Origin of the sequence: Pseudoalteromonas sp. c7(2019) (assembly GCF_011378625.1) — a bacterium.
GTDB classification, from domain to species: domain Bacteria; phylum Pseudomonadota; class Gammaproteobacteria; order Enterobacterales; family Alteromonadaceae; genus Pseudoalteromonas; species Pseudoalteromonas arctica.
Genome location: NZ_WTKS01000004.1, coordinates 115,343 through 173,013, shown reverse-complemented (window position 1 = coordinate 173,013; position 57,671 = coordinate 115,343). Strand labels below are relative to the sequence as shown.

Genomic DNA, 57,671 nt, shown 5'->3' with positions numbered 1-57,671 from the left:
GCTATAACGGGTGGCAAATCAAAAAGGGGTGAAATAATTTTATAAAAAATGTGGGGTTTAGTTACAATAGCCATTCGCAAATATTAAAACTTAACTTTTTAGGCTGTTATGCAACTCATTGAAATAAATAAAGCGCGTTACCGTAAACATTTAAACCGTGTTATTGCAGGATGTGGTATTGGTTTGGCGGTAGGCAGCTTGGCTATATCGCAAACGCTGATTGCTTTATTTCCTGATGAAAGTGGTAGCCACTTTCATTGGAACTTAATAGGCGTTGCTATTACTAGCGTTGGGCTTGCGTGGTTACTTCATAAATATCGTACACATACGTTTATGACAGAAGTTGTTTATGTGTGGGAGCTTAAAAAAGCACTTAATAAAATAACCCGTAAAATGGCTAAGTTAAAAGCCGCTGGCCGTGAAGGTAATGCCGATGCGTTATTAGCGATTCATTATAGCTACGCGGGCTCTCGGTTATTGTGGCAGTTAGACGATAACCTAATCACTATGGACGATTTAGCCATTAAACAAGCTGAGCTTGAATCTGTTGCAGCGCAACATAACGTAATGCTTAACGTTGAAGATTACGAAGAAAGTATTTTAAAACAGTTTTAAAACATAGGTTTTTAAATTAGTTAGAGGAGCCTTAATGAAAAAAGTACTCATAGTTTGTTTAGGTAATATTTGCCGCTCGCCAACCGCAGAGGCGGTATTAAAAGCCCGTGCTAAAAAGCTAGGTGTTAACGTTAAAGTCGATTCGGCAGGGACTATTGGTTACCACGAAGGTAAAACGCCTGATAGTCGCTCAATGGCTGCAGGGGAGAAGCGCGGTTATAGTTTTAAAGGTATTTATTCACGTAAAGTACGCACAAGCGACTTTACTGAATTTGATTTAATTTTAGCGGCCGATACGCAAAATTTAGCTGATTTAACAGCGCAATGCCCTGAGCATTTACGCTATAAGCTGGCGCTATTTTTAGAATATGGCGAGCAAGCCCAAAGCGCTATTCCAGATCCTTATTACGGCGGCGATGATGGCTTTGAAAATGTGCTCGATTTAATAGAAGCGGCTAGCGATAAAATACTCGCTAAAATTTAATCCCTATTTTATTACTAAAGCTAAATTTAACGAGCTTTTTGTCGTATTGCACAGCGTCCCTAAAGTAAGTACATTTTATGCTTACTCAAAGGGAACTTTATGAAAATAAAAATATTACTACTCACTTTATCTATCGCTTCTTGTTCTACTTTTGCTAACGATGTTAGTTTTTCGATTGGGGGTGGCTATCCTTACTTAGTTATTCCTGAAGTGTCTTTGTCGGCTAACGACGACACACAACGCTGGTATGCAAACTATAAACTAGGCCTTGATGATGGTTTTTCAGCCGGTTTTGAACAAGCAGTTAGCGATAATAAAAAACATGCTTTTGGCGCGCTTGTAGGTGCAATTGGCGCAAGAGATACAGACCAAGAGTGTGAAAGTTCAACTAATGATGTAGCAACTGACTTTGCTAATACGCTAGGTTGTGTAATTGGCGGAATTTTTGATGAAGAAACAACAAACGGCATAGGGCTTACGTACAGCTATAACTTTAATGGATTGAACAGCGCTGGTTTTAGATTAGAGCTAGATGTGGGCTATGGTAAAGCAAGCGACAGCAACGAAAAAAGAGCCGATGGCGGTATTAGCGTAAGTTACGAATTTTAACTACGTAGAATTTGTATTAGTTGGTATTAAAAAAGGCGCATAAAGCGCCTTTTTTAATGAGCCGCTTTTAGTGGCGGTTAATTTTAAAGTCGAGTTGTACCTGAGAAATAGCGCTAACGGGTTTGCCATTTTCAAACTTTGGCGCGTAACGCCATTGCTCAAGCGCTGCTTTGGCTGACTTTTCAAATGCGCTGCCGCCTTCAGAGCTAAGTACTTTTGGGTTTTTTACAAAGCCAGCTGCGTCTACCTCAAACTCCATAATAACGCTACCATCGGTACTAAATCTGGCTTTGTGCACTGGGTATTTAGGATTAACACGATAGAGTGGTGTTTGCTCTTGCGATTCTTTCCATGGCACCATTTGAGCGATAGCGAGGCAATGTTTAGTTGCTTCTTCGCTTTTGCCTTGTTTTTCGTACAGACCTACAAGTTTAGAGTGAGCGGTTAGCTCAGCACTGTGATCGTATTTTAAGTTATCGTCAAACGCGGTAACTATGTTGTTTAAGCGCTCAATTGCCTGATTATATTTTTTACTACCTTCGGCAAATGCGGCTATTAAAAAATTAGCTTTAATTTGCTCTACCGAGCTACTAGGCAGATTTTCACGGTAGTATTCGTCGGCTTCTTCTAGGTAGTTTTTCGCTTCGCGATATTTTTTAGAGCTAAACTTTTTAGCAAGCAGTGATGCCGCTTCTAGTTTCATGTCGGCTACAAACTTAGGCTTATTTTGTGTTTTAGCTATATCTATTACTTGTTCTAAAAAGTTAGCTGCTTTGTAAGCTGATGTTGTGTAGTTAGCTTGGCCGAGTAGTGCATCAATTGTTTCTATTGATAGTTTACCGTGGTTTGCAGCTAAAATAGTATGGGCTTCGTTATAGAGTGCAAAACGCTGTTCGTTTAGCTCATCGCCGTAGCCTTTTATTGCTTTAGCGTAATTAATAGCTAAGTTGGCAGTATTGTCGTCGCTTTTACCGTAAACGGCTTTACCTGATGTGTAAGCAAGTTTGGCAGTTTGTTGTACGTTTTTGTCTGCTTTAACTGCTGCTAAATAGCTTTGGTATGCTTGGCTAAATACCGTTTGAGGATCGCTTGCTTGGTTGGCGAGTGCTGTAGTACTTAAAGTTGTTGCGCTCAAAGCAGATAAACTTAAGCCTATAAATAAAGCGAGTTGCTGACGTTTCATAATAATCCCTATTAACTTTTAAATTGAAACTAGGTTGACGTAATTACAACAGTTTCTTATTAATATAATTTTTGACTGAATGGTAAAACTACTTAAAGGCGTTCAAAATACAGTTCAGCTTGAGTTGTTGCATTTACAGGTTTTCCATTTTTAAACTTTGGAGCGTAACGCCATTTTTTAACAGCGGCTATCGCTGATTTTTCAAACGCTTTAGAACCTTCAGAACTAATAACCTTAGGATTTTTCACAAAGCCATGGGTATCAACAGTAATCTCTAATATAACTATTACATGACTTTTAGTTTCACCGCGAGGGTATATAGGCTCGGTTATGTAGAGTGGATTTTGCTCTGAGGTATTTTTCCAGTGCGTATTTTTAGCAAAGGCTAAGGCGTGTTTAGTCGCTTTATCGCTTTCATCTTGTTTTTCATATAGCTGAACTAAGCCAACATGCGCATTAAGCTCAAAGCTTTGATCTAAATTTTTATATTTATCAAATAAGCCAACTATACGGTTTAGCCTTTTAGTTGCTTTGTCGTAATCTTTACGGCCACTCTCAAATGAAACCATTAAAAGGTCAGACTTTATACGCTCTACTGCATTATCAGGTAGCTGGGCTTGGTAATATTTATCTGCATCTTGAGCATATTTTTTCGCTAAAGAATATTCGCTATGGCTAAACCCATAAAGTAATGTTTCTGCAGCTTCAAATTGCATATTAGCGACAAGGCCAGGGTCATTTTGTAATTCAGCGATTTTAATGAGTTGCTTAAAGTTTTTGACTGCGGTATCTGATTTATTCGTATGAGTGGCTTTGGCTAGTAGCGTATCCATAGTCTCTATTGAGTTTTCGCCATAGTTTTTAACTAAAATACGGTGGGCCTGTGAATACAAATCAAACCGTTTCTCTTCATTACCATACCCTATAGCCACAAGGTTCTTTGCAACATAACTGTTGATGGCTTTAGCGTAGTTAATAGCAAGCTTTGCCGTTTCATTGCTATTTTCTCCATATAGAGCGAGCCCTTTTTGATAAGCAAGTTGTGCTTCTTTTTCAGCTTGTTCTTTGGCTGCAACGAATGCTGAGTCAGTTTCTTCGGCGTTTGCAGATACAACTTGAATGCTATTTACTTGGTTTGCGAAAGTGTAGTTAGCAAAGGCTAATAAGCTTAATCCTATTGATATGGCGATCTGTTGGTGCTTCATAATAATCCCTATTATTTATTAGCCCATAAAATTACCAAAACTATCAAGGCCTGTCATTATTTTAGGTAAATTAAAGTAAACAAGCGAAGTTGTAATATTCGGGTTATTAATTGCTTAACAATCATTGAAAATAACGCCTGTCGTCGCCATATATTTGCCATAAACAGTCTTGTACTACGGTGTATTTATCCTATTTTGTGATATTATCACTTTATTGTCGTGTCGTAGTTATTTAAATATTTGGATTTGTCGTGGCGCAAGTAAGAGCAAGAGTCCAGCTTAATGTTGGCAGAAATAGTGATATCCCTGCAGAAATAATCTCATTTACTGATTTAAAAGATGGTAAAGAACATATTGCTATGGTGTTTAACAACGCTGATACAGAGCAAGATGTACCGCTTATTCGTATGCATTCAGAGTGTTTAACAGGCGATGTATTTTACTCATCGCGTTGTGATTGCGGCGAGCAGCTAAATGAATGTATTGAAATGATGCACGAGCAAGGCGGTATTTTATTGTATTTACGCCAAGAAGGCCGTGGCATTGGTTTATACAACAAAATTGATGCTTACGTACTGCAATCGCAAGGTATGAACACCTACGAAGCTAATAATCATTTAGGCTTTGCTGATGATTTACGTGATTTTTCGGATGCTGTGTTAATGCTTAATGCGCTTAATTTAAGCCACGTTAAATTAATGACCAATAATCCTAAAAAGCTTAACGCATTAAAAGATGCCGGTATTAATGTTGACTCGGTTGTGGGCACGCATGCGCACATTAAAGCGGGTGTTGCGGGTAATAAATCGTACCTAGAAACAAAAATTAAACATGGCGCGCATATGTTAGATATTAAGAAAATTAAAAAACCTTAATCATTTAATTACGTTTCGTCTATTAATACCCCCTCACGCCAAGTTATACTTGGCGTGTTTCGTTTTAAATTAAGAGCAAGTATGTCTACACAATTACGAATTTTTAAAGCCGATGCAGGGCTAAAGTGGTTAAAAGCCGGATGGCTTATTTTTAAAACCCAGCCAGCAACCTTTATTTTTATGCATTTATTTATTGGTATTGTAGGGCTGCTGTCTTTATTTTTACCGCTGCTGCAAGTAGTAGCAGCACTAGCTACGCCATTTTTAACCGCAGGGTTTTACCAAGCGGTGCTTAGTAAGCAGCAGGGCGGAAAAATTATGCTAGCCGATATTCTCAAGCCATTTACGGCTAAGGGAAATCGTTTAGGGTTATTGCGTTTAGCACTTTATCAGATGGGTGCGGGCATTTTAATGGCGTTACTTGCTAATGGCTTATTTGCCGATGCAGTGGCTGTTATGAGCCAACCAGGACTAGATCCAAATGTAGCACTTGAACAAATGCTTGAGAGTATTTCGGGCGCGAATGTCATTTTGTTTTTTATGGCAATGCTAATTTATTTAACGGCGTTTGCTTACGCTGTACCGCTTGTTTATTTTAGTAAAGAAACACGTATTTTAACGGCGCTTAAAAAATCGTTAATGGTGTTTTATCATAACATTTTGCCACTTGGCGTTTTTGGCCTTATTTGCGCATTATTTATGGCGCTTTCGATGTTCTTATCGTTCTTACCACTGTTGATTTTAATGCCGATTTGCTACATTAGCTTTTTTGTATCTTATCAAGCCATTTTTATGCCTGTTGTACCACCAAGTGACGACATTAATGTTAAGCCACTTAGTAGTGAAACAAGCGGGCGTTTTGACGCTTAATGGATGATAAATTAAAGCAAAAACTAAAAAACTATGTACTTTGGTTACTAGGGCGCCAAGAATATTCGCGTCGTGAGTTAACGCTCAAATTACAGCAAAAAGAAGCCACAGAAGAGTTTATTGAAACGCTGCTTGATTGGTGCGAAAAGCATAATTTTATTAACGAGCAGCGATACTGTGAAGGCTTTGTAAGAAAACACATATTTAAATGCCACGGGCTTAAGCGAATACAAAGCGAAGCTATGGGCAAAGGGATTGATCGTTCGCTACTTGAATTGGTAGTTGAAGAGCTTGAAGTAGATTGGTTTGAGCTTGCGCAGGATGCGTACAATAAAAAATATTCAAATACACCGCCAGATCTCGATTACAAAGATAAAGCTAAGCGCGTGCGCTACTTAATGTATCGGGGTTTTAGCTACGATGAAATTAATTTTGCAATGCAAGCACAGTAAATACAGGTGAGACTTTCAAATGCAGCACATGACTACCGCACAAATTAGGCAACAGTTTTTAGACTTTTTTGCCAGCAAGCAACATCAAATAGTACCTTCTAGCTCGCTTATACCGGGTAACGATGCCACGTTGTTATTTAACAATGCCGGCATGGTGCAATTTAAAGATGTATTTTTAGGCGCAGAAAGCCGCCCTTATACACGTGCGACAAGCTCGCAGCGCTGTGTACGTGCTGGCGGTAAGCATAACGATTTAGAAAACGTAGGCTACACTGCTCGCCACCATACATTTTTTGAAATGTTAGGTAACTTCAGCTTTGGTGATTACTTTAAGCAAGACGCGATTAAGTTTGCATGGGAGTTTTTAACTGAGGTAGTAAGCCTACCTAAAGAAAAACTTTTAGTAACTATTTATCATGATGATGAAGAAGCGTTTGGTTACTGGGCTAACGAAATTGGCTTACCAGAGGATCGTATTATTCGTATTGCGACCTCAGACAACTTTTGGTCTATGGGCGATACTGGCCCGTGTGGTCCGTGTTCTGAAATATTTTATGATCACGGCGAGCATATTTGGGGCGGGCCTCCGGGCTCTCCTGAGGAAGACGGCGACCGTTTCATCGAAATTTGGAACCTTGTATTTATGCAATACAACCGTCAAAGCGACGGTACAATGTTGCCTCTACCTAAGCAATCTGTTGATACGGGAATGGGCCTTGAGCGTATTTCTGCTATTTTGCAGGGCGTGCATTCAAACTACGAAATCGATTTATTTCAAGGCTTAATTGCTGCTGCTGCAAGTGTTACTAATGCACAAGACATGGACGACAAGTCACTACGCGTAGTGGCCGATCATATTCGTTCGTGTGCGTTTTTAATCTCTGACGGTGTTATGCCATCTAACGAAGGCCGTGGTTATGTACTGCGCCGTATTATTCGTCGTGCTGTGCGCCACGGTAACAAGTTAGGTGCACAAGGTTCGTTTTTCTATAAATTAGTTGCGGCGTTAATTGAGCAAATGGGTCAAGCGTACCCAGAGCTTGCTAAGCAACAAGAAATTATTGAAAAAGTATTACGCATTGAAGAAGAGCAGTTTGGTAAAACACTTGAGCGTGGCTTAGCTATTTTAGAAGAAAGCTTAAGCGACCTTAAAGGCGATATTATACCGGGCGACTTAGTATTTAAACTTTACGATACGTACGGTTTCCCAGCTGATTTAACGGCCGATGTTGCGCGTGAGCGCCAGATGACGATTGATCATCAAGGCTTTGAAGAGTGTATGGCTGTACAACGTAAAACAGCGCAACAAGCGGGTAAGTTTGGCGCTGATTACAATGACCAATTAAAATCAGATAAACACACTGACTTTAAAGGTTACGACAGTACGCACTACAGTGCGACAGTGGTTGAGATTTTTGCCGGTGGCGAAGCTGTTCAGTTATTAGAAGATGGTCAACAAGGTATTGTAGTACTTAACCGCACACCGTTTTACGCTGAATCAGGCGGTCAAACGGGCGACACAGGTGCTATTACAGTCGCTGGTGGCGAATTTAATGTTACTAATACCACTAAGCTTGGTAATGCTTTTGCTCACCACGGTACTGTACAAGGTCGTATTGGTGTTAACGATAAAGTTGACGCCACTATTGATGATACGCGCCGCGACAGCATTAAGAAAAACCACACAGCTACGCATATTTTACACGAAGCACTACGCCAATTATTAGGCGACCATGTAGGCCAAAAAGGCTCACTTGTTCAGCCAGATCGTTTACGTTTTGACTTTTCGCATTTTGAAGCGGTTACTAAAGATGAGCTACGTGAAATTGAGCGTGTAGTTAATGACGAAATTCGTCGTAACTTTGCACTTAATACTGAGCTTATGGCTATTGATGATGCTAAAGCTAAAGGTGCTATGGCATTGTTTGGCGAAAAGTACGATGACGAAGTACGTGTAGTTACTATTGGCGACTACTCTATTGAGCTTTGTGGTGGTACTCACGTTGAGCGCGCTGGCGATATTGGTTTATTCAAAATTGTATCTGAAAGTGGCATTGCCGCAGGTGTTCGCCGAATTGAAGCGGTAACTGGTGCAGATGCTGTAGCGTACGTTAGCGAGCAAGAGCAACAACTTAGCGATGTTGCAGCTTTAGTTAAAGGCGATAGCGCATCGGTACTTGAAAAAGTAACTGCGTTGCTTGAAAAATCTAAAGGTCTTGAAAAGCAAATTGCACAACTTAGCGATAAGCTAGCAAGTGCAGCAGGTGCGTCTTTACTTGATTCGATTGTTGAAATTAATGGCGTTAAGCTACTTGTAGCAAACGTTGAAGGTACTGAATCTAAAGCGCTTCGCGGTATGGTTGATGACCTTAAAAACAAGATTGGCTCAGGTGTTATTGCACTGGGTGTTGCCAGTGGCGACAAAGTAAGCCTAATTGCCGGTGTAACGAAAGACTTAACAGGCAAAGTAAAAGCCGGTGAGTTAGTTAACCATATGGCAGGTCAAGTAGGTGGTAAAGGTGGCGGTCGTCCAGATATGGCACAAGCTGGTGGTAGTGAGCCACAAAACCTTGCTGCTGCACTAGATAGCGTTACAGCTTGGTTAACTGAGCGTACTTAAGCCTAAGTGGCGCTTATTGTTCAAAAATTCGGTGGCACTTCGGTCGGCTCAATAGAGCGAATTGAAGCAGTCGCCGACCTTGTTGTTAAAACCAGGCAACAAGGACATCAAGTGGTTGTGGTGCTCTCGGCTATGTCGGGAGAAACCAACCGCTTAATTAACCTCGCCAAACAAATTGATACTCGCCCGAGTAGCCGTGAACTAGATGTACTTATTAGCACCGGAGAGCAGGTTTCTGTATCACTGCTTGCTATGGCTATTATCAAACGTGGTCATTCAGCTGTAAGCTTATTAGCCGATCAAGTCAATATTCTAACCGACAACATGTTTGGTAAAGCTCGTATTGCTGAGGTTGCTGCTACGCGCTTAAAGCATGAGCTTGAGCATAATCGTATTGCTATTATTGCTGGGTTTCAGGGACGTGATATTGAGGGCAATATTACAACGCTTGGACGCGGCGGCACCGATACATCGGCTGTAGAAATAGCAGCGGCTATAAAAGCCGACGAATGCCAGATCTATACAGACGTTGACGGCGTATATACTACAGATCCTCGTGTTGAACCTAACGCGCGCAGAATGAGCCAAGTTACTTTTGCCGAAATGCTAGAGCTGGCAAGTTTAGGCGCAAAAGTTTTGCATATTCGCTCGGTAGAAGCTGCAGGTAGACACAATGTGCCACTTAGGGTGCTTTCTAGTTTTAATCCTGATGAAGGCACATTAATAAGTTTTGAGGAGAACGATATGCCAAGCAAGGTGGTATCGGGGATTGCGTTTAATCGTGACGAATGTTTAATTAAAGTAGATGGTGTGCCAAGCGGTACGCAATATCTTTCAAAAATATTGAAACTTTTTGCTGATAATGGCATCGAAATAGATATGATTAATCAAGTTAATCATATCTTTGAAAAAATAGACTATGCTTTTACTGTGCACTCGAATGATTATCTGCAAGCACTTGAATTATTGAGCGAAGATCAAGCTCAACTCAGTGCTCAAAATATAAGCGGATTACCAACGGTAGCTAAAGTTTCTGCTGTTGGAATGGGTATGAAATCGCATTCTGGTGTAGCAAGTTTATTTTTTGATGCATTAGCGCAGGAAAATATTAATGTGGTTTTAGTCTCGACTTCTGAGATTAAAATTTCAGTTTTAATAGATGAAAAGTACCTAGAGTTGGCAGTTCGTGCATTACACAAAGCATTTTTAACAGAAAATGGATAGATTGAGAGTTTTTACTTACTTTTCAGTCTAATTTTCATTAGTATGTTTAAGCGGAATCTTATAATTTTTATTGGAACATGGGAGCAAGAGAATGCTAATACTAACTCGTAGAGTAGGTGAAACCCTAATGATTGGTGACGAAGTAACAGTTACTGTTCTAGGTGTTAAAGGAAATCAAGTTCGAATCGGTGTTAATGCACCAAAAGACGTATCAGTGCATCGTGAAGAGATTTACATGCGCATACAAGCTGAAAAGTCGAACCCTAATCCGGGCAATGCTTAATCAACACGTATACGTAGTTGAGTAATTAACTCAACTAGTCAAAAAGCCACTCACTGAGTGGCTTTTTTGTTTATAAAAGCGAGTGTTTCTGGGGTTAGTATTTGTTTTGAAATGTACTGCATTCCGCTTTTATTTTTAATAATAATACCTTGCTGAGTATCTATTACTTCGCTTATGTCTTGCCAAGTTAGCTGAAAGCTTTTGTAATGATTAGCCGATTTAATGCCTTCTTCATCAAAGGTAAGTGTTACCTCTGAGCCTGACGCTCTGCTGAGCATTTGTCTGGTTACCCACCAAGGTCTGCGATAGTAAAAAGCGACGCACTCTAGTACACCTAGCATGATCATAAACGATCCTAAGTAATGATCGTTTAAAACATAAATGCCAAATAAACCAAGCGCAACGAGGAGTACAAGTAAAAAGTACTTAGGTTTGGCGCGCTTACTGTAGGGGAGTGACTCATCAAAGCACTCGTAAAAGTAAGGTTTATCTAGTGTGTAGGTTGTTGTAAATGCCATATTGCCTTGCTTTAAATATCGTTTTTTTTATTTTAACAAGCTAACCGCTAAATGAGCAGCTTTATAGTCAGTGACTTTATTACAGGCACAAAAAAACGGCCCTAAGGCCGTTTTTTAGCGATACAAGAAGAATTAACAGTTAGTTTCTTCAGCGTTTACGCCTTCTTTAACATTTTCACATGCATCTTCTACTTTGTTTTGCACGTCAGTTACTGCTTCGTCAATACGTTCGCCTGCGTCTTCTGCATGATTGTCTTCACAACCCATGATGAAGAAACTTGCGAATAGACCGATTAGTGCTGCTTTTACAGTTGTTGAATTCATAATGTAATTCCTTGTAAGTATTAATTAAATTTTAGTGTTTGTTAGTTGAATGCTTTATCTACCTGGGTGATTTACCACGTAGTGCACCTGAAACTAATGAGATCACTAAAAGTACTAAAAATATAAAAAATATAATTTTTGCTATACCAGCTGCGGCACCTGCGATGCCACCAAAACCTAACACTGCAGCGATTAAAGCAATAACTAAAAATGTAATTGTCCAGCGTAACATTGTTTTCTCCTTGGTTATCAAATTTGCTCACAATAACTAATGCCAGTTATATGCCAAAGTTTATTTTTGTTTTATATCAGCTAGTTATGGTTTTTAACTGTATTTTTAGTTATTAGTTAGTTAGTAATTTTTACGCTTTGTTATGTAAGTTATTCACACTGTTACAAGTTACCGGTAAATATTCACTAAAAATAATGTTTTTGGTAAGACCAATTAACAATTGATGTGTGTTTTTGTACTTATTATAAAATTTGGCGGTTATTTTTATTAAGTTGAATAGTTAATTAACAACTTCCATATAACTATTAGCTATAGTCGTTATTTTCTGTATGTATTGTAGGGCGCATGATTGCTGGGTTATGGCATGTAAATTTGTTGAGTGTTATGTTGTTTATAGTTTAATTGGTTTTACCAATTTACAAGATGTAGACAAAGCGACTAGTTTTGTTATTATCCAGTGAATAAATATTTAATTAAATCGATTTTTTATTTTCGATATGGGTTTCAAGGGGGAGAAAAATGGATATAGGTGCTCTACTCACAACGGCTGGTAGCTTAATGCTAACTGGTATGGTTGGGGTGTTTGTATTTCTGTCGATATTAATTGGTGCAGTAACGCTTATGTCTAATTTGGTGACGCGCTATAGCGAACCAGAGGCATCACCAGCTAAATCACCGTCTTTTAAATCTCAAGGTGTGCCTAATGAGCACATCGCTGCTATTAGTGCTGCCATTGCTCAGTACAAATCAAATAATAAATAAGGGGCACACACATGGCTAAATTAAAATTAACAGAATTGGTATTACGCGATGCGCACCAATCATTGCTCGCAACACGTATGCGCCTAGACGATATGCTACCTATTGCTAGCAAGCTAGATGATGCAGGTTATTGGTCTATTGAATCGTGGGGCGGTGCTACATTTGATTCGTGTATTCGTTATTTAGGCGAAGATCCTTGGGAGCGTATTCGTGCGCTTAAAAAAGCGATGCCTAATACTAAACAGCAAATGCTATTACGCGGTCAAAACCTATTAGGCTACCGCCATTACGCTGATGATGTAGTTGAAAAGTTTGTAGAACGCGCACATAAAAATGGCGTTGACGTATTTCGTATTTTCGATGCAATGAACGATGTACGTAACCTAGAAACAGCGATTAAAGCGGCTATAAAAGTAGGCGCGCATGCTCAAGGTACTATTTCGTACACGGTAAGTCCTGTTCATACGCTTGATATGTGGCTGACTCTGGCTAAGCAATTAGAAGATTTAGGCTGTCACTCAATTTGTATTAAAGACATGGCGGGTTTATTAAAGCCGTATGATGCTGAAAAATTAATTAAAGCACTTAAAGAAACCGTATCGGTTCCTATTGCTATGCAGTGCCACGCTACAACTGGTTTAAGTACTGCGACTTATCAAAAAGCGATTGATGCAGGCATTGATATGCTTGATACCGCTATTTCATCAATGAGTATGACTTACGGACACACAGCAACTGAAACTATTGTATCGATAGTTGAAGGAACTGAGCGCGATACCGACCTTGATTTAAACCATCTAGAAGAAATTGCTGCTTACTTTAGAGATGTACGTAAAAAATATGCGGCATTTGAAGGTAGCTTAAAAGGGGTTGATGGTCGTATTTTACTAGCTCAAGTACCTGGTGGCATGCTTACAAACATGGAAAACCAACTTAAAGAGCAAGGCGCGGCAGATAAGCTTAATGAAGTTTTACTTGAGATCCCACGCGTACGTGAAGATCTTGGTTTTTTACCTTTAGTAACACCCACGTCGCAAATTGTAGGTACTCAAGCAGTACTTAACGTGCTAACCGGTGAGCGTTATAAAACAATCACTAAAGAAACTGCTGGCGTATTAAAAGGTGAATATGGCTTAACACCAGCACCAATGAATAAAGAGCTACAAGAGCGTGTGCTTGATGGAGCAGAGGTTATTACTTGTCGCCCTGCAGATAACATTGCACCAGAGCTTGCAACGCTTGAAGCTGAATTATTAAAAGAAGCGCAAGAGCAAGGTTTAACACTTGCTGATGAGCAAATTGATGACGTACTAACTTATGCATTATTTCCGCAGGTTGGTTTGAAATTTATTAAAAATCGTAATAACCCTGATGCATTTGAGCCTATTCCTACCGTTGAAGATAAGAGCAATAAGGCAGCACCAAAATCGGGATCAAATAATAACAGCGTTAAAGCTGAGCAATACAGCGTAAAAGTAGATGGTAAAGTTTACGACGTAGTAGTGGCGCAAGGTGGTGAGCTAAAAGAAGTAACATTAAAAGACTCTGAGCACATTCCTCAGTCTGCTTCAGTTGCATCAGGTGAAACGCTTAACGCCCCTTTAGCCGGTAATATTTTTAAGATTAAGGTAAAAGCTGGGCAAGTTGTTAACGAAGGTGATGTAGTGATTATTATGGAAGCCATGAAAATGGAAACCGAAATACGCGCAATGCATACCGGAACTATTGCCGAAGTGTTGGTTGGTGAAGGCGATGCCGTAACTACCGGCGACGCTATGATTGCATTAGCTTAGGAGCAAATAGAGGATGGACGGTATTTTAAACCTCTGGAATGCTACTGGCATTGCTAACTTTACAATCCCATCGTTAATTATGATTGCGGTAGGGTGTTTATTACTGTTTTTAGCGATAGCTAAAGGCTTTGAACCACTATTATTATTACCAATTGGTTTTGGTGCAATTTTAACAAATGTACCAGTGGCAGGTTTGTCAGACCCAGGTGGGCTTTTGTATTACGTTTATTACGTGGGTATTGATACGGGGATTTTTCCGTTATTAATATTTATGGGAGTAGGGGCGCTGACCGACTTTAGCGCGCTTATTGCAAACCCACGTATGTTGTTATTAGGTGCGGCTGCACAGTTTGGTATTTTTGCTACATTGTTTGGCGCTATATTACTTAACTATGTGCCAGGTTTTGAGTTTACTCTACAGGACGCATCGGCTATTGCAATTATTGGTGGTGCAGATGGACCGACTGCAATATTTTTAGCGTCAAAACTGGCACCTGATTTACTTGGTGCAATAGCGGTAGCCGCATACTCATACATGGCACTTGTGCCAATTATTCAGCCGCCAATTATGCGTGCGTTAACAACCCCAGAAGAACGTAAAATTAAGATGCCAGAGCTTCGCAAAGTATCTAAAAAGGAAAAGATTATTTTCCCTCTTATGGTGCTTAGTTTAACGGCTATGTTTTTACCGGCTGCTATACCGCTTGTAGGTATGTTTTGTTTAGGTAACTTAATGCGAGAGTCGGGTGTTGTTGATAGATTAAGTAACAGTGCTCAAAACGAAATCATCAATGTTACAACTATATTTCTAGGTTTAGCTGTAGGTTCAAAGCTTGCTGCAGATAAGTTTTTAACTGTTGAGACGATTGGTATTTTAGTGCTTGGCGCACTGGCTTTTGCAATTGGTACGGCATCTGGCGTATTTATGGCAAAAGGACTTAACCGCATATCTAAAACACCTATAAACCCATTAATTGGGGCAGCAGGTGTATCGGCTGTGCCAATGGCGGCACGAGTAGTTAATAAAGTTGGCCTTGAAAGCAACCCACATAACTTTTTACTTATGCATGCTATGGGACCCAACGTAGCGGGTGTACTTGGTAGTGCAGTTGCTGCGGGTATTTTATTAGCACTTGTTGGCTAATAATTAACGTGGTAGTTAATAAATGATTTAGCGCAGTTTACTGCGCTTTTTTTTGTTCTTAATTTGTTCATCGCTAAATAGTTTCTTGTTCAGCGCTTTTTGTTTACAGTAACAGCTCTTCAAAATTTTAAGGATAGTTATCATGCTTCACACACCTTTAGCAAAGCACTTACCTCATGTTAGTAAGCTTGTATTCGGATGCATGGGTCTGGGCGGCGGTTGGAATAAAGACGCAATCACTGATGCACATGTTAAGCAAACTCATGAATGCATAGATAACGCTATTGAAGGTGGCATTAACTTTTTTGACCATGCTGATATTTATACTTTTGGTAAAGCGGAGCAGGTTTTTGGTAAAGCATTAAGCGAGCGACCAGAGCTTAGAGAGCACATGTATATTCAATCTAAGTGTGGGATTCGTTTTGAAGATGACTTAGGGCCAAAGCGCTATGATTTTTCATCAAAGTGGATTGAGCAATCAGTTGAAGCATCCTTGAAGCGATTAAATACAGACTATTTAGACGTACTTATGCTACATCGTCCTGATCCACTCATGGAAGTTAACGAAATTGCTCGTATATTTAGTTGCTTAAAAGAAAGCGGTAAAGTGCGCAATTTTGCCGTATCGAATATGCAGCAACATCAAATGAATTTTTTACAGCATGCACTTGATATGCCGATTGTGGCTAATCAAATTGAGGCTAGTTTACAAAAACATCAGTTTGTTGATGAAGGTGTATATGCCGGTAACAGTGACGGTAAAGATCTTAATTTTACGCCCGGTAGTATTGAGTACTGTCGCCATTTTGAAATTCAAATTCAAAGCTGGGGCAGTTTATGCCAAGGATTATACAGCGGCAGTGATTTATCAAACGCATCGCAGGCTGATATAAACACGAGTCTTTTAGTTAATAAGCTGGCTGCACTTTATGATACGTCTGCTGAGGCTATTGTTATTGCATGGTTACTGCGCCATCCCGCATCTATTCAGCCGATTATTGGAACAACTAATGCCAAGCGTATTAAAGCCTCTTGTGATGCTGTAAACGTACAACTAACTCGTGAGCATTGGTATGCACTTTATGTAAGCGCTAAAGGCCATGAGCTACCATAAGTAGGGCACTAATATGAATATATTCGTTATTTTAATTGGTTTGTTTGTCGCGCTAGCGATACTTATTCCATTGCTTGAAAAATATCAAAGTAAAATAGGGCTCAACGGTGCAACCAAATACAGCAAATATATTTGGCCATTAGTGATGATGTCCTTAGTGATTCAGCTCATTTATGTACTAATGTACTAATGGTTTTTAGCGTATACAAAAAAGCCTTTGCAGGTTTAACCTGCAAAGGCTTTTTTAATGTTTATTAATAAACTTTATTTAAGTGCTAACTGTAGCTCGCGATTACGCTCAAGTTGGGCAATAAAGTTATCTGCAATAGGTTTAAACTTAGCAAGTTCTGAGCGAGGTAATGGCTCTGATTTGGGAAGTTTTACTGTTTTAGGATTACGGTGAACGCCATTTACTAAAAATTCATAGTGTAAATGCGCGCCAGTAACACGACCAGTAGAACCTACAGTACCAATTTGTTGGCCCTGTTTAACTTTTTGGCCCGTTTTAACTAGTTTCTTATTTAGGTGTAAGTACTTAGTTACATATTGTGTGCCATGGCTAATAAATACGTAGTTACCGTTGTACTTGCTGTAACCCGCTTTAACTACCTTACCGTTACCTGATGCAACCACCGGTGTGCCAGTGCGTGCTGCAAAGTCGATACCACGGTGCGCTCTAACTTGCCCAGTAACTGGGTGTAAGCGACGAGGATTAAAGCTCGAACTAATATACTTAAAGCTTACAGGTGCACGTAAAAATGCTTTTTTCATGCTACGCCCTTCAGGCGTATAAAAATTGCCGTCGGTATGGCGAATCGCTGCAAAGCGCTGACCTTGGTTTACAAATTCAGCGGCAATAATTTTACCGGTACCAATAAACTCGCCATCAACATAATGAGACTCATAAATTAAGCCAAACACATCGCCTTTACGAATGTCGTTTGCAAAATCAACATCCCAACCAAATATGTCAGCAAAGTTCATTATTTGACGTTCGCTTAAACCTGCAGCTATTGCTGAAGTCCAAAAGTTGTTAGATATTTCGCCGCCAGCGGTTTTGGTTAGCGTTTCAATTTCTTTACTATCAATAGCTGTATCGTAGTTACCTTCTTCATTTAAGGTAACAAATAAAGTATCGGTTTTTGAAATCACATAGCGCAGTTGAGCCAAAGAGCCATCTTCAGCTGTCGCAAAGCTAAGTATTTCACCGGGGTGAATTTTAGTTAGCTTGCGCGTTTCTGCGTTAGTGTTAATTAGTTTATGGAGCGTTTGAGCTGAAAAACCAGCACGTTTGAAGATAATTGCTAAATTGTCGCCATTTTTAACTTTATGATCGACAAAGTCGTATTCTGGTAACTTTTCTGCTGCTTGCTCTGAATTTAACTCAGTTAATTTTTCGTTGTCATCAACTTTAACTTGTAACTCATAGCGCTTGCCTATCTCTAATGCATCTGCATTATTGTCTTTAGAAGCAGTCGCTTTTTCAGAAGGAAGAAATGCCAAGCCGGCAATAGCAGAAACTAAACCTAAAATAAGCAATTTGTGTTTTTTTGGGAGAGTGTTAACCACGTGAACCATAACGTGCCTTTTTCTGCTGTCAAGATAATAAATACATAATATTGCAGGATATACTTAATAATGTACGAATACTAGTGCTTTGTAGATTTAAACTAACCTTAAACTACGCTAAAATCAGGGTTAAGAAGCCTTTTTTAACGTCCTATCTAACTAAGACTCAATTCATTTTGTTTAGTTGCATTAATAACTTAAAAAGTTATTTTAATTAGGTAGAAATTTGTTATGTTAGCTACATATATATTCGGTTTAAACCTATATTAAACCGTGATTACAAGTAACTAGTCCGCCCCTTCGTAGGCAGAATTTTGGAGTAACACAAAGTGGATTTACAAACCGCTCTAGCAGAGATAAAACGCGGTGCAGAAGAAATATTAATTGAAGACGAACTAGTTGAAAAACTAAAGTCGGGCAAAAAGCTAAAAATAAAAGCTGGCTTTGATCCTACAGCCCCTGATTTACATTTAGGGCACACTGTACTAATTAATAAAATGAAAACCTTTCAGGATTTAGGTCATGAGGTTATTTTCTTAATTGGTGACTTTACTGGCATGATTGGCGACCCAACAGGTAAAAACGTAACGCGTAAACCACTTACTCGCGAAGACGTACTAGCCAATGCCGAAACATATAAAGAACAAGTATTCAAAATTCTAGATCCTGCTAAAACCACTGTTGCATTTAACTCTACTTGGATGGAAAAGTTAGGCGCTGCAGGTATGATAAAACTTGCTGCTAACCAAACAGTAGCGCGCATGCTTGAACGTGATGACTTTAAAAAGCGTTACGGCAGCGGTCAACCAATTGCAATTCATGAGTTTTTATATCCACTGGTACAAGGTTGGGATTCGGTTGCACTAGAGTCAGATGTTGAACTGGGCGGTACTGATCAGCGCTTTAACTTGCTCATGGGTCGTGAGCTACAAAAAGTTGAAGGGCAAAAGCCGCAAACAGTATTAATGATGCCATTACTTGAAGGTACTGACGGCGTTCAAAAAATGTCTAAGTCGCTTGGTAACTATATTGGTATTACTGATGCGCCAAACGATATGTTTGGTAAAATAATGTCAATTAGTGATGTGCTAATGTGGCGTTATTACGATTTATTAAGCGCGCTTTCTATTGAAGAAATTGCAGCTCAAAAAGAACGTGTTGAGCAAGGTACTAACCCGCGCGATATTAAAATAGAACTAGCTAAAGAGTTAATTGCTCGTTTTCATAGTGAAGCTGATGCACAAGGTGCACATGATGATTTTATTCAGCGTTTTCAGAAAAAAGCGTTACCAGATGAAATCCCAGAGCTGACAATCACTATCGCAGAAGATACTATTTTAATTGCTAACTTGCTTAAAGAAGCAAATTTAGTAGTTAGTACGTCAGAAGCAATGCGTATGATTAAGCAAGGTGCAGTTAAACTTAACGGTGAAGATAAAATCACTGACACCAAACTTGAAATAGCAAAAGGCACAACAGCTATTTACCAAGTAGGTAAACGTAAGTTTGCAAACATCACTGTAGCTTAAATACCGTTTGAAAACTAAAAAACCAGCCTAGGCTGGTTTTTTAGTGCTCGTATTTTGGGGTCTGTAAATAGTTACGAGGTAGTCACTAAATAGTCACTAAATCACTTTTAATATTTCAATACTTACAATTACTAACAACCAAAATACACGCGCCTGATTTAATCTATTAATTATTACAGGTATATCCTCGGGTGTAGGTAGTCTATCAGTACCTATACGCATTTTATTAAAGCGAGTACCCAAATAAACTGCAGGCCCGCCCAGCTGCACACCAAGTGATGCAGAGCATGTGCTTAGTAGCCAACCTGTATTTGTTTGGTAAAAATGTCTGCCATAATGCTTTATGTAGTGCATGCTTTGTTTGCTCGCTCTACTTGCTGCAATAGTTAAAGCGAGTAAGCGCATTGGAATATACTCAATAATAAACAAGAGAGTTTTAAGCGGTTTTAAAAAGTAGCTATTTGGGGATATATCACTACGCCAGGCTTGTTGTATTAAAGTAAGCAATCGATAGGCGAGGGCAGCAATAGGGCCAAAGGCTAAAAATATAAATATAACTACGAAATAGTATCGAGCAGTGCGCAGTATTAAGCTTTCAATTAATGCTTTAATAATACCAGGAGATGAAAGCCTATTAACTTCACGGGCAAGCAGTGGTTTTAGTAATTCGCGTGCTGTCGATTTTTGATTTTGTTTAGTTAGCTTTGCAATGCGAAGTGCTTTTTTATCAATACTCTTACTTTCTAAGCATAAGTATAAAATAAGACCTGCGAGTAATTCAGGGTAAAAAGCAAACTCGAGTAGTAACACTACAATAATGAGAATGACACTTAAAATGAGCGTGCTTGCGAGTATAGCTGCCAAGTATTGATAGCTTTTAGGTTCTTTGCTTTTGTATATGCGCTTGCCAATAGCACTAAAAACAGCATTTAACGCTGTATTAGGATGATACCAGCTAATAAGGGGAAGAAAGCGCTCAGCAAGGAGCGCTAGTATGAAGGCAATAAAGTCCAAGTGGTTTTGAACAATATTGCTAAGCATTTACAGAGACACTGCAGTTAGCTTTTCTAAAAGTGCGACAACCATTTTAGATGAGTTGATTGATGCTGTTTCTAGGTATTCTTCAAATGATTGTGGTGACTCTTTACCTGCTATATCAGACATTGAGCGAATTACAACAAATGGTGTGTTAAGCGTAAAACACGTTTGTGCAATTGAAGCGCCTTCCATTTCAACGGCAAGCATTGTAGGAAAATCACTGCGTGCTTTATCAATACGCACAGGGTCACACATAAATGTGTCACCAGTACAAATTAAGCCAACAAGTGTTTTAACATCACTGATTTGTTCGATTGTTTGCTGTGCTGCTTCAACTAATTTAGGGTGAGCTGTAAAGCCTGCTGGCATTTGTGGTACTTGGCCAATTTCGTAGCCAAAAGCAGTAACATCTACATCGTGATGACGTACTTCTGACGAAATTACTACGTCGCCAACACTTAGAGAAGGATCGAATCCACCGGCAGAGCCTGTGTTAATTACGCAATCAGGTTTGAAGTTGTCAATTAGTAAGGTAGTTGCAATTGTTGATGCTACTTTACCAATACCAGATTGTACAAGTGTTACTGTGTTACCAGCCAATTCACCAGTATAAAAAGTGAAACCTGCTTTAGTTAAAATTTGTGGGTTTTGCATCGCTTCACGTAAAATTTTAACTTCTGGCTCCATTGCGCCAATAATACCAACATTCATAATGTTTAATTCCTGAGTTTGAATCACTTGATTATACGTGAAGTTAGCAATAAAAAACAAAAAAGCGAGCTTGTTTATGAGCTCGCTTTAAATACTTTTTAGGAGAGTATTTAATTTGGTTTTTAAATTTCAGCTAAAGCAGTTGTTTGTGCTTTGGCTTGAGAAGGTGAAAGTACCGCTGGCTTATGTGAGCGATTACGAACAGGGCGCTGCGTTTGTGTTGCTGCAGGCTTACCAAGTTTAAACATAATTGCATCGCGTACTTCAGAAGGACGGTAGCCCGATTTAACTTTCATACGAATATGTGGAATGCCCGCAGACTCTAGTGCACCGTTTACAAACCAGTCGCGTTGAGCTTTGTGGCCATCTTTATTGGCATTGTTAACTAGGTCAACGGCCGCAACAATAGTTAGTTTTTCTTTATCGATTAATACAAAGTCGAGTTGCTTATTTTTAGCTTTAGCTAAAGCAGCACGTTTAGATTTAATAGAAAGACCTTGCTTACAGTCAATAACGTCAATTAGCTTAACGCGACTAACAATTTTATATTGATCGCCTACAGCACGCTCGAGAAGATTTAGAAAAGCGCCTTCAACCTGCGTAAAAACAGTTTGCTTGCGGGTAAAAGGATACGGGTTTCCGCCATCGTCATTAAATTTTGACGCAACAACAGAAGCCCCGACAACTAATACTAGAATTAATAATAAAGCGAATTCCATACGGTAACTCCATAACAACAAATTGACACTGCTCAAATAAAGCAATTTACGTGCCTAAAAAGTATGAGTTATAAAATAATTACCAACTGTTTATAAAAGCTAAAACTATGTAGCTATTAAGCTTTGTATCCACCTTCAATACCTTTAACCGCAATAGCTACAGCATCGTGTGCATGGAGTGATTCATAATGGTTTATTTGCAGCCAGTAATCGCTGTAATTATCTGTTTCTAATAAAGCTTTAATTTTACGCGCTGCATCTTCACAAAACATAAGATTTTGACCATTTAAACGGGCAAATTCTTGCTCGTCTTCGCGTTTTACTGCCGCTTGTACAGGCGTTTTAAGTTCAGCTTCGAGGGTGTTTATTAGAGTCACTACGTCAAATTCTTGAATATTGCTATCAAGCTTTACTTTTACGTTGGCAATAGAGCGCTGCGAGTGAGGTGTAGCCACTATGCCTTGTGTAGTGCCTAGCCATTCGTGCACATCTTTTTGGCTTAAGGTTTCTTGGTTAAACTTTTCGTTAAACGCGTTTTGTATAAGCTGGCGTGCAAGTGCTGCAGAGCAAGGGCATGTTGAAGAATAGGTAACATCTACGGTTAGCTCGTAGCTAATAATGTTATTTTCAATTGTACTGGTAAGTACAACTGGGTAGCTTTTCCAGCCTGCTTTACCACTTAATAGTGATTTACGGCGTAGCGGTAATTCAAATTTAAATTCAATTTGTGCTTTATCGCTCAGCCCTTCGTGGCTAGTTATAAAGGTATCGAGTGCTTGCGCTATTGTTTGCGGATTGACTTGCTGCTCAGTTGAAAGCAGGTCAAGTGCTAAAAATAGACGTGACATATGAATGCCTTTGGCATCTTCTTTATGCAAATTTACAAATGCACGAGCTTTGGCATTTACTGTAACTGGAGATAAGTCTCGTGACTCAAAAATAAATGGCAGTTCGATTTCGCCCATGCCAACCCAGTCTAATTTACCTGTTTGTAAAGCGGGTGCAGTGTCTGCTATATCTGGCATATTGGTTTGCATGTGCGCTACTCGTATTTTGGAGATAATAAAGCGGGGCATTTTACACTAAATAATTTATTGCTGAAATGATGAGTTTAAGAGATGAGCAAAATCAAACATGAAAAATTCTGTTTTTATCGCACAACATGGGTAGTGGTAGGAGAAAAATGCTAAAATCTGGGAAAATGGTATGTTTATACATGCGCATTGCCTTCTTTATATTTAAGCACACAGCTAAGAGATAAAATTACGTATGACCGATTATTCTTTGAGCCCTTGGGCTCGGGTACTTTCCAGCTCAATAACGCGATTTGGTGAATTTAAAACCGCAGCTATTTGTTACACTTTATTTTTAACTGTATCTCTTATTTTATCGAGCATGTTTTATTATGTTGCGATAGGCGAATTACACCTTGTTGATATTTTGGCTGTGGTATTTTTTACTGCTGTGGTTTCTCCTTTAATTATAAGTGTATTACTTAATTCAATTCGTCAATTAGATGCCTCGTATGCTTATTTAGATAGCGCAACCAAGCAGGAAAAGCTCTTAAACCAAACCTTAAAAGACAACATTAGTCGTTTAAATATTGAAATTGATGAGCGTAAAATGGCATTTCATGCCAAGCATCGCGCTATTGAAGAGCTGCGCCGAGAAATTGCTGAGCGTAAAAAAACACAACAAGAACTTGCCCAACAAAGTATGTTGCAACGCTCAATCGTTGATTCATCTCCCGATCTATTTTATTACCGCGATAACAACGGTGTATTTGCCGGCTGTAATAAAATGTTTGAAGAGGTAATGGGAAAATCAAGTAGTGAGTTAATAGGAAAAACGGTTGAGCAGATATTCCCGAGTCATTTTTTAGCTGAAGTTTTGGCAACCGATAAAGAAGTAGAGCAAAGCCATAAAGCGCTGACTATAGATGTAGGTTATGAAGTAAATGGTGAAACACGTTGGTTTGAGCTGCGTAAATTACCTTTTATAAATGATGACGGTGACTACATTGGTTTACTGGGTTTTGGTCGTGATATCACTAGCCGTAAAGAAGCAGCACAAGCACTCGAAACTGCCTATAAAGACAAAGGTAAGTTTATTGCTACGCTGAGCCATGAACTACGTACTCCTTTAAATGGCATTGTTGGTTTAACGCGTATGTTATTAGACACAGAGCTTAATAAGCAGCAGCGTAGTTGGGGCAATACTATTTTTTCGAGTGCTGAAACACTCGGTAATATTTTTAACGATATTATAGATTTAGATAAAATAGATAGAGATCAGCTCGATATAGCAACCAATTCTATTAATGTGTCAGACTTTATAAACGATGTAGTTAATTTTGCAGGCTTAATAGCAGAGCAAAAAGAGCTTGAGTTTGATATTAAGCGCAATGGCATACTTGATGTTTACGCGCAGCTCGACCCGACTCGATTACGCCAAGTTGTTTGGAACTTAATTAACAACGCCGTTAAGTTTACTCAGCAAGGCAAAGTAACACTCGAATGCAGCAGAGAAAATCGCGTAGAAGGCCCATGGTTAGTTATTAAGGTACTAGATACCGGTCAAGGTATTCCACCAGAGCAACTTGCCCATATATTTGATATGTATTACAAAGCGCCGGATTTAAAAGGCACTAACGCGATAGGCTCCGGTATTGGTTTAGCTGTAACTAAGGCACTTGTAAGTGCAATGAAAGGGATAATTACGGTAAATAGTACTGAAGGCGAAGGAAGTTGTTTTACAGTGCAAATACCGCTTAGTTTATGTGTTGCACCAACAGAGCAAAGTTATGTTGGCCGTGGTTTGTATATTCTGCTAGTAGAAGATGTGCCTCTGAACGCCGAAATTGCTACAAACCTATTAGAGCAACGCGGGCATGAAGTGTTATGGGCTGAAACCGGTGAAGATGCGCTCTCGTTTGTCGAAACCGAAGATGACTTAGATTTAGTACTACTCGATATGCAATTGCCAGATATAAACGGTGACGTGGTTGCTAAGCAAATACGCTCAGATAGCCACTTCGATAAATTACCTATTGTTGCTTTAACTGCCAATGTACGCAGTGCTGAAAAAGAGCTTGAAGGTATATCAATACAAGGTGCGTTGGCTAAACCAATTAACACAGTTAAGCTTGATAAAATGCTGGCTGACTTATTTGGCATTAAGCAAAGTGAATGCACAGAGCCACAGCTAAAAGTAAGTGAAGAAGCGCTAGAGGGCATTGATGCACACTTATTAGATATTGAAACAATAGAAGACTTTGTAAATTCGATGGGCTTAGTTGTATTTAGACGCAGTAGTCAGTTATTTGAAAAGCTAAGTCCACAATATCAGCAAGAATTACTTACCTCATTAAATACCGGCGATAGAGAAGAGTATGAATCAGTAGCGCATAAACTTAAAGGTGCGGCTGGATCGGTAGGTTTAAATGATGTGCAGCTTCATGCCAAAATAATGGAGCATGGTGCGATTGATGAATCTGATGAAATGTTAAAGCAGTGGTTAGATGTTTTAGCAGATAAAATAAATGAAGGACAAAAAGCCCTTCATTTATTTTTACAGCAATTAGAGTAAAACTAATTAGCTCTAATTAAGCGTCAATTTTACCAATGAAACGGTAACCTTCACCATGGATGGTGCTGATTAACTCTGACGTTGAGTTATCACTTTCAAAATGCTTACGAATGCGACGAATAGTAACATCAACAGTACGGTCATTTGCGCGAAGCTCACGGCCTGTCATGTGCTTGATTAATTGCTCACGACTAAAAATACGACCTGGAGAATCAAGCATTAAACGAAGTGCTCTGTACTCACCTTTTGGTAAACGTTTAGCATCGCCATTTGGAGAAGTAAGACAGCGGCTATTTTCATCAAGTTCCCAACCGTTAAACGTAATAACACCATTTGTTTCTAGTGCTGACTCTTCACCGCCTAAAGCAGTACGAGTAATAAGGTTGCGAGCTCTAATAGTTAATTCACGCGGGTTGAATGGCTTAGTAACGTAGTCATCTGCGCCAATTTCAAGACCTAAAATACGGTCAACATCGTTGTCACGACCCGTTAGGAATATAAGACCTACTTTACGCTTTTGGCGTAATTCACGGGCTAAAATAAGACCGTTTTTACCAGGAAGGTTGATATCCATAACTACAAGATTAACGTCATCGTTATTTGTAAGCTTGTCATGCATATCATCGCCATCAATGGCTTCAATAACTTTGTACCCTTCAGCTTCAAATAAACTAACTAGGTTCAGTCGAGTTACGTCTTCATCTTCTACGATTAGAATGACTGGCGTTTGCATTATTAATTAACCTTTTGGAATATTTTATTTATAAAAAAACCGGTGACGAATTTATAACCGATTACTAGAGATTATAGGATTATACCCATTTGTTAACAAGGAAAAAACAAATTGGATAAAAATAAAACAGTAGGGTGTCCAAAGTCTACTAAAAAGGGCAGTGCAAAAACTACTGTTTAATTGATATATACGTGGATGTAGCTATTTGAATCATAAAGTCGAAGCCATTTTCCTTTAATAATTGATACATCATTCAATCAAACAAGGTACTTAAAATAATCAGACTAATTCAAAGCAAAACTATATCACTTTCTAACCTTTCATCAATGTATGTGATACAGCAAAGATAAAAAAGTTCATAAATCGCTTGGTAATATTTATTTAATGCAATTAAATAATGTTACGCGCTTATCACATGCCTCATTAATGAGGTCATTAAATGCTAATTCAAGGATAAATTTTAAATATATGCACTTTTTAGTGATCTTTATTTAAGGAATAGTAATTATAAAGCGAGCACCGTGTTTTTCTTCAAGATCAAACATAACTCTTCCGCCAAGTGCTTGTGTTACTAGGTTGTAGACCAAGTGCATGCCTAAGCCGCTTGCGCCTTGTCCGCGCTTTGAAGTTACAAACGGGTCAAAAATTCTATTTTTAATGTTTTTATCAACACCTTGACCATTGTCAGAATAAACTATTGTTAATTTTTTCCCTACTAATTCTACGTCAAAGCGAATTTCATTATTTTCTTTACCTATAAATCCATGAATCACAGAGTTCATAAGCAACTGCTGAAACACTTGTTGCAGAGGTTCAGACTTACTATGAATAGCCAAGTCGGTCGGACAGTTAATAATAACGACAGGCTTTTTAGGCAGTAGTTCAGATTGAATCGATGTTAAAACATCACTTATTAATTTATGTACATTAATATAGGTATTAACACCGTCATCTTGAATAACGGCCACTTTTTTAAAGTTAGATATCAGGTCTGCGGCACGATTTAAGTTGCGGTAGATTAAGTCTAAGTTTTCAATACCTTCATCTATAAAGCGTTTTAGATGGCTTGAGGTAAGTTTTTTATCGTCAAAGCTTTGCTGTATATCTGCCAGTTTATCTCGAAGTAATGTAGAGCCTGTAATACCTAGCCCTATTGGTGTATTCACTTCATGGGCAACCCCAGCAACCATTTGCCCAAGCGATGCCATTTTTTCGTTTTCAACAATTTGCGTTTGGTACTGATGCATTCGCTCAAGGGTTGATAAAAGCTCTTGATTTGCTTCTCTGAGAGCGATTGTTCGCTGGTTTACTTTTTCTTCAAGGCTTTGGTTTAGTTGTTTTATTTCTTGTTTATCTTTTTCGTGGCGCTCAAGTTGCTTTTTGGTGCGTGTAAGCATGATATTTAAACTATTTGAAAGAGCGGTTATTTCTTTTACATCGGTTATTGGCGCGCGTGCATCATAGTTATGATTTTTAGATACATCCTGCAATAGCATGCTTAACTGCTCTATTGGCTTGGCTATACGTCGTTGAACTTTTATAGCAATAAAGTAAACAACGATTAAAATTAATAGAGTTAATAGCACGTCTATTAATATCTTTCTCTCAATATAGGTCTCTAAACTTTCGAGGCTCCCTCGCATGTATACATAACCGACCAACTTTTCGTTATCGTAAATAGGGCGGGTTAGTTCAATATGATCGCTCGTAATTCGTGGCGCTTTTAGCTCATCAACACTGTCTATTCTTAGTGGTACTGGAGGTGTTTTTTTTGCATTAAAGCTAATAAAAAAAACAGGTTTTTGAGATGCTTTTTCTATTGAATAAATATGTATGTTTTTTACAAGGGGGATATTTTCAAATGACTTGAGGCGTTTTTCTTCTGTTTTTCTATCATCTTCAACTACTGATTTACCAGCATCAAAAGCTACAATTTCAGAAAGTATGACGAGTTTATTAATGATTAATTGCTTTTGCTCTTTTACGCTTAAATAAGTAGATATCGAAATAGATAGCGACAAGCAAATAGCTGTAATAAGCATAATTAAATTTATGAGTGCTTTGCGAATGCTACTTTGATGAACTTTTTTAGGCATTATTTCGTTATCGCCTGAATTAATTTTGATTATTTAGAGTTTTAGTTTAGCAAAGACGGGAGAAAATGAAGGAAAAAAGCTAAATTAATTCTTATATTTATGCGAAGGTTAGCTTGAGCGCGTTTGCACTCAAGCATTTTTAAAAATAATACTAGCTGCTATATACGGCAAACTTGTTATTTTTAAATACCGTTTGGTAGCTTTCAAATTGCGTTTCTAAAATAGGCGGGTATTTTAAAAAGCTGTTAGCAACAATATTCAGCTTTCCTACTTTAGTTAAATGCTGTTTTGCATTTGCTAAAAATGTTTCTGCTACTGTGTAGTCGGTTGCAATACCTGTATGAAAAGGTGGATTGCTAATAATTAAATCAAACTTACCGGTAATGCTTTTAAGGCCGTCACTTAATATCGCTTCGCCTTTGATGCTGTTAAGCTTTAGAGTTTGCTGTGTTGCGTAAGTTGCCAGTGCACTTACATCACTACACACAAACTCAAGTGCTGGATTATGCAGCCCTAAAAAGGTTGCTATTAAACCTGCGCCACAGCCAAAGTCGAGAACCCTACCTTGCTTAATTGTCGGTGCGTTTTCGAGTAGAACTTTCGTTCCCATATCTAAACTACCGTGATTAAACACCCCTGGGACACTAATAGCTGTAAACTCGGTGTCGGCAACATTAACAACAAACTTTTTATGGTAGGTCGTAATATCAAAGTCAGGATGCTGGGTAATCTCAGCAAATGAGTAAAGAACGCAGTGCTTAGCTGAATCAATTTTGTTACTAAACTCAGCTTTACCAGCTAATTGCTTTTCAATTGATTTAACACCACTTTTGTTTTCACCTACCACCAATAGTTCGGCATCGTCAGTAATAGCAGATCTAATATTATCAAGCGCCATTAATAACTCAGGTTTTGATTTAGGATAGTAAAGAATAACTAAATCGTAGCCGTTACCAGGTATTGTGTGATTTACACAAATCTCAACGTCTTTGGTGTTTTTAGCAAACTCACCGTTAGCATGGTTGTAGCTAAATGCAGTTACCTTGCTTTGCGGGTTAAGTTTTTTAAGCTCTGTTAAAAAGCCATCTTGAACAAAGTTGACCACCAAGATAGATTTGCCCGTTAGTGCCTCGCTATTACGAAGTAACAGTAAACTTGGGTTGGTTAGTACGCTCATAAATGGCTTTGCCTTACAGTATGTTTAGTTTTATTAAAAATAAAAGTGAGTGCTTAAAGTTACAAATTACTCAGTACGTTCAAACATTAAATCCCACACGCCATGACCTAGGCGATGTCCGCGCTGCTCAAACTTAGTAAGCGGGCGCAAATCTGGACGTGGAACATAATCGTTTGTTTCTGATTGGTTTTTAAAACCAGGAGCTACATTCATTACTTCGAGCATATGCTCTGCATAGTTTTCCCAATCTGTTGCCATATGAAAAACGCCACCCATTTTCAGTTGGGCTCTTAGTTTTTCAACAAACTCAGTTTGTACAATACGGCGTTTATGATGACGCTTTTTATGCCAAGGATCAGGGAAAAACAACTGTAGTGTTGTTAAGCTTTCATTAGGTATACAGTCTGCAAGTACTTCAACTGCATCGTGTTCAAAAATACGTAAGTTAGTAATGCCTGCTTCATCGGCATCCATTAAACAAGCACCAACGCCTGGGCGGTGTACTTCAATACCAATAAAGTTTAGGTGAGGGGCATTTGTTGCCATTTCGACAAGCGATTTACCCATACCAAAACCAATTTCTACTACTACATCGTTGTTGTTGCCAAAAACTTCGCTTAAATCAAGCATACCGTTTTTATGCTCTAGGCCCATTGTTGGCCAGCATTTTTCGATTGCAGCGGCTTGGCCTTTGGTTAATCGACCTTCGCGTTTTACAAAACTGCGAATGGTGCGGATGTATTTACCTTCTTGCTTAGCTTGCTCAAGGTTAGTGTTGCTTGATTCACTCATATTATTGGCCTGACAAAAACAATGTGTTTAAAAATGGTTGCATATTATCCCTGACCGAGCCCGCAATCACAAGTATTAGCTGGTTTTACACGCCCTATAGCTTGATCTTTTTATTAACTACAATAGACTGAGCCGCCATTGAGCATCAGTAAAAGTACAATATGTTGGATTTAAATAAAGAACAGTCTAATTCGTTTTCTAATCAAGTCGTTGATTGGTATCACCTTCATGGGCGTAAAACACTTCCATGGCAGTTGGGCAAAACACCTTATAAAGTGTGGGTGTCTGAGGTGATGCTCCAGCAAACTCAAGTTATTACTGTTATCCCATATTTTGAAAAATTTATGCAAAGCTTTCCAGATATTATTGCTTTAGCCGATGCTGATGAAGATTTAGTACTGCATCACTGGACCGGCTTAGGGTATTACGCTCGTGCGCGTAACTTACATAAAACAGCTAAAATAGTACGTGACAAGTACCAAGGCGAATTTCCGCAAACGCTTGATGAAGTAATGGATTTACCGGGAATAGGACGCTCTACTGCCGGGGCTGTTTTATCATTGTCGCTTGGGCAGCATCATCCAATTTTAGATGGAAATGTTAAGCGAGTCTTAGCGCGCTATTTTATGATAGAAGGTTGGTACGGTGTTAAAAAAGTCGAAAACCAGCTTTGGCATTTATCAGAGCAATTAACACCTAAAAATAATGTCACCGAATTTAATCAAGCTATGATGGATTTAGGTGCGAGTGTTTGCTCACGCAGCCGGTTTGATTGCGAGGCTTGCCCATTAAATTCAGGTTGTGGTGCTTTTAATGCAGGTAAAGTAAAAGAGTTTCCACATTCTAAACCTAAAAAAGCAGTGCCGAAGAAGAGTTGTCATCAGTTAATTATTCAGTGCGGCGATAAAGTGCTTATGGAAAAACGCCCTAACAGCGGTATTTGGGGAGGACTATTTGGCTTTTTTGAATTTAATGAGTACGAGGAGCTTCAAATATTTTTAGCTCAGCAAGGATTAGAAGCCAACTTAGTAGAGCTTGAAGCGTTTATTCATGTGTTTTCACATTTTGAGCTGAAGATTAATCCGCATGTGCTCAATGTTAAGAACATTCCTGATGTAGTAAATGACAAACAATTAGTGTGGTATCCGCTTGATCAATCAATAGAGGTTGGCCTAGCAGCGCCAACTAAAAAGTTGGTTAAACAAATTACAGCAATAGTATAGAATAGCCCCATATTTAGCGTTAGAGAGAATCAATCATGGCACGTACAGTATTTTGTCAAAAGTTACAAAAAGAAGCCGAAGGGCTTGGCTTTCAGTTATACCCTGGTGAAGTTGGTGAAAAGATTTTTAATAACATCTCTAAAGAAGCGTGGGGTCAGTGGCAGCATAAGCAAACAATGCTTATTAACGAAAAGCATTTAAATATGATGGACCCAGAGCACCGCACATTTTTAGAAGAGCAAATGGTTGGCTTTTTGTTTGAAAACAAAGATGTAGAAATTGAAGGTTATCGACCGCCTGAAAAGTAATATTTTAAACATTAAAAAAGGGCTAAATAGCCCTTTTTTTGTGTGCGATTATTTAATCACTTAACTCATCTTCTTGCTCAGAGATTTTAATTTGTTCTTTTAAAAATTGAGCTGCCTTAGAGTATTCAATTTCTAACTTATCTCTTAAGTCTATTAATTCATCGGTAGTGAGTTCACCTTTTTTACATTTATCTTCAAATGCACTTGAAAGTTCAGCCACCGTTTGGGCACCAATTGTTTTAGAGATCGATTTTAATTGATGACACCCTTCAATAATCTCATCTAAATCGTTAACCATAACGCCTGAATTAATCCCCTTAATTAGCCCTTGGCTTTGTTCTAAATACATTTTGAAAAAGCGTAACTGTTTAGCTTCGTCACCATTTACATATTTAGCAACCGCTTCCATATCAATAGGTAGCGCCATGGTTTGATGGATAACTACATTTGGGTTTTGGCTTTGCTTATCGCTCCAGCGTTTTAAGGTGTCCTCTAACGCGTTTAGCTCTATAGGTTTGGTAATGAAGTCGTTTATACCTACGGCTAAGCAACGCTCTTTTTCGCCTTTAAGTGCGTTTGCTGTTACAGCAATAATGTAAGGCTGTGCATCAATTGATTCTAATAGCTCTGCTTCGTTACGGATTTTTTCGACCATATCGTAACCCGACATTTTAGGCATGTGTAAGTCGGTTAAAATAAGTGAGTAATCACCTTTTCTCCACATATCTAAGCCTTCTTCACCGTTGTTTGCTATCTCAACGCCAAAACCTAGTATGTGTAATTGATCGGTGAGCACTTGCTGGTTTAGAAGGTTATCTTCAACAAGTAAAACCAATTTGTTTGATTTACGAGCTTGCTCAACATTTAAATAATTATTAAGTGTTTTGGTTTTTTTAATTTGTTTAGGTGTATGCAAACCTGCAGCGACTAAAATAGACAGCATAAAGTTAGACTTACATAAAGGAGAGGCATTAATATAAAAAATATTATTATGATTTATAGCCGCTTCATCAAGCTTGCTTAGTACAACAACTTGTTGGTTATAATCCTCTAATGAATAAAATAAGCGTCTTAGCAGCGCGTTTGTTTTATCCATATTGTCTATGCCATCAGCCACCCAAATAATATCTTGCGAATGTTGATGCTCTTCAATTTCTTCTTCTGTGTGTGCATAAACTATTTTAGCGCCCATAAACGATAAATAACGGTACATTGTTTTTTCACGTTCTAGGTGATTACTAACTACAACAATTTGCTTACCATTTAATGCACCTTTGTGTGCGTACTTAATTCTACCCGATGTGCTAAACGGCAGTTCAACAGTAAACTCACTGCCAATTCCTGTATGGCTAGTTACATGAATAGTACCTAGCATAAGCTCAGTTAAGCTTTTACAAATAGAAAGACCTAAACCTGTCCCTCCATATTCTCGGGTAATCGAATTTTCGGCTTGAATAAACGGATTAAATATTTCGCGTAGTTGTGCCTGCGACATGCCTTTACCGTTATCAGTTACGCAAAAGCGTAAGGTAAAGTGATCAGTCGTATTATGTACCACCTCTACTGATATTTTTACATGCCCTTGGGTTTTTTCATCAGTGCTCGTAAATTTAATTGCGTTGCTACATAGGTTATAAAGAACCTGACGTACACGTACGCTATCACCGGTAAGATTTATAGGAATATCTGGTGCTATTGCTAGCTCTAAATCAAGCTCACGTTTTTTAGCAACTGATGAGAGCACACGAGCAACTTCTTCAATAGTATCGGTTACCGAAAATGGGATCGGGTCAATATTTAGCTTTCCAGCCTCAATTTTAGAAAAATCTAAAATATCGTCCAAAATGCTCAATAACGAAAATGCTGATTCACGAATAATCGTACTTAAACGATGCTGAGCGCCGTCAAGTTCGGTCTGGCGCAGTAAATCAATAGTACCTATAACACCATTCATCGGTGTTCTTATTTCGTGACTCATCGTTGCTAAGAATGTTGTTTTAGTTTCGCTTGCTCGCTCTGCTTTTAATGTGGCTTGCTCAAGCGCTAAGGTACGATTTTGCACTTCGGCTTCTAGGCCATTTTGTAATTTATAAAGCTCTTTTTGTGCAGAGTCATTCTCGCTCATTGCAGTTTGTACTTTTTGTAGCAATAAGTTGATGTTTTTTGCTACTACACCTAAACCAATATCAAGTTGCTCATCAACATTACTATTATAATTAGCATCTTCAGTGATTGCCTGTAACTCTTGAGTAAGAGTGTCAGTACTTTTACGTAAGCGCGTATTAATGTACATATTAAACATTAAAGTAAGTATAAATAATGCAGCAACACTCGCTATCGCGATGATGTAAGCGATAACTTGAGAGTCTTGAGCGCTTAAAGGCGTGGCTGGTATGTTTTGCTTAATAATAAGCTCGCCAATGGGTTGATCGTTTAACAATAGTAGGTGATGCAGGATACCTTCTTCTTTTAAGTGCTTTTCAGTTTTAACAGAAGCGATGGCTGGTTTACTGCTGCTATATACCAACTGAGTATCTGATGTAGCATTGAAGCGATATAGAGTATATTCAAAGTTACCGTCTAATAAGGAGGTTAAATCAAGTAACTGTTTTACTTTACCTTGACCATACATAGTTAATGCATCAACCATAGGTAAGTCTAATCTATCGGCAAGCGTTACAATATTAATAGATGATACTGGTTGGGCTGTCTTAACTTCAGTTTGTGTATAAAATGAGTGGGCAACAATAGCGAGCGCTGTTACAGCAATATTAATGATTAAAAAAAGTGGCAGTAAGCCTTTTACTGGCGATGAGAATTTACTCTGCATTGATTGTTTCCAATTGATGTGTTTTTACTACGATAAGTCCCTATCGTACGTATCTAAGCTAATCGTAACATTTACAAAAAATAATTCACTACGGTTTTAGTCTGATTTAGTTATATTTATTTATAGTTATAGCCCGATTTGTGGTAAAAATGAACGTTATTAATAAAAAATGTACTGAGTTGTCTGAAAACCGTTCAAACAGTTATAAAGAAGAAAAAAAAAGTTGACTTGTAAGGGCAAAACTCGTTTAATACGCCGCACGCCCAGATAGCTCAGTCGCTAGAGGTGAGTGGGAATTGCATTAAAAATCCCTTAAGATTTTTAATTAGCACTGTTTAAGTGCCTCGATAGCTCAGTTGGTAGAGCAGAGGATTGAAAATCCTCGTGTCCCTGGTTCGATTCCGGGTCGAGGCACCATTTATTAAAGTAGTGGTGTTTAATCAACAGTTTAAACATTATTACGCGTGCCTTAGCACACAGTTTTGTGTGCCGACTTAGCTCAGCTGGTAGAGCAACTGACTTGTAATCAGTAGGTCAACCGTTCGACTCGGTTAGTCGGCACCATTTATTTAAAGTAGTTTGAAAAGAAAGCTGTAATCAGTAGTCTGTTCAAATTACCCGTCGACTCGGTTAGTCGGCACCATTTATAAAGCTAAAAGTTAAATAATTATTTTATTTTTAGTTAGCACAGTTTATGTGCCTCGATAGCTCAGTCGGTAGAGCAGAGGATTGAAAATCCTCGTGTCCGTGGTTCGATTCCGCGTCGAGGCACCATTTACTTTAAGTTCTCAATCTTTAAAATTGAACGTGCCTTAGCACACAGTTTTGTGTGCCGACTTAGCTCAGCTGGTAGAGCAACTGACTTGTAATCAGTAGGTCAACCGTTCGACTCGGTTAGTCGGCACCATTTATAAAGCTAAAAGTTAAATAATTATTTTATTTTTAGTTAGCACAGTTTATGTGCCTCGATAGCTCAGTCGGTAGAGCAGAGGATTGAAAATCCTCGTGTCCGTGGTTCGATTCCGCGTCGAGGCACCATTTACTTTAAGTTCTCAATCTTTAAAATTGAACGTGCCTTAGCACACAGTTTTGTGTGCCGACTTAGCTCAGCTGGTAGAGCAACTGACTTGTAATCAGTAGGTCAACCGTTCGACTCGGTTAGTCGGCACCATTTATAAAGCTAAAAGTTAAATAATTATTTTATTTTTAGTTAGCACAGTTTATGTGCCTCGATAGCTCAGTCGGTAGAGCAGAGGATTGAAAATCCTCGTGTCCGTGGTTCGATTCCGCGTCGAGGCACCATTTATTGAAAAGCCTTGCTTATGCAAGGTTTTTTTATTTTAAGTGCTTTATAAAAGTTCTCAATCTTTAAAATTGAACGTGCCTTAGCACACAGTTTTGTGTGCCGACTTAGCTCAGCTGGTAGAGCAACTGACTTGTAATCAGTAGGTCAACCGTTCGACTCGGTTAGTCGGCACCATTTATTTAAAGTAGTTTGAAAAGAAAGCTGTAATCAGTAGTCTGTTCAAATTACCCGTCGACTCGGTTAGTCGGCACCATTTATAAAGCTAAAAGTTAAATAATTATTTTATTTTTAGTTAGCACAGTTTATGTGCCTCGATAGCTCAGTCGGTAGAGCAGAGGATTGAAAATCCTCGTGTCCGTGGTTCGATTCCGCGTCGAGGCACCATTTATTGAAAAGCCTTGCTTATGCAAGGTTTTTTTATTTTAAGTGCTTTATAAAAGTTCTCAATCTTTAAAATTGAACGTGCCTTAGCACACAGTTTTGTGTGCCGACTTAGCTCAGCTGGTAGAGCAACTGACTTGTAATCAGTAGGTCAACCGTTCGACTCGGTTAGTCGGCACCATTTATTTAAAAGCCTCGCTTATAGCGGGGCTTTTTTGTTTTTGTATATCTAATACCAATCCGCAATAATACTTAATTAATTTGAGTGATTAAACCTGACGCTAACTGCGTTAAAAATTTCTGATATAAGACAAAAATAACGAAATTCTTGCCTTGTTATCGACACGATTTTCTTACCTCAAAATAGATCACTTAATTAAGCGAATTGGTATAATCTCTTAGACACATTACAAAAAGTTAATTTTTTATTATTAAAAATTGCTGATCATTTGCTCATTTTTACCAGTATAACTGGCTATTATGTTAGTTCATCGCTAGCTATGTAATGTTATGTAAAGTAGGTTGAGCAAAAGTTGCCAAAGTGCTTGAATTACGTTCATAAATAGCAGTAATTTAGGTTTAATTATGATTTGGCAATGCAAGCCAACCCTATTGGCAATTAGTGTGATGCTGCTTAGCGGCTGTGCGAGTGATTTTAACTCGTCGCAGCGCATGCAAGCGCCCAATAATATGCCACAGCAATGGCAGCAAGAAGCATCAAGCTCGGTATTAAAAGTACAAGAGCAATGGCTTACACAACTACAAAATCCTACGCTTAACAAATTTGTACAACAAGCACTTAAAAACAATCAACAGCTTTTGCAAACTAGTTACGATGTAGAAATTCAAAAGCAGCAACTTATAGTCTCGGGCGCTGCACTTTGGCCAAGCCTCGATTTATCAACACGTACTAGCCGTAGTAAAGACAACCGCCCAGTGAGCTACGACAACGCAAGTTCAGTTAGTTTAAACTTAACTTACGAGGTTGATTTATGGGGTAAGCTTTCTGATTCAAAACGCGAAGCTAATCTTAACTATTTAGCGCAACAGGCCCGGTTTGAGCAAGCTAAACAGCAACTCGTTGCTGATGTAGTAACTGGCTGGTTTGATGTTGTTACATCGCAACAATTACTCGATTTATTTAAACGTCGCGAAGCCAACGCACAGCAAAACCTAGATATTATCGAGTCTGGCTATCGCCAAGGTATAAACGAAGCACTCGATGTATATTTAGCCCGTAATGAGCTCAATACTGAACGCGCTCGCATTGCCACTCAAACGGCGAACCTATCGGCTTCAGCACGTGTGCTTGAGCGTTTACTGGGTGAATACCCAAAAGGTGCCATTACTGCTAGTAGCGACTTACCCGTTATTAATACCGATATTCCACTAGGCTTACCTTCTGAACTTATAACACGTAAACCTACGCTGCGAGCAAGTTGGTATGATCTTTTAGCCACCGACGCTTCATTGGCGTATGCGCACAAACAACGCTTTCCAAGTTTAGATTTAACAGCTTCACTAAGTGATAGCACCGACAGAGTAAGCGACTTGTTTTCTCCATCAAGCCTTGCATGGTCGTTATTAGGTAGTATTTCAGCACCACTTTTTGAGGGCGGACGCTTAAAAGCGAATGAAGAAATAGCGCGCCTTAATACTCAAAAGCAAGAGCAACTTTATTTGCAAACGCTTTACGATGCATTTGGTGATGTAGAAAATGCGATTTCACAGCAGCAGTCTCTTAAATCACAATATAGCAGCACCCTTGAGGCGCAAGAAAACGCACTTGCAGCAGAGCAGTTGTCGTTTGAGCAATATCAAAGTGGCTTGGTAACTTACACTACGGTGCTTGACGCACAAGATAGGTCTTTCGATGCACAAAGCTCCTTAATCGACATTAAAAACCAATTAATAGCTAACAGAATTAACTTACACGTTGCCCTTGGTGGTGATTTTGCAAAGCCCTCAAGTGAACTAAAGAGCAATAATGATGAAAACTAAAACAGCAAAAATTATTATTCCAGCGGTGGTTATTATTGCCACTATTTTAATTGTTATGTTTATTAAAGGTAATCCGCCAGAGGCTAAACGCTTTGGCTCACCTCCTAAAGCATCAATAAGTGTGGCTGCGCTTGAGCTTAAACCACAAAATTACCAAGTGATGATTGATAGCTACGGTACGGTAAAACCACGTACACAAAGTTTATTAGTTGCTCAGGCATCTGGGCAAATAATTGAAGTAAGTGATGACTTTAGAGAAGGCGGCTTTTTTGAAAAGGGCGACGTACTTTTAAAGCTAGACGATAGAGATCATCAAGCTGAAGTTAAATCTGCTCAAGCCAATTTATTAACGGCAGAGCAAGGCTTATTAGAAGAAAAAGCGCGTGGACAACAAGCTATTACTGATTGGAAACGCCTTGGCGGCTCAAATCAGGCAAGCAGCCTAGTACTGCGTGAACCACAACTTGCAGCAGCCGAAGCAGAAGTTTTATCGGCTCAAGCAGTACTTGAAAAAGCCATGCTTGATTTAGAGCGCACTAAAGTAACCGCGCCATATGCGGGTCGTATACTTAGCCGTAGTGTTGATTTGGGGCAAGTTGTTACTAACAATACCCAGCTTGCCACTATTTACGCAATCGATAGCGTAGAGATTCGTTTACCGATTAAAAATAAAGATCTTCCGTTCGTAAATTTACCAGAGCAATATCGTGATGGCGCCAAAAATCAAGCAGGTTCAATTGTTAAATTTACCTCTGACTTAGTGGGTGAGCAAACGTGGCAAGGGCAGCTAGCGCGTACCGAAGGTGCTATAGATGAAGGTGCACAACAGCTTTACGTAGTTGCTAAAATTAACGACCCATATAAAGCAACGGCTAATAACCAGTACCCAATAAAAATAGGGCAATACATAAAGGCGCAAATTACCGGTAAAACAGTTCCTAACGCACTTATAATCCCTAACAGTACTATTTATCAAGGGACGTATGTTTATGTTGTTGAAGAGGGTGTACTTAAGCGTAAAGACATTACACTTGCTTGGCAAAATGCGACACAAGCGATGATAAAAACGGGATTAAATCCAAATGATAAACTGGTTATTACTCCACTAGGGCAAGTGAGTTCTGGTACTCAGGTAAGTATTTTAGGCGAACAAAGCACAGAGCAACCTAAAAGCCGAGGAGCTAATGGGCAAGGTAAAGGAAAGCGCCCGACGCCAGAGCAGCTTGAGCAAAAAGCAAAAGAGCAGGGTATTAGTGTTGAAGAGCTAAAAAACCGCCGCGCAGCAAAGCAAGGAGATAAGCCATGATCGCTTGGTTTGCCAAAAACCATGTTGCTGCTAACTTATTGCTAGTAACGCTGTTACTGTCGGGACTTTTTAGCTTATCAAGCAAAATACCGCTTGAGGTATTTCCTTCATTCGAAACTGACATGATAAGCGTAAATGTAAGTTTGCGTGGTTCAACACCAGAGGATGTAGAGCAAGGTGTAACTATACGAATAGAAGAAGCAGTACAAGATTTAGAGGGCATAAAGCAAATATTTAGTCGCTCTTCTGAAGGTTCAGGCTCTGTGACAATAGAAGTGGAAAGCGGTTACGACCCTCGTGAGCTTTTAGCTGATATAAAAAGTCGTGTAGACGCAATTAACACTTTTCCTGCTGATGCCGAAAAGCCGATAGTAGCGCTTGCTGAGCGAATTCGTGAAGTTATCGCGGTTACCGTATCGAGTGACTACGGCGAAAAAGAAACCCGCGAATACGCAGAAACAGTACGCGATCAAATCCTACGTTTACCTAATGTAACGCAGGTAGAGCTAAGTGGCGTTCGTGATTACGAAATAGCCATTGAAGTAAGCCAAGATATTCTTCGTCAGTACGATTTAAGCTTGGCACAAATATCGAGTGCTATTTCAAACTCAAGCTCAGATATTTCTGCTGGTAACTTAAAAACAGAAGGCGGGGACGTACTTATAAGCTCTAAAGGGCAAGCATATCGTAAAGATGAATTTGCCAGCATTGTTGTTAAAAACCAAGCCGATGGCACTATTATTCGCTTAGGTGATATAGCGACTATAAAAGATGATTTTGAAGAAACACCAGTACGTACTCGCTTTAATGGTAAGCAAGCTGCATTTATCGACGTATATCGAATTGGTCCACAAAGTGCGATTACAGTTGCTGACGATGTTAAAAACTACATAAAAGAGCAACAAAGCTCTCTCCCACAAGGGTTTGAATTAAGTTACTGGGATGATGATTCGGAGCTGGTTAAAAGTCGTATTTCGACCCTTACTACCAATGCTTTACAAGGTGGTATTTTAGTACTGGCTTTACTTACTTTGTTTTTACGCCCTGCAATTGCATTTTGGGTATTTATTGGTATTCCGGTTTCGTTTATGGGCGCGTTTATAGCGATGCCTATTTTTGGCGTAACCCTTAATATTATGAGCTTATTTGGCTTTATATTGGTACTGGGGATTGTTGTTGATGACGCCATAGTTACCGGTGAAAACGTCTACACCCACCTAAAAACGGCTAAGTCGGGCGAGCAAGCCGCAATTTTAGGTACTCAAGAAGTAGCAACACCAGTAACATTTGGTGTGTTAACTACCGTTGCTGCCTTTTTACCTTTGGCCTTTATTGAAGGGGCGCGTGGTGCCTTGTTTGCACAAATACCGGTAGTGGTTATTCCGGTATTATTGTTTTCATTGATTGAATCTAAATTTGTACTACCAGCACATTTAAAATATATAAAACTACGCCACGAAAAAGGCGAACCTTCAAAGTTTGATGTTATTCAACAGCGTTTTGCAGATGGATTTGAAAACGCGATTTTAAAATACTATCAACCCACTTTAAATTTAGCACTGCGCCATAAATTGGCTTCGGTAAGCTTGTTTATTGGTGTATTTGTTATAATTTTAACCATGATCACCAGCGGTTGGACTAAGTTTGTATTTTTCCCGCGCATACCAAGCGAAACAGTCCGCGTTAACTTAACACTACCAACAGGTACACCGTTTGAAGTAACTAATAAATACGTAATTGACATGTCGCAAAAGGCGCAGCAATTACAAGAAAAATACCGCGACCCAGATACTGGCGAAAGCGTTATTTTAAATATATTAGCCACAACAGGCGGGCGTGGTGGTGTATCTAATTCAGGCTCTGTACGCTTTGAAATAACACCGGCTGAAAAGCGTGAATCAGACATAGGATCACGAGAACTTGCCAGCGAATGGCGAGATTTAATTGGTGTCATTCCAGGCGCCGAAAGTTTAACGTTTAGAGCCGAAATTGGCCGAAGTTCAGACCCCATTGATGTTCAGCTTAGCGGCACTTCGTTGACTATTTTACAAGACGTGGCTGATCACATTAAAACCCGTTTATCGACCTATCCAACGGTATTTGATATTGCCGATAGTATGTCCGACGGTAAAGAAGAGTTACAAATAGAGCTTACGCAACAAGGTTTAGCGCTGGGCTTAAATAGAGTCAATGTAGCAGGACAAGTACGTAACTCGTTTTTTGGCTCGCAAGCACAACGTATTCAGCGAGGCAGGGATGACGTACGTGTAATGGTACGCTTACCTATAGATGAGCGCCGCTCTGTAGCTGACCTACAAAACATACTTATAAATACGCCTGATGGAGGCTCAGTGCCTTTATCGCACGTGGCAACACTTACTGCTGGGCAAAGTCCATCAACTATTAATCGAATAGACCGTTACCGCACATTAAACGTAACAGCCGATATCGAAAAAAATAATACCAACATGACCATACTGCAGGCTGACCTAACGGAGTATTTAGATGGGTTAATGCAGCAATATCCTGGAGTAGATTACAAACTAGAAGGTGAGGCTAAAGAGCAAAGAGAGTCGTTTGGGTCGTTGGCTTGGGCACTTGTGTTTGTATTTTTTATTATTTATGCGCTATTAGCAATACCGCTTAAATCTTACTTACAACCAATCATAGTAATGAGTGTTATTCCATTTGGCATGATAGGTGCTGTAGTAGGGCATTGGATCATGGGAATGGACTTAACTATTATGAGTTTACTCGGTATGCTTGCGCTAACCGGGGTGGTGGTAAATGATTCGCTTGTACTCGTTGATTTTATTAATAAAAAGCGCAGTGAAGGTGGTAAAGTTCTCGATGCTATAAAAATTGCAGGTGCATCACGTTTTCGCCCTGTAATGCTAACTAGTTTAACGACCTTTATTGGCTTAATGCCATTACTGTTTGAAAAAGCGACTCAGGCACAGTTTTTAATACCAATGGCGGTGAGCTTAGGGTTTGGGATTATTTTTGCTACCTTTATTACTTTATTGTTAGTACCAATAAACTACATGCTAATGGAGCGTTTTCAAGGTTGGTTTAAATAATACCAACCTGCATAAATCTTTGATCAATTTAACGAATTAAATTGCACTATAACGTCGTTAAAAATTTTTTATTTAGAACAACTAGATATAAAAATTTTTGCCTAGTTCTAGCGTAATTTTCTTAACGTTAAATAGACCTCATATATAAGCAGATTGGTATAACTTCACTCTAATACGTGATTATTAAAGCTGTAGGTAAGTAATTACCTGCGGCTTTTTTTATAAGCTAAAAAGTAATATTAGACAATTGAAGATAAGTGAATAAAAAATTTAGATAAATATAAGAGTAAACAGGAAGGTTAATTTTTTGATAAAGCCTTTTAAAGGCGAGGGTTTGCTAAAAAGGTGTTCCCCAAGATACGGTACTCGGTTTCAGTCCTGAAACCAGAAGGTTTCAGGGCGGGAATCTGCGGTTTACCGTAGGCTTCTCGGTACATGCCGAGCCTGCACAATAGTAGACGAACAGAAACCCTGGTATAAAATTTATCGGCTCAGGGACTTAACTAAGCTCCGGTACCCCAGGGAACAATTTAAGTATATAAGACATAATCCAATCCTTAAACCCCAAACGTAAAAAATTAAACCGTTCGCTTAGTTTTTCCGCACCTTTAACTCATCATTTACTTTATCGCATGGTTTTTGAGCTTGATCATACAATTAATTGGAGTTGCTTTTTATCGAGTGGTAGCATTGCCTTAACTTGCAAAGCGAAGATTCGATTATGAACGATTTACCCGATTACGAAAAAGCTCAACTGCTTTTAGAAAAAAACGAAATATTTGTATCACCTGCCGAAGCGCATGGTGTGATTAGTGGTTTACTTGCGTGTGGTTTAACCATTGACGACAAAGAATACTTAGGCCTTTTGAGCGATGTGTTTAACGATGGTGAATCGTTTAGTAACGATTTAAAGCAGTTTTTTGGCACTATTTATAAGCAAGTAGTCGCGAGCTTTAATGATGATGAATTTCAGTTTGATTTATTTTTACCAAGCGACGACGAAACACTCATCGATCAGGCTAATGGCCTCGTATCATGGGTAGCGGGTTTTATGCTTGGTTTTGGTTTAAAGCAAAAAGACTACGGTAAACTATCGAGCGATGTTAAAGAAGTTATTACTGACTTTAGCGAAATCACTCGCCTAGATACTACTTTTGAAGAAACCGAAGAAGACAGCCAAGCGCTGCACGAAGTGATTGAATATGTGCGTGTATCAGCACTACTTTGTTTTGCAGAGCTTGGTAAAGAGCAAAGCACGCAAAGTACTAAAAAAACACTTCATTAACTTTTAAAAAGTAAAACGGGTTGGTTAATAATGGTTGAAGTACAAAAGTCAGAATTTAAAGCACGTCGCGAGCGCTTACTTGCTCAAATGGATGAAAATAGCGTTGCTATTATTCCCGCTGCGAGCGAAGTTACGCGCAGCCGCGATACCGAATATGCATTTAGACAAGATAGCGACTTTTTTTACTTAACTGGCTTTAACGAACCCGACGCCGTACTTGTACTCTGTAATAACAGCGATGCACCCAGTACTTTATTTTGCCTAGATAAAGACAAGCTTGCAGAAATTTGGCATGGCCGCAGAGTTGGCTTTGATAAAGCTAAAAGTGACTACCTGTTTGATGAAGCTTACCCGCTAAGTGAATTAAACGATAAAACACTCGATATGCTAAATGCAAAAAATGCTCTCTATTTTGCACAAGGTGCTTATCCCTCATTTGATACCAAAGTGTTTTCGTTACTAGGTACGCTTCGAAGTGGCTCACGAAAAGGCCTCAAAGCACCGAGTACTTTAAAAGAGATACGCGGCCTAATTCATGAAATGCGTTTGTTTAAATCGCCAAGCGAGATAGATGTTATGCGAGAAGGCTGTGAAATTAGTGCGCGAGGGCACATGCGCGCTATGCGTTATTCGCATGCCGGTGCCACAGAGTTTCAGCTAGAAGCAGAGCTACATCATCATTATGCAATGAACGGTGCGCCTCATCCTGCGTACGGCACAATTGTTGGTAGTGGCGACAACGCCAATATTTTACATTACACGCAAAATAGCGACGTATTAAAAAATGGTGATCTGGTACTTATAGACTCTGGGTGCGAGTTACAAGGTTATGCTGCTGATATAACGCGTACATTTCCGGTAAATGGTCAATTTAGCGAAGAGCAAGCCGCGCTTTATAATATTGTACTTAAAGCGCAAGAAGTTGCCTTTGATGAAGTAAAACCCGGTGGTTATATGTCGCATGCTAATAAACGTGCAATGGAAGTAATGACCCAAGGTTTACTCGACTTAGGTATTTTAATTGGCGACTTTGACGAGCTAATGGCAAAAGGTGCGTGTAAAGAATATTACATGCACGGGCTTGGGCATTGGCTTGGTTTAGATGTACATGATGTTGGCGATTACAAAGTAAATAACGCTGAGCGTGCATTTGAGCCGGGTATGGTACTCACTATAGAGCCAGGGCTTTATATAAGCGAAGACTCAAGCGCACCGCAAAAATACAAAGGCATTGGTATTCGTATTGAAGATAACTTGCTAGTTACCGAAAACGGCCATGAAAACTTGACCCTAAGCGTACCTAAAAAAATTAGCGATATAGAAGCACTTATGCAAAGTGCTAAAAACGTATAAAGCTCGGAGAGTAAAGTGGCTAAGCAGTTTGATGTAGTTATTATTGGCGGTGGTTTAGCGGGAGCAAGCTGCGCATTAAGTGTGGCTAAAACTAATCCCGCGTTAAATATTGCCGTTGTAGAAGCGAATCAAGTAACCGGCGACTACCACCCAAGCTTTGACGACAGAAGCATTGCACTTGCTCAGCAATCGGTAGAGTATTTACAAAGCCTCAATTTATTTGAACAAAATGCCCCTTACACCGCAGCAATCAAAAAAGTGAGCGTGTCTGATAGAGGCCACTTTGGCAAAGCGCACATTAATTGCGACGAATTTGCTAAGCTCTCACTTGGTTACGTAGTAGAAGTAAATCCATTTGGCCGAGCGCTCCACCTGCGTTTAACGCAGTCAAATATTACGCTTTTGTGCCCCGATAGCGTAACTGCCATTGAGCAAACTCTGCATAGCAATACACTCACCCTACAAAGCGGCGAGCAATTAAATGCAGCACTATTGGTTATTGCTGATGGCGCACAATCACCAACACGTAGTTTACTTGGGCTTGGTTTTAATACCCAGCCTTATGAACAAGGCGCTATTATTGCTAATGTAGAAGTGGCTGGTGGGCATAATAATCATGCCTTTGAGCGCTTTACACAAAACGGGCCTATGGCGTTATTACCCATGAGCAATAACCGTTATTCGTTAGTGTGGTGTATGCGCCAAGATCAGGTTGAACAGCACATGGCACTCAGTGAGCAAGGTTTTTTAAGTGCACTGCAAAGCGCGTTTGGTTATCGCGGTGGTCAATTTACTAAAGTGGGCATGCGCACGAGTTACCCGCTCGTTTACGGGCAAGTTGAGTCTTTAACTGCGCACCGTACAGTGGTTATTGGTAATGCTGCACATGCTATTCATCCTATTGCAGGGCAAGGTTTTAATTTAGGCCTTCGCGACGTACAAGTACTTAGTAATTTAATAGCAAATAGCCAACACGATTTAGGCAGCTATGCGTTTACACGTGAATATTCAAAAAAACGCAGTGATGATATAAAAACCGTAATGAGTTTAACCGACGCACTTGTTAGGCTTTTTTCAAACTCATCGCGAGTGCTCGCATTGGGGCGCAGTATTGGGTTGTTTTCGATGGATTTATTTCCCGCATTAAAAGCGCCATTAGCCAAACAGTTAATGGGGCAAGTTAAACAAGGTAGGCGTTTATGAAGCAAGCACAGGTTTGTATTGTAGGTGGCGGCTGTGTAGGGCTAACACTAGCACTTGGATTGGCAAAAGCCGATATAAGCGTCGTTGTACTCGACGGCGCACCAACACAAGCGTTACCAACTGACGAATATGGTTTGCGTGTAAGTGCGTTAAGCATTGCAAGCCAAACCTTGCTTGAACAATTAAATGTATGGCCCGAAATTATCGCACAGCGAGCGTGCGCTTATACACATATGGATGTACGTGATGCCGACAGCTTTGGCAAAATAGCGTTTAATAACGAGCAACTTGAGCTTGAACATTTAGGCCATATTGTTGAAAACGACATTATCCGCTTTGCGCTTATAAAAGAGCTAGAGCAACAAAGCAGTGTAACACTAATGTTTGATACACAGTATCAGCAAATACATCAAAGCGAATCTGATGTATTTATAACACTTAAAAGCGGCGAGCCAATTATTGCAAAACTGCTGGTGGCGGCTGATGGTGCAAATTCAGCTATACGTAAACAATTTAATATGGCGCTTAGTTTTAAAGATTACGATCACCATGCGCTAGTCGCGACAGTTAAAACTAAAGAGCAACATGCAAACACCGCACGCCAAGTCTTTTTACCAACAGGGCCACTCGCGTTTTTACCATTGAGCGATGAGCATACTCATTCAATTGTGTGGTCTACCAGCCCCAATCATTGTGATGAATTATTAGCAATGGACGACACCGCCTTTAATAAAGCCGTAATGGCTGCAATTGATGGTCAATGCGGGCTGTGTGAAGTGCAAAGTGCGCGCACTGCTTTCCCACTTAAAATGCGCTACGCCCAGCAATGGGTTTCAGGCAAAGTGGTACTCATTGGCGACGCTGCACATACAATCCATCCACTTGCAGGGCTTGGTATGAACCTAGGCCTAAAAGATGCGGCTTATTTAATTGAGCTTTTGACAAGCGATAGCAAGGAGTTTGCAAGCACTCGCACACTGCGCGATTACGAGCGCACTCGTAAGCTCGATGCACAAAAGCACATAGCTATGATGCAAGGGCTAAAAGAGTTATTTGAAGGTGCAAACCCAGTTAAAAAACTTATTCGTGGAGTAGGGCTATCATTAGTTGATAATCTTGGGCCAATCAAGCACCTGTTCGCCAAAGAAGCGATAGGAAAGTGATGTAGGTTGAGTGAAACAAAACCCAACGAGAAAAGCGGTTAGTTATTCGCTTTTAATAAAAAACCGATGTTTAATTTAAGCATCGGTTTTTTATTAAAATAAATTAAGTACTTACTTTGTATGTTTTTTCGGTAAACTTTGTTATTTTTACATTAAATATAATAAAAAGTTTTTACTAAATTTTAAGGAAGAAATAAATGTTAAAAATAACACTCTTATTTTTTTTATTAACTGCGTCTGTAGTTCATGCAAAAGATAAACCGTGGGAGTCTTACGCTAAACTTCCAATGGTAGAGCAACCACAAATATCGCCAAATGGAGAAATGATAGCAACACTTTACAACACTGCTGAAGGTCCTACTATCAGCTTGGCTAAATTTCCTAGTATCGAATTCAATATATTAGCAAGTCTCAAAAAAGATAAAGACAGAGTCGACTTTATTCGTTGGTCAGGTAATAAATATATCATTGTTTCTGCTAGTTACCCTGAATATGTCAATGGTCAATACATGAGAGTTTCAAGGTTATATTCGATCAATGTTGAAACCAATGAAAGTAAAATGCTAACTACGCGACGTTTTTCTGAATATAGGTGGTATAGATATCAGAGTTTCAGACTCGTTTCCTCACTTAAAAATGAGCCAGATTTCGCGCTAGTGTCAACGTTTGATGAAAAAGATAAAGCTTATTCTGTTTTTAAAGTTGAATTAGGTGATTCTAGTTTTGATAAAATTCAGAGGAATAAAGAAAATATTGGAAGTTGGTATGCAGACCCTAAGGGAGTTTTACGCCTGGGGATCGCAATTGATAAAAAAGATGATAAGTTTATTGCTTCAATATGGTATCGAGCAAAGAAAGATGAAGCATTAAAAATGATTCATACCCATATTTTGGGTGAAGATAGTACTTTCTCCATCCAAGGCCTTAATGAAGATGGTACAAAAGCTTACGTCCTTTCTGATCGTGTATTACACAGACAAGCTTTATGGTCATATGATATCGAGTCAGGGGAGTTTGAAGAGCTTGTTTATAGCAATGATAAATACGATATAAATAATGCAATCGTTAATAGTGAGGGCGATTTTATAGGGGTTGGCTACTATGATGATTTCTACAAGAGCCATTATTTTTCAGAGGTAGACGGTAAGCAAGAGCTTATGGTTACTAATTTATTTGGTGATAAGCAAGCTAGTATTGTTAGCCGTAGTAAAGATAGAACACGAATTCTTGTTAATGTAATAAGTGATTCAGTCAGCCCTACTTATTATTATTTTGATTTAAACACAAAGAAGGGCGGCGCTTGGTTATCTAAATTTCCTTATTTAGCACGTAATAAATTTGTACCAGTGCAAAACTATAGCTTTAAAGCGAGCGATGGAGCTGAAATCTCAGGCTATTTTACAAAACCAGAAGGGATTAAAACTCCGCCGCTAATTGTAATGCCTCACGGAGGACCTCATAGTCGAGACTACAAATACTTTAATCGAGAGCTTCAATATTTAGTTAGTTTAGGTTATGCGGTATTGCAAGTGAACTTCAGGGGCTCAGAAGGTTTTGGTAGTGCTTTTGAAACTGATGGTTATTATCAGTGGGGTAAACGTATGCAACAAGATGTATATGATGCAATGGATTGGGCTACTAGAACCGGATTAACATCAAAAAATAATGCATGTATTTATGGCGCAAGTTATGGTGGTTATGTTGCATTAACAGCTGCATGGCAAGAGCCCGATCGCTTTAAATGTATTATTAGTATTTCTGGAATATCGGATCTAAAAGGGTTAGTTGAAGATGAAGAGCGACAAGATGCCTACCTAGGTAATATTGTTGATATGACTGATAGTAAAGCCGTTGATGCATTATCTGAGGTTTCGGCAATCAATATGATTAACCGAATTAAAGCCCCACTTTTACTTATCCATGGGACAAAAGATACGAGAGTTGACTATCGACAATCAAAATATTTTTATGATAAAGCAAAGCGAAATTTAGATATAAAGTATGTTGAAATTGATGACGGAACACACTTTTTTGATGACCCAGAAAGCTTAAAAGTACAATACAAAGAGGTTACTGAGTTTCTTAAAAAACACTTGTAAATAAATGAGTGAGCGTTTTTTAACTCGAAACCTATTTTAAATTTACTAGTTATTATAAAAAACCGATGTTTAGTTTAAACATCGGTTTTTTGTTTTAAAATAGTTTTGAACATATTTAAAGCCGCGCTTTTCACGCGAGCAAGCTCGGCGTCTACATGCAAAGTTTAACACTGAGCTTAATTTTATCTGTAGGCGTTTAGCTTGCTGACGCGACGAGCGTAGCTCGTAATTACTATCGTTAGTTAAAAAGCGCTTTGCGTTAAATCAGTTACAAATTCTCTTGTGCTTCATTCACCATATCTTTGAGCGCATCAATTAACAGCGGGTCTTTTTTGTTTTCTTTTGCAAGCTCGAGTGCGTGTTTCATGCTGGTAACGGCTTCTTTAAACTGTTTGTCTGCAGTGTACCCTTGCGATAAACGCATGTGAGAATAAGTTGCATTTGGGTAATGGGTAGTAAAGTGTTTAAGCGTTGTAATAGCTTTAGCTGTATTACCAAACTTTTGCTGGCTATGAGCAAACTCTACGTATACATCTTGTGGAATTTTAAGCTCAAACCCGTACTTATCACTAAGTGCTTGGTAATAACCTGTAATGAGCGATACATCAGCAAACTTTCCGTGCTCGTCAGTAACCTTAAATATTAGGTCGCTAAATAAGTGAATTAGGCTATCGCTAAGCGCTGGTAGTATAGTGCCCATATGAGTAAAAGCGGGGTAATGTTTATATTCCCATTTAAGCTGCGAGGGCGTTTGTTGTTCTAAATTTACCAAAGTATTTAATACGCCTGTATAAAAGCGTGCTCCTTCGCTTGCTACACTAATAAATAACGCCTGATCACCTTTAGGGTTTTTAGTGTATTTTATAATATTATTTTTTAATTCCTCATCACTCCACCAACTGTTTGGGCTTATAGCTATATAGTTATTAAATAACTCAGGCTGATTAACTAAAGTATAAAGCGCCAAAGTACCTGCATTAGAGTGGCCAATTAAGGTGTTGTAGCCGTTAGTTGAGTAATTACTGTTTATATAAGGCATGAGTTCATCAGACACAAAGTTTAAAAACTTGTCGGTTTGTCCTGCGTCAGGCCATTTGTTTTTAACAAAAGTTTGAAACTCTGTTTTAGGCTCGCCTTCTACTTTTGGTAAATAATCGCGAACACGGTTAGTTGTATCAATACCAACGAGCATTGCGTTAGGTATCTGCTCGTAATCAACAAGGGATTTAATAACACCAGACACCGTATGAAAGTGCTCAACACCATCAAGTAAATAAATAACATAAAGCGGCTGATCGTCTTTTACAGTGTCAGGTATGAAAATTTTAATGGGCCTGTCTTCGTTAAGTATTTTTGACTGCAGAATGATTTTTTTACCAACGGTTATGTCAGTTGTATTGGTTTTTGCGTGGCTTAAAAATGGTGTACTAAAAGTAAGTATTAATACAAGCGATAGTAAGAGCTTCATAAATATCCTTATTTAATAATGTATTGCTTAATAATTGCACGGCTTTAAGCTTGAGTAAATGTTTATATTTTCGGGGTAAACATAAAGCTTAAGCAATTAAAAGCTATCGCTTTTCACGCGAGTAAGCTCGGCTTCTACAAGAGACATTGCACTCTGTGCTTAACTTTTTCGGTAGGCGAGCAGCTTGCTGACGCGATGAGCGAAGCTCGTAATAATTACCTTTTAACTCTTATCTATAAAAGCTTAAAAAACCTGCTTGCTTAATTATCCGTCTAAGCGTAAAATGCGCGCTCATTTCGGCTTTTAAACTATTAATTCCTTGCCTTAAACCGACCGGCCGAAACGGTAGAAGGCTCTATTAACCGTAAGGAATATCCATGCGTCATTACGAAATCGTATTCATGGTTCACCCAGATCAGAGTGAGCAAGTTGCTGGTATGATCGAACGTTATACTGGTTCTATCACTGAAGCTGGTGGTGTTATCCACCGTCTTGAAGATTGGGGCCGTCGTCAATTGGCTTACCCAATTAACAAGCTTCATAAAGCTCATTATGTTCTTATGAACGTTGAAGCACCAACTGAAGTAATCAGCGAGCTAGAAACTACTTTCCGCTACAACGATGCAGTGCTTCGTAACTTAGTTATCCGCACTAAAACTGCTGAAACTGAAGCGTCTCCTCTTGCAAGAGAAGAGAAGAAAGAAGCACCAGCTGCTTAATTGTTTTGAGTCCTAGCATGGCATGTAATCAGCAGTTACTATAATGGTTAGCCCATATATGAATCAGCTGGTTATATCTGGGGTAGTTTGTAAAACTCCCAAGTTTAGCCAAAGCCCTGCTGGCATCCCGCATTGTATTTTTGTTGTAGAACATAAATCGATGCAAACCGAAGCAGACCTTAACCGTAATAGTTACGTGAGGCTTCAGGTAGTTGCCAGTGGAAAGCAAATGCAACAACAGACTCAACATTTGCACGTTGGGCAGGCATTGCAAGTGAGTGGTTTTTTAAATCGCCACGAAGGTCGTAACGGCCTTAGCCAATTGGTTTTGCATGCTCAGCATATAGAAAGAATTATTTGAGGAATTAATCTCATGGCACGTTATTTCAGACGTCGTAAGTTCTGCCGCTTTAAAGCGGAAGGCGTAAAACAAATCGATTACAAAGATCTAGCTACTCTTAGAAACTATGTTACAGAAAGTGGCAAAATCGTACCTAGCCGTATCACAGGTACTAGCGCTAAATTTCAGCGCCAGCTAGCAACTGCTATTAAGCGTGCTCGCTACTTAGCCCTTCTTCCATACACTGACTTACATAAGTAAGCAGCGGATTAACAGTTTTTAAAAGGTGTAGAAACATGCAAGTTATTCTACTAGATAAGATCGCTAACCTAGGTAGCCTAGGTGAACAGGTTGTAGTTAAATCTGGTTTCGCACGTAACTTCCTTTTCCCTCAAGGTAAGGCAGTTCCTGCGACTAAAGCTAACATTGAAACGTTTGACGCTCGTCGTGCAGAACTTGAAGCGAAAATCGCTGAACAGTTAGTTGCTGCACAAGCACGCGCTGAAAAACTAGAAGCATTAGCAGAAGTTACATTAGTATCTAAAGCTGGTGACGAAGGTAAGTTATTCGGTTCAATCGGTACTCGTGACATCGCTGACGCTATCTCAGCTGTTGGTGTTGAAGTTGCTAAGTCAGAAGTTCGTTTGCCTCTAGGTACTATCCGTGAGACAGGTGAATTTGACGTATCAATTTCAGTTCACTCAGACGTAACGGCTACTATTAAAGTAATCGTAATCGCTGAAGCTTAATTTTTAATTAAGCGACAAAAGCCGTGCTATTAGCACGGCTTTTTTGTGTCTATAATTTGGCTAACTTTAATTAGTTAAGGGCGCAGTTAAATAATACCAATCCGCAATAATACTTAATCATTTTGCGGGGCTAAACGTGTCGCTACCTGTGTTAAAAAATTCTCATTTACGACTGCATGGATGCAGAAGGTAGAGCAATGCAGGAGCAATTGCCGAGAACAACTAAATAGCGAATTTTTTGTCTAGCTATCAACACGTTTTTCCATCCTCAAAATAGATCACTTAATTAAGCGAATTGGTATAAAGCCTCGTACAAGCCCCTTTTTTATTCAATTATTTTTTCATTCGCTTTAAACCTTTTCGAACTGTTATTACGTCTAACTTATCAATACACTAACTCAATAATAATAATTAAAAGGCGACATCACGGATGTTACACGTTAAACCCGAACAAACGCCTTTATGCGAAGCTAAACTCATTGAGCGTATTAAATCAGGTGATCAAGGCGCATACACAACGCTTTATGAGTTACATATAAAACGAGTCTACGGTTTATGTTTACGCTTATTAGCGGACCAAGCGCATGCTGAAGATGCAGCCCAAGAAGTGTTTGTACAGGTATGGCGTAAAATAGCGCAATTTGACGGTCGCTCGCAGTTTTCTACTTGGCTTTACAGCGTTGCCAGTAATGTAGCAATTAGTTACTTACGCAAGCAAAAAAATTGGCTGCAAAAAGTAGTGAGCATTGAACACTGCGGTATGGATGAGCAATCAGCTAATGACTGCAAAGGCTTAAATGGTCTCGATAAATTAATAGTAAGGCTCCCTGAGCGCGCACGTATGGTGTTTGTGTTGTTTGCAATCGAAGGTTACAGGCACGAGGAAATAGCCGAGCAATTAGGTATGGCTGTTGGTTCAAGTAAGTCGCAATATCATCGTGCTAGGCAGCTACTACAAGAGTGGTATGAAAATGAATAAACCAAATTTTGACGACTATTTAAATGAGTCATTAAACACGCTTGATAAAGACATTACGCCACAAAAAGACCTGTGGGCGGGAATTGAGCGAGCAATGGTTAGTAATAAGCAGGACCTAAAAGGCACTGCTATTTGGCCAAAACTAACAGCAATAGCTGCCTGCACATTAGCTGCTTTAATTGCTGTAAATCTATTTGTTATAGCGCCCGAGCCACAACCCGTAGTGGCTATAAGTGATTACTTTTCGGCGCAAAAAAACAGTTTGTTGGTTGAATATGAAAATAAAGAAGCATTGACCACTAACTGGCAAACGCAGCTACAAGAGCTTGAAAACGCAGAGCAAGCAATAAAGCAAGTTCTTGAAAATGAGCCACAAAACCAAGCGCTACTAACAATGTTAGCGCAAATATATCAACAACAACTTGATTTAATTAACAAGGTGCATGCGCCACGTTGGCAGCACATTTAGGAGTACGACATGAAAGCGATTTTATTAGGGCTGAGCTTATTTCCGTTGGCGGTATTAGCGGGTGAAAAAATAGATAAGCAAATAGACGTACCAAGTGGCGGCACTATTTTTATTGAAAACCAACGCGGTGATATACATATTACAGGCTGGGATAAAAACGAATTTAAAGTATCTGGCGAGCTTGATGACAAAGCCGAGGGTTATGAGCTTAAAACAAATGGCGATAAAACTCAGTTTATTGTAAAAATGCCACGTAAATCAAATTGGGGTAATAATGGCGATGGCTCAAGCTTAACCATATTTATGCCTAAAAGCAGTAGTTTAGAGTTTGCTGGTGTTAATGTATCGGTGACTGCGAAAGAGCTAAAAAACGGCGCTGAAGTTGACGTGGTTAATGGCGAAATTACGGTAGATGATATTACTGGCAACATTAAGCTCACCACCGTAAATGGTGATGTAAATGCAGAAAACCTAAGTGGGAATATTCAATTTGAAACCGTAAATGGCGAAATTAACGATAGAGGATCGAGTGGTGAACTACGTTTTAGCGCTGTTAATGGCGATATTAAATCAACCTCAAGTGCCAATGATGTGCGCCTTGAAAATGTAAATGGCGATATAGATTTTACGCTATCGTCAATTAAAAACTTACGTATTAACACGGTGAATGGCGAAGCCGAAGTACATATTAAAGAGCTTTTAAAAGGCGGTGATGTACGTTTTGAATCGGTAAGTGGCGATGGTGATTTTTACTTTCCTGACAGCGTATCTGCAAATTTTGAAATTAAAGCGCACGCTAATGGAAAAATCATTAATAAAGTTACTAGCGATAAAGTCAGTAAAGCTAAATACGGCCCAGCCAGTGATTTAGAATTTAGCATTAATGGCGGTAATGCTAATGTTGAAATGGATACAATTAGTGGACGCATAGAGCTTCGTATTAAATAACGCTCATTCACCTTCACGATTACAAAAAGCAGGAAAAGATTTCCTGCTTTTCTATTTGCACAGCCCCTTCAAGTCGATAGAATAGAGCCATTCAATTTTACTACTGTGAAGTTATGGCCAAACCAGATAAGCAAGTCGATACACTTAAAGTTCCTCCCCATTCAATAGAAGCTGAACAATCTGTTTTAGGTGGCTTAATGCTTGATAACCAAGCTTTTGACCGCGTAGCGGAGCTTGTTGTATCACAGGATTTTTATACCCGCACGCACAAGTTAATTTTTGAAGCGATGACGGCACTTGCTGAGATTGGCGATCCGATAGATTTAATCACTATTTCTGAAAGTTTAGAAAAAAATAATAAACTGGCAGGAATTGGTGGCTTTGCTTATTTAGCAGAAATAGCTAAAAACACGCCAAGTGCTGCTAACATTGACGCTTACGCAAGTATTGTACGCGAACGTGCTGTTGTACGTGAAATGATTGGCGTAGCGAACGAAATTGCAGAAGCGGGTTTTAATACCGAAGGACGTACCAGTCACGACTTACTCGATTTTGCCGAAAGCAAAGTGTTTAAAATAGCTGAGCAACGAACAAAAAATAATGAAGGCCCGCAAAGCATTCATAGCATCCTTGAAAAAACCGTTGATAAAATAGAAGAGCTTTATCAATCACCACAAGATGGTGTTACGGGTGTAAGTACAGGTTATGCCGATCTTGATAAAATGACGACGGGCTTACAGCCTTCTGACTTAATTATTGTTGCAGCGCGTCCATCTATGGGTAAAACCACTTTTGCGATGAACCTTGCAGAACATGCTGCAATGACTCAAGACAAACCAGTATTAATTTACTCTCTAGAGATGCCTTCAGAACAAATTATGATGAGGATGTTAGCGTCTCTTGGCCGTATTAACCAAACTAAGGTACGTACTGGTCAATTAGATGATGACGATTGGGCACGACTTTCATCAACAATGGGCTTGTTGATGGAAAAAGGTAAAATGTACGTTGATGATGCGTCGGGCTTAACACCTACCGATGTGCGTTCACGTGCAAGGCGTATAGCCCGTGACCACGGTGGCATTAGTATGATCATGGTCGATTACTTGCAGTTAATGCGTGTACCAAGCCTTGCCGATAACCGAACGCTCGAAATTGCCGAAATCTCGCGTTCACTTAAAGCATTAGCAAAAGAGCTAAAATGTCCGGTTGTTGCGCTTTCACAGCTTAACCGTACGCTAGAGCAACGTGCGGATAAACGCCCAATTAACTCAGATTTACGTGAGTCAGGGTCGATAGAGCAGGATGCCGATTTAATCATGTTTATTTACCGTGATGAAGTTTATAACGAAGACAGTACTGACAAAGGTATTGCCGAAATTATCATAGGTAAACAACGTAACGGCCCAATTGGTAAAGTGCGTTTAACATTCCAAGGTCAATTTTCTCGCTTTGATAATTACGCGGGACCAGCGGTAGATGACGATTACTAATGCGCTTAGCCACTGCTGAAATTAATTTAGCTGCACTTGCGCATAATTTAGCGCAAGTTAAGTGCTTTGCACCTAACAGCAAAGTAATGGCGGTGCTAAAAGCAAATGCTTACGGGCATGGTTTAGTAACGATTGCGCAGCATTTAAATAATGCTGACGCATTTGCTGTGGCGCGTATAGATGAAGGGCTTGCCCTTCGAGCTGGGGGCTTAACAAAGCCAATAGTTTTACTAGAAGGCTTTTTTAACAAAGCCGACTTACCTATTTTACTCGCTAATAACTTTCAAACTATTATTCATGATGAATACCAATTAGCCGCGCTTGAAAAAGCAAAGCTTGATGCGCCAATAACATGCTGGTTAAAAGTAAATACAGGTATGCATCGACTAGGTATTGCACCAGAGCAGTTTGAAGAGTTTTATAACCGCTTACAAAAAACACCTAACGCCAAAAATACCGTTAATTTAATGACCCACTTTTCGTGTGCTGATGATGTTGATAATGCCAAAACGGTTCAACAAATCACGTTATTTGATAACTTAGTGAATGGTATTGACCAAGCACATTGTTTATCAAATTCTGCTGGTATTATCGCGTGGCCGAGCGGCCATGGTGATTGGGTGCGCCCTGGGCTTATGCTATATGGCGTATCACCAATGGCAAATAGTATTGGGCAACAACACAAGTTAAAGCCTGTTATGCGCTTAAC

General features: G+C 39.2%; 51 protein-coding genes, 10 tRNA genes and 1 other RNA gene (1 of these 62 cut by a window edge). 45 read left to right on the top strand and 17 right to left on the bottom strand.

Annotation, left to right across the window (positions count from 1 at the left end):
• Positions 1-108: 108 nt before the first annotated feature.
• From GQR38_RS06215 to GQR38_RS06205, 3 genes are all read left to right on the top strand, one after another.
• Positions 109-615 carry a DUF3087 domain-containing protein gene (locus GQR38_RS06215; protein ID WP_165722096.1) on the top strand — a complete coding sequence of 169 codons (507 nt, stop codon included), beginning with the start codon at positions 109-111 and terminating at the stop codon, positions 613-615.
• A gap of 34 nt (positions 616-649) precedes the next feature.
• Positions 650-1,099: a low molecular weight protein-tyrosine-phosphatase gene (locus tag GQR38_RS06210; RefSeq protein ID WP_010555493.1), complete on the top strand. Its 450-nt coding sequence runs from the start codon at positions 650-652 to the stop codon at positions 1,097-1,099.
• Positions 1,100-1,198: 99 nt separating this feature from the next.
• Entirely contained in the window at positions 1,199-1,708 is a 510-nt protein-coding gene (locus GQR38_RS06205) for a hypothetical protein (RefSeq protein WP_007583799.1), read from the top strand.
• Positions 1,709-1,775: 67 nt separating this feature from the next.
• Here GQR38_RS06205 and GQR38_RS06200 read toward each other — a convergent pair whose 3' ends face one another.
• Together GQR38_RS06200 and GQR38_RS06195 are read right to left on the bottom strand one after the other, a co-directional pair.
• A complete protein-coding gene (locus tag GQR38_RS06200) occupies positions 1,776-2,891 on the bottom strand; it encodes an energy transducer TonB (RefSeq protein WP_165722095.1) in 1,116 nt (371 codons plus the stop codon).
• A gap of 92 nt (positions 2,892-2,983) precedes the next feature.
• Entirely contained in the window at positions 2,984-4,096 is a 1,113-nt protein-coding gene (locus tag GQR38_RS06195) for an energy transducer TonB (protein WP_165722094.1), read from the bottom strand.
• A gap of 251 nt (positions 4,097-4,347) precedes the next feature.
• On the opposite strand from GQR38_RS06195, the gene ribA reads away from it, so the two are divergent.
• The 6 genes from ribA to csrA all read left to right on the top strand — a co-directional run bounded on the left by ribA (position 4,348) and on the right by csrA (position 10,420).
• Positions 4,348-4,971, top strand: a complete 624-nt coding sequence (gene ribA / locus GQR38_RS06190; RefSeq protein WP_007583803.1) for a GTP cyclohydrolase II — start codon at positions 4,348-4,350, stop codon at positions 4,969-4,971.
• An 81-nt stretch (positions 4,972-5,052) separates the two neighbouring features.
• The gene (locus GQR38_RS06185) at positions 5,053-5,841 is read left to right on the top strand and encodes a BPSS1780 family membrane protein (RefSeq protein ID WP_007378958.1); all 789 of its coding nucleotides are present in this window, start codon (positions 5,053-5,055) and stop codon (positions 5,839-5,841) included.
• Entirely contained in the window at positions 5,841-6,293 is a 453-nt protein-coding gene (locus tag GQR38_RS06180) for a regulatory protein RecX (protein WP_121954069.1), read from the top strand. The genes GQR38_RS06185 and GQR38_RS06180 overlap by 1 nt, the downstream gene beginning before the upstream one ends.
• 19 nt (positions 6,294-6,312) lie before the next feature.
• Positions 6,313-8,913, top strand: a complete 2,601-nt coding sequence (gene alaS / locus GQR38_RS06175; protein ID WP_165722093.1) for an alanine--tRNA ligase — start codon at positions 6,313-6,315, stop codon at positions 8,911-8,913.
• 6 nt (positions 8,914-8,919) lie between these two features.
• On the top strand, positions 8,920-10,137 hold the full coding sequence (locus tag GQR38_RS06170) for an aspartate kinase (RefSeq protein ID WP_007583808.1): 1,218 nt from the start codon (positions 8,920-8,922) through the stop codon (positions 10,135-10,137).
• A 91-nt stretch (positions 10,138-10,228) separates the two neighbouring features.
• Positions 10,229-10,420 carry a carbon storage regulator CsrA gene (gene csrA, locus GQR38_RS06165; protein ID WP_004587515.1) on the top strand — a complete coding sequence of 64 codons (192 nt, stop codon included), beginning with the start codon at positions 10,229-10,231 and terminating at the stop codon, positions 10,418-10,420.
• A gap of 50 nt (positions 10,421-10,470) precedes the next feature.
• Here the strand turns inward: csrA and GQR38_RS06160 are convergent, their stop codons facing one another.
• From GQR38_RS06160 to GQR38_RS06150, 3 genes are all read right to left on the bottom strand, one after another.
• Positions 10,471-10,938, bottom strand: coding sequence for a YcxB family protein (locus GQR38_RS06160; RefSeq protein WP_007583811.1), 468 nt, complete (start codon positions 10,936-10,938; stop codon positions 10,471-10,473).
• Between the two features lie 132 nt (positions 10,939-11,070).
• Positions 11,071-11,262 (bottom strand): hypothetical protein, encoded by a 192-nt coding sequence (locus tag GQR38_RS06155; protein ID WP_007378921.1) that lies wholly within the window; start codon positions 11,260-11,262, stop codon positions 11,071-11,073.
• A gap of 58 nt (positions 11,263-11,320) precedes the next feature.
• Positions 11,321-11,494 (bottom strand): DUF1328 family protein, encoded by a 174-nt coding sequence (locus tag GQR38_RS06150; RefSeq protein ID WP_002961939.1) that lies wholly within the window; start codon positions 11,492-11,494, stop codon positions 11,321-11,323.
• Between the two features lie 519 nt (positions 11,495-12,013).
• Here GQR38_RS06150 and GQR38_RS06145 point away from each other — a divergent pair.
• The 5 genes from GQR38_RS06145 (at position 12,014) to GQR38_RS06125 (ending at position 16,497) form a co-directional block, all read left to right on the top strand.
• Complete coding sequence (locus GQR38_RS06145) at positions 12,014-12,256, top strand: OadG family transporter subunit (protein ID WP_007583814.1); 243 nt, start codon at positions 12,014-12,016, stop codon at positions 12,254-12,256.
• A gap of 11 nt (positions 12,257-12,267) precedes the next feature.
• Complete coding sequence (gene oadA / locus GQR38_RS06140) at positions 12,268-14,049, top strand: sodium-extruding oxaloacetate decarboxylase subunit alpha (protein ID WP_165722092.1); 1,782 nt, start codon at positions 12,268-12,270, stop codon at positions 14,047-14,049.
• A gap of 13 nt (positions 14,050-14,062) precedes the next feature.
• Entirely contained in the window at positions 14,063-15,193 is a 1,131-nt protein-coding gene (locus GQR38_RS06135) for a sodium ion-translocating decarboxylase subunit beta (RefSeq protein WP_076925246.1), read from the top strand.
• 142 nt (positions 15,194-15,335) lie between these two features.
• A complete protein-coding gene (locus GQR38_RS06130; RefSeq protein ID WP_007583820.1) occupies positions 15,336-16,307 on the top strand; it encodes an aldo/keto reductase in 972 nt (323 codons plus the stop codon).
• A 13-nt stretch (positions 16,308-16,320) separates the two neighbouring features.
• Positions 16,321-16,497, top strand: a complete 177-nt coding sequence (locus tag GQR38_RS06125; RefSeq protein ID WP_165722091.1) for a hypothetical protein — start codon at positions 16,321-16,323, stop codon at positions 16,495-16,497.
• A gap of 74 nt (positions 16,498-16,571) precedes the next feature.
• Here the strand turns inward: GQR38_RS06125 and GQR38_RS06120 are convergent, their stop codons facing one another.
• The gene (locus tag GQR38_RS06120; RefSeq protein WP_007585425.1) at positions 16,572-17,885 is read right to left on the bottom strand and encodes a peptidoglycan DD-metalloendopeptidase family protein; all 1,314 of its coding nucleotides are present in this window, start codon (positions 17,883-17,885) and stop codon (positions 16,572-16,574) included.
• 320 nt (positions 17,886-18,205) lie between these two features.
• Between GQR38_RS06120 and tyrS the strand changes: the two genes are divergently transcribed.
• Positions 18,206-19,405: a tyrosine--tRNA ligase gene (gene tyrS / locus GQR38_RS06115; RefSeq protein ID WP_007585427.1), complete on the top strand. Its 1,200-nt coding sequence runs from the start codon at positions 18,206-18,208 to the stop codon at positions 19,403-19,405.
• A 96-nt stretch (positions 19,406-19,501) separates the two neighbouring features.
• On the opposite strand, the gene ampE is transcribed toward tyrS, so the two are convergent.
• The 4 genes from ampE to folE2 form a co-directional block, all read right to left on the bottom strand.
• On the bottom strand, positions 19,502-20,446 hold the full coding sequence (ampE, locus tag GQR38_RS06110) for a regulatory signaling modulator protein AmpE (RefSeq protein WP_165722090.1): 945 nt from the start codon (positions 20,444-20,446) through the stop codon (positions 19,502-19,504).
• The gene (gene mtnN, locus GQR38_RS06105) at positions 20,447-21,154 is read right to left on the bottom strand and encodes a 5'-methylthioadenosine/S-adenosylhomocysteine nucleosidase (RefSeq protein ID WP_024589694.1); all 708 of its coding nucleotides are present in this window, start codon (positions 21,152-21,154) and stop codon (positions 20,447-20,449) included.
• 122 nt (positions 21,155-21,276) lie between these two features.
• Positions 21,277-21,873 carry a DUF2726 domain-containing protein gene (locus GQR38_RS06100; RefSeq protein WP_007582968.1) on the bottom strand — a complete coding sequence of 199 codons (597 nt, stop codon included), beginning with the start codon at positions 21,871-21,873 and terminating at the stop codon, positions 21,277-21,279.
• Between the two features lie 116 nt (positions 21,874-21,989).
• The gene (gene folE2, locus GQR38_RS06095; RefSeq protein WP_024589695.1) at positions 21,990-22,910 is read right to left on the bottom strand and encodes a GTP cyclohydrolase FolE2; all 921 of its coding nucleotides are present in this window, start codon (positions 22,908-22,910) and stop codon (positions 21,990-21,992) included.
• Positions 22,911-23,142: 232 nt separating this feature from the next.
• Here folE2 and arcB point away from each other — a divergent pair, with 232 nt between their 5' ends.
• Complete coding sequence (gene arcB / locus GQR38_RS06090) at positions 23,143-25,461, top strand: aerobic respiration two-component sensor histidine kinase ArcB (protein WP_165722089.1); 2,319 nt, start codon at positions 23,143-23,145, stop codon at positions 25,459-25,461.
• A 16-nt stretch (positions 25,462-25,477) separates the two neighbouring features.
• Here the strand turns inward: arcB and arcA are convergent, their stop codons facing one another.
• The 4 genes from arcA to trmB form a co-directional block, all read right to left on the bottom strand.
• Positions 25,478-26,194, bottom strand: coding sequence for a two-component system response regulator ArcA (arcA, locus tag GQR38_RS06085; RefSeq protein ID WP_002962549.1), 717 nt, complete (start codon positions 26,192-26,194; stop codon positions 25,478-25,480).
• A gap of 491 nt (positions 26,195-26,685) precedes the next feature.
• The gene (locus tag GQR38_RS06080; protein WP_165722088.1) at positions 26,686-28,290 is read right to left on the bottom strand and encodes a HAMP domain-containing sensor histidine kinase; all 1,605 of its coding nucleotides are present in this window, start codon (positions 28,288-28,290) and stop codon (positions 26,686-26,688) included.
• Between the two features lie 151 nt (positions 28,291-28,441).
• On the bottom strand, positions 28,442-29,467 hold the full coding sequence (locus GQR38_RS06075) for a methyltransferase (protein ID WP_165722087.1): 1,026 nt from the start codon (positions 29,465-29,467) through the stop codon (positions 28,442-28,444).
• A 66-nt stretch (positions 29,468-29,533) separates the two neighbouring features.
• Positions 29,534-30,259 carry a tRNA (guanosine(46)-N7)-methyltransferase TrmB gene (trmB, locus tag GQR38_RS06070; protein ID WP_007582957.1) on the bottom strand — a complete coding sequence of 242 codons (726 nt, stop codon included), beginning with the start codon at positions 30,257-30,259 and terminating at the stop codon, positions 29,534-29,536.
• Between the two features lie 161 nt (positions 30,260-30,420).
• On the opposite strand from trmB, the gene mutY reads away from it, so the two are divergent.
• Both mutY and GQR38_RS06060 read left to right on the top strand, forming a co-directional pair.
• Positions 30,421-31,482, top strand: coding sequence for an A/G-specific adenine glycosylase (gene mutY, locus GQR38_RS06065; RefSeq protein ID WP_024594521.1), 1,062 nt, complete (start codon positions 30,421-30,423; stop codon positions 31,480-31,482).
• A 35-nt stretch (positions 31,483-31,517) separates the two neighbouring features.
• Positions 31,518-31,790: an oxidative damage protection protein gene (locus GQR38_RS06060; protein WP_007582954.1), complete on the top strand. Its 273-nt coding sequence runs from the start codon at positions 31,518-31,520 to the stop codon at positions 31,788-31,790.
• Positions 31,791-31,842: 52 nt separating this feature from the next.
• Here GQR38_RS06060 and GQR38_RS06055 read toward each other — a convergent pair whose 3' ends face one another.
• The gene (locus GQR38_RS06055; RefSeq protein ID WP_165722086.1) at positions 31,843-34,620 is read right to left on the bottom strand and encodes an ATP-binding protein; all 2,778 of its coding nucleotides are present in this window, start codon (positions 34,618-34,620) and stop codon (positions 31,843-31,845) included.
• A gap of 341 nt (positions 34,621-34,961) precedes the next feature.
• Between GQR38_RS06055 and GQR38_RS06050 the strand changes: the two genes are divergently transcribed.
• The 13 genes from GQR38_RS06050 (at position 34,962) to GQR38_RS05990 (ending at position 42,694) form a co-directional block, all read left to right on the top strand.
• Positions 34,962-35,037 (top strand) — tRNA-Phe (locus GQR38_RS06050).
• Between the two features lie 71 nt (positions 35,038-35,108).
• Positions 35,109-35,184: transfer RNA gene (locus GQR38_RS06045), tRNA-Thr, on the top strand.
• Positions 35,185-35,318: 134 nt separating this feature from the next.
• Positions 35,319-35,394: transfer RNA gene (locus GQR38_RS06040), tRNA-Phe, on the top strand.
• Between the two features lie 57 nt (positions 35,395-35,451).
• A tRNA-Thr gene (locus GQR38_RS06035) sits at positions 35,452-35,527 on the top strand.
• Positions 35,528-35,582: 55 nt separating this feature from the next.
• Positions 35,583-35,658 (top strand) — tRNA-Phe (locus GQR38_RS06030).
• Positions 35,659-35,715: 57 nt separating this feature from the next.
• A tRNA-Thr gene (locus GQR38_RS06025) sits at positions 35,716-35,791 on the top strand.
• Positions 35,792-35,846: 55 nt separating this feature from the next.
• A tRNA-Phe gene (locus tag GQR38_RS06020) sits at positions 35,847-35,922 on the top strand.
• A 102-nt stretch (positions 35,923-36,024) separates the two neighbouring features.
• A tRNA-Thr gene (locus GQR38_RS06015) sits at positions 36,025-36,100 on the top strand.
• A gap of 134 nt (positions 36,101-36,234) precedes the next feature.
• A tRNA-Phe gene (locus GQR38_RS06010) sits at positions 36,235-36,310 on the top strand.
• Between the two features lie 102 nt (positions 36,311-36,412).
• Positions 36,413-36,488, top strand: a tRNA-Thr gene (locus tag GQR38_RS06005).
• A gap of 404 nt (positions 36,489-36,892) precedes the next feature.
• Positions 36,893-38,308, top strand: a complete 1,416-nt coding sequence (locus GQR38_RS06000; RefSeq protein WP_165722085.1) for a TolC family protein — start codon at positions 36,893-36,895, stop codon at positions 38,306-38,308.
• Positions 38,298-39,614: an efflux RND transporter periplasmic adaptor subunit gene (locus tag GQR38_RS05995; protein WP_165722104.1), complete on the top strand. Its 1,317-nt coding sequence runs from the start codon at positions 38,298-38,300 to the stop codon at positions 39,612-39,614. The genes GQR38_RS06000 and GQR38_RS05995 overlap by 11 nt, the downstream gene beginning before the upstream one ends.
• Positions 39,611-42,694 (top strand): efflux RND transporter permease subunit, encoded by a 3,084-nt coding sequence (locus tag GQR38_RS05990; RefSeq protein ID WP_024589701.1) that lies wholly within the window; start codon positions 39,611-39,613, stop codon positions 42,692-42,694. Before GQR38_RS05995 ends, GQR38_RS05990 begins: the two co-directional genes overlap by 4 nt.
• A gap of 345 nt (positions 42,695-43,039) precedes the next feature.
• Here the strand turns inward: GQR38_RS05990 and ssrS are convergent.
• Positions 43,040-43,222, bottom strand: a non-coding RNA gene (gene ssrS, locus GQR38_RS05985) — 6S RNA.
• Between the two features lie 193 nt (positions 43,223-43,415).
• Here ssrS and GQR38_RS05980 point away from each other — a divergent pair.
• From GQR38_RS05980 to GQR38_RS05960, 5 genes are all read left to right on the top strand, one after another.
• Positions 43,416-43,979 carry a UPF0149 family protein gene (locus GQR38_RS05980; RefSeq protein ID WP_007587323.1) on the top strand — a complete coding sequence of 188 codons (564 nt, stop codon included), beginning with the start codon at positions 43,416-43,418 and terminating at the stop codon, positions 43,977-43,979.
• Positions 43,980-44,009: 30 nt separating this feature from the next.
• The gene (gene pepP, locus GQR38_RS05975) at positions 44,010-45,332 is read left to right on the top strand and encodes a Xaa-Pro aminopeptidase (protein ID WP_165722084.1); all 1,323 of its coding nucleotides are present in this window, start codon (positions 44,010-44,012) and stop codon (positions 45,330-45,332) included.
• Positions 45,333-45,347: 15 nt separating this feature from the next.
• On the top strand, positions 45,348-46,535 hold the full coding sequence (gene ubiH, locus GQR38_RS05970; protein WP_165722083.1) for a 2-octaprenyl-6-methoxyphenyl hydroxylase: 1,188 nt from the start codon (positions 45,348-45,350) through the stop codon (positions 46,533-46,535).
• The gene (locus GQR38_RS05965; RefSeq protein WP_165722082.1) at positions 46,532-47,698 is read left to right on the top strand and encodes an FAD-dependent monooxygenase; all 1,167 of its coding nucleotides are present in this window, start codon (positions 46,532-46,534) and stop codon (positions 47,696-47,698) included. Before ubiH ends, GQR38_RS05965 begins: the two co-directional genes overlap by 4 nt.
• Positions 47,699-47,895: 197 nt before the next feature.
• Complete coding sequence (locus GQR38_RS05960) at positions 47,896-49,797, top strand: alpha/beta fold hydrolase (protein WP_165722081.1); 1,902 nt, start codon at positions 47,896-47,898, stop codon at positions 49,795-49,797.
• Positions 49,798-50,065: 268 nt separating this feature from the next.
• Here the strand turns inward: GQR38_RS05960 and GQR38_RS05955 are convergent, their stop codons facing one another.
• Positions 50,066-51,265, bottom strand: a complete 1,200-nt coding sequence (locus GQR38_RS05955; protein WP_165722080.1) for an alpha/beta hydrolase-fold protein — start codon at positions 51,263-51,265, stop codon at positions 50,066-50,068.
• Between the two features lie 377 nt (positions 51,266-51,642).
• Between GQR38_RS05955 and rpsF the strand changes: the two genes are divergently transcribed.
• The 9 genes from rpsF to alr form a co-directional block, all read left to right on the top strand.
• Positions 51,643-51,984, top strand: a complete 342-nt coding sequence (gene rpsF / locus GQR38_RS05950; RefSeq protein WP_007378473.1) for a 30S ribosomal protein S6 — start codon at positions 51,643-51,645, stop codon at positions 51,982-51,984.
• A 43-nt stretch (positions 51,985-52,027) separates the two neighbouring features.
• Positions 52,028-52,345, top strand: a complete 318-nt coding sequence (priB, locus tag GQR38_RS05945; protein WP_004588456.1) for a primosomal replication protein N — start codon at positions 52,028-52,030, stop codon at positions 52,343-52,345.
• A 12-nt stretch (positions 52,346-52,357) separates the two neighbouring features.
• Positions 52,358-52,585 (top strand): 30S ribosomal protein S18, encoded by a 228-nt coding sequence (rpsR, locus tag GQR38_RS05940; RefSeq protein WP_007378475.1) that lies wholly within the window; start codon positions 52,358-52,360, stop codon positions 52,583-52,585.
• A gap of 35 nt (positions 52,586-52,620) precedes the next feature.
• On the top strand, positions 52,621-53,073 hold the full coding sequence (gene rplI / locus GQR38_RS05935) for a 50S ribosomal protein L9 (protein WP_002962755.1): 453 nt from the start codon (positions 52,621-52,623) through the stop codon (positions 53,071-53,073).
• 430 nt (positions 53,074-53,503) lie between these two features.
• Positions 53,504-54,052, top strand: coding sequence for a sigma-70 family RNA polymerase sigma factor (locus tag GQR38_RS05930; RefSeq protein WP_101216067.1), 549 nt, complete (start codon positions 53,504-53,506; stop codon positions 54,050-54,052).
• Complete coding sequence (locus tag GQR38_RS05925) at positions 54,039-54,521, top strand: hypothetical protein (protein WP_010554893.1); 483 nt, start codon at positions 54,039-54,041, stop codon at positions 54,519-54,521. The genes GQR38_RS05930 and GQR38_RS05925 overlap by 14 nt, the downstream gene beginning before the upstream one ends.
• 9 nt (positions 54,522-54,530) lie before the next feature.
• A complete protein-coding gene (locus GQR38_RS05920) occupies positions 54,531-55,469 on the top strand; it encodes a DUF4097 family beta strand repeat-containing protein (protein WP_165722079.1) in 939 nt (312 codons plus the stop codon).
• A gap of 113 nt (positions 55,470-55,582) precedes the next feature.
• The gene (gene dnaB / locus GQR38_RS05915; RefSeq protein ID WP_007587308.1) at positions 55,583-56,962 is read left to right on the top strand and encodes a replicative DNA helicase; all 1,380 of its coding nucleotides are present in this window, start codon (positions 55,583-55,585) and stop codon (positions 56,960-56,962) included.
• Positions 56,962-57,671, top strand: partial view of an alanine racemase gene (gene alr, locus GQR38_RS05910; protein WP_165722078.1) — the 5' portion only. 370 nt of this gene lie beyond the right edge of the window; the window shows 710 of its 1,080 coding nt (coding positions 1-710); the start codon lies at positions 56,962-56,964; the stop codon falls past the right edge of the window. Before dnaB ends, alr begins: the two co-directional genes overlap by 1 nt.

Coding starts and splice junctions, on each gene's coding strand:
- GQR38_RS06145 (WP_007583814.1), top strand. CDS start 12,014: ATGGATATAGGTGCTCTACTCACAACGGCTGGTAGCTTAATGCTAACT.
- GQR38_RS06130 (WP_007583820.1), top strand. CDS start 15,336: ATGCTTCACACACCTTTAGCAAAGCACTTACCTCATGTTAGTAAGCTT.
- GQR38_RS06135 (WP_076925246.1), top strand. CDS start 14,063: ATGGACGGTATTTTAAACCTCTGGAATGCTACTGGCATTGCTAACTTT.
- folE2 (WP_024589695.1), bottom strand. CDS start 22,910: ATGCAAACCAATATGCCAGATATAGCAGACACTGCACCCGCTTTACAA.
- GQR38_RS06125 (WP_165722091.1), top strand. CDS start 16,321: ATGAATATATTCGTTATTTTAATTGGTTTGTTTGTCGCGCTAGCGATA.
- GQR38_RS06100 (WP_007582968.1), bottom strand. CDS start 21,873: ATGGAATTCGCTTTATTATTAATTCTAGTATTAGTTGTCGGGGCTTCT.
- GQR38_RS06205 (WP_007583799.1), top strand. CDS start 1,199: ATGAAAATAAAAATATTACTACTCACTTTATCTATCGCTTCTTGTTCT.
- GQR38_RS05965 (WP_165722082.1), top strand. CDS start 46,532: ATGAAGCAAGCACAGGTTTGTATTGTAGGTGGCGGCTGTGTAGGGCTA.
- GQR38_RS06150 (WP_002961939.1), bottom strand. CDS start 11,494: ATGTTACGCTGGACAATTACATTTTTAGTTATTGCTTTAATCGCTGCA.
- GQR38_RS06120 (WP_007585425.1), bottom strand. CDS start 17,885: ATGGTTCACGTGGTTAACACTCTCCCAAAAAAACACAAATTGCTTATT.
- dnaB (WP_007587308.1), top strand. CDS start 55,583: ATGGCCAAACCAGATAAGCAAGTCGATACACTTAAAGTTCCTCCCCAT.
- ampE (WP_165722090.1), bottom strand. CDS start 20,446: ATGCTTAGCAATATTGTTCAAAACCACTTGGACTTTATTGCCTTCATA.
- GQR38_RS05995 (WP_165722104.1), top strand. CDS start 38,298: ATGAAAACTAAAACAGCAAAAATTATTATTCCAGCGGTGGTTATTATT.
- GQR38_RS05925 (WP_010554893.1), top strand. CDS start 54,039: ATGAAAATGAATAAACCAAATTTTGACGACTATTTAAATGAGTCATTA.
- GQR38_RS06210 (WP_010555493.1), top strand. CDS start 650: ATGAAAAAAGTACTCATAGTTTGTTTAGGTAATATTTGCCGCTCGCCA.
- GQR38_RS05980 (WP_007587323.1), top strand. CDS start 43,416: ATGAACGATTTACCCGATTACGAAAAAGCTCAACTGCTTTTAGAAAAA.
- GQR38_RS06200 (WP_165722095.1), bottom strand. CDS start 2,891: ATGAAACGTCAGCAACTCGCTTTATTTATAGGCTTAAGTTTATCTGCT.
- GQR38_RS06155 (WP_007378921.1), bottom strand. CDS start 11,262: ATGAATTCAACAACTGTAAAAGCAGCACTAATCGGTCTATTCGCAAGT.
- arcB (WP_165722089.1), top strand. CDS start 23,143: ATGACCGATTATTCTTTGAGCCCTTGGGCTCGGGTACTTTCCAGCTCA.
- GQR38_RS06000 (WP_165722085.1), top strand. CDS start 36,893: ATGATTTGGCAATGCAAGCCAACCCTATTGGCAATTAGTGTGATGCTG.
- GQR38_RS05960 (WP_165722081.1), top strand. CDS start 47,896: ATGTTAAAAATAACACTCTTATTTTTTTTATTAACTGCGTCTGTAGTT.
- pepP (WP_165722084.1), top strand. CDS start 44,010: ATGGTTGAAGTACAAAAGTCAGAATTTAAAGCACGTCGCGAGCGCTTA.
- arcA (WP_002962549.1), bottom strand. CDS start 26,194: ATGCAAACGCCAGTCATTCTAATCGTAGAAGATGAAGACGTAACTCGA.
- mtnN (WP_024589694.1), bottom strand. CDS start 21,154: ATGAATGTTGGTATTATTGGCGCAATGGAGCCAGAAGTTAAAATTTTA.
- GQR38_RS06180 (WP_121954069.1), top strand. CDS start 5,841: ATGGATGATAAATTAAAGCAAAAACTAAAAAACTATGTACTTTGGTTA.
- GQR38_RS05990 (WP_024589701.1), top strand. CDS start 39,611: ATGATCGCTTGGTTTGCCAAAAACCATGTTGCTGCTAACTTATTGCTA.
- trmB (WP_007582957.1), bottom strand. CDS start 30,259: ATGAGTGAATCAAGCAACACTAACCTTGAGCAAGCTAAGCAAGAAGGT.
- GQR38_RS06080 (WP_165722088.1), bottom strand. CDS start 28,290: ATGCCTAAAAAAGTTCATCAAAGTAGCATTCGCAAAGCACTCATAAAT.
- alaS (WP_165722093.1), top strand. CDS start 6,313: ATGCAGCACATGACTACCGCACAAATTAGGCAACAGTTTTTAGACTTT.
- oadA (WP_165722092.1), top strand. CDS start 12,268: ATGGCTAAATTAAAATTAACAGAATTGGTATTACGCGATGCGCACCAA.
- GQR38_RS05920 (WP_165722079.1), top strand. CDS start 54,531: ATGAAAGCGATTTTATTAGGGCTGAGCTTATTTCCGTTGGCGGTATTA.
- mutY (WP_024594521.1), top strand. CDS start 30,421: ATGTTGGATTTAAATAAAGAACAGTCTAATTCGTTTTCTAATCAAGTC.
- GQR38_RS06215 (WP_165722096.1), top strand. CDS start 109: ATGCAACTCATTGAAATAAATAAAGCGCGTTACCGTAAACATTTAAAC.
- GQR38_RS06195 (WP_165722094.1), bottom strand. CDS start 4,096: ATGAAGCACCAACAGATCGCCATATCAATAGGATTAAGCTTATTAGCC.
- GQR38_RS06060 (WP_007582954.1), top strand. CDS start 31,518: ATGGCACGTACAGTATTTTGTCAAAAGTTACAAAAAGAAGCCGAAGGG.
- GQR38_RS05930 (WP_101216067.1), top strand. CDS start 53,504: ATGTTACACGTTAAACCCGAACAAACGCCTTTATGCGAAGCTAAACTC.
- GQR38_RS06160 (WP_007583811.1), bottom strand. CDS start 10,938: ATGGCATTTACAACAACCTACACACTAGATAAACCTTACTTTTACGAG.
- rpsF (WP_007378473.1), top strand. CDS start 51,643: ATGCGTCATTACGAAATCGTATTCATGGTTCACCCAGATCAGAGTGAG.
- GQR38_RS05955 (WP_165722080.1), bottom strand. CDS start 51,265: ATGAAGCTCTTACTATCGCTTGTATTAATACTTACTTTTAGTACACCA.
- csrA (WP_004587515.1), top strand. CDS start 10,229: ATGCTAATACTAACTCGTAGAGTAGGTGAAACCCTAATGATTGGTGAC.
- rplI (WP_002962755.1), top strand. CDS start 52,621: ATGCAAGTTATTCTACTAGATAAGATCGCTAACCTAGGTAGCCTAGGT.
- GQR38_RS06075 (WP_165722087.1), bottom strand. CDS start 29,467: ATGAGCGTACTAACCAACCCAAGTTTACTGTTACTTCGTAATAGCGAG.
- rpsR (WP_007378475.1), top strand. CDS start 52,358: ATGGCACGTTATTTCAGACGTCGTAAGTTCTGCCGCTTTAAAGCGGAA.
- GQR38_RS06055 (WP_165722086.1), bottom strand. CDS start 34,620: ATGCAGAGTAAATTCTCATCGCCAGTAAAAGGCTTACTGCCACTTTTT.
- priB (WP_004588456.1), top strand. CDS start 52,028: ATGGTTAGCCCATATATGAATCAGCTGGTTATATCTGGGGTAGTTTGT.
- GQR38_RS06185 (WP_007378958.1), top strand. CDS start 5,053: ATGTCTACACAATTACGAATTTTTAAAGCCGATGCAGGGCTAAAGTGG.